This window comes from candidate division WOR-3 bacterium (assembly GCA_039804165.1).
In the GTDB taxonomy this organism is placed as follows: Bacteria; Hydrothermota; UBA3072; order UBA3072; family UBA3072; genus JAFGHJ01.
Genome location: JBDRZZ010000012.1, coordinates 1 through 51,639 on the forward strand (window position 1 = coordinate 1; position 51,639 = coordinate 51,639).

Genomic DNA, 51,639 nt, shown 5'->3' on the forward strand with positions numbered 1-51,639 from the left:
GATATAGAAGTCTTTGAAGGGAAAGAGCATTTCTTTCATAAAGTCAATAATTATCTATTTTTCTTTAATACGATGAGAAAGAACTCAAACAAGAATGATGAACTCCTTTAGAGATACTTATTGAGAGAAACAAATCTCCTGAACTTGTCCACTGGTTTGTGGCGGATCTTGATAAACTCCTGGAAAAGAAAATGGATGTGACTCTTGATCTGGAATTAGACCTTGTGAATGTTAAAATATCTCAAAGTGTCCACCACCTGCCTTGGAGGGTCTCTAAAAATTTTTATAAGGGATTATGAAATGTTATTTCAGATATAGCATACTCTTTGATTTAGAAATGTTCCCTGCTTGTAAATTATAATAATAAATTCCTGCTGGAAGGTTTTTCTTGTTTCCTATTTTGGAGAGGTCAATTTTCACTTCATAATCGCCTTTGTCTTTTTCTTCGTCTAACAGTACACTTATAACTCTTCCGCAAATATCATATATATACAATTTTACTTTTGTTTTTTGAAAGACCTTAAATGGTATATAGGTAAAGGAATTAAAAGGATTTGGATAGTTTTGTCCGAGTTGGAAAAATTCTCCTTTTGTTGTGTCTTCCAAAACCAAACCGGAACTTCCTTCTACTACTATATCTCTAAAGCAATGTATTGTTCCTATTTGATTAGAAAGGGTTAATGTGAATGTCTTTGTGTTCTTTACATTAACTATTACAGAGCCATTTAATGCTACGGATTTTATGGAATCACCGCCGAAATCTAAGGAAGCAGATGTGGCATTTTCCGAAGTCCAGCTTAGAGTGACGGTATCTCCATTTTCCGGAAGTAAAGTTTTTGACGCTTTTAGGAATCCTTTTGGGAGGTCTGGGATTAGTTTATTCTTTGCGTGGATTTTTACTGCGTTAAGAAGTGGATTACGCTCATTAACCGAAGGGAAATCTTTTTTATTCAAGTATTGTGCAGGAACATCGTAAAAAATAAATCCACCAATATCCATAGTGTCTACCAAATTTACAACTTCTTTCATTGTTGATGTGTCTGCGAAAGTAATGTATATATCTCCTTCATTTCCTATAGAATCTCTGCCAATATAAGGGCATTTCCTTGGTTCGTCATAATGGAGAGTTCCAGTTGCGGTATCAAGATAGTTCTTCTTTAGCCAATAATATTCTTTTCCCCAGTAGTAGACTTTAATTGGAGGATAATCTGGATCCCACTCTTGGAGTGGAGCTGTAACACCATTATTAGGATCATTCTTAAGTCGTCCCCCTCTCCAGATTTTAGCGTAGGTTGAGACACCGCAGCCCAATCTTTCTTTAGGAATTCCGTAATCATCCTTCCACTTTTTTGTTTTGCTATATATGGAAGTAAGTGGATTACCATAAATATCCGTTGCCCCTGCGGTGTAAACAGGACAGTTATGCCAAGTTTTAGTTGTCCAGAGCCCATCCATATCATAAGTCATTATATTCACCTGGGCAAAATATTGTGCGACTCTTGCCCAGAATTCCGGAACCGTGTATACTGCTGCTGTTAGTAAAGGTTTTTTTGTTCTATCATACCAAGCGTGGTATTTTTGAAGTGTATCATATAATTCCTGAATAAATAATCTTGTATTTGCTGTATCAACGTTAGTGAGAGGTTCAATATCAAGGTCAACTCCATCATATTTTGCTCCTAAGATGACCGAATCAATAATGGTTCTTATTGCATTTCTTCTATAAGTTGGATTTGATACCATTTTTGTCCAATTTCCCCCTCCTCCTTCCCCAAATATAGTTAAGATTATACATTTTCCTTTAGAATGAACATATTCGTTAAAGAGTTTCCTTCTCTGACTCAATAAAGTTGACCCCCAAGTTAAAGTGTTATCCCATTCTTTTTTTACATTCATTTTACCTAGGGAATCAAGGCTTGCATTAAACATAATTAGATGGGTCATTGCATCTAAGTCAATTTCTTCATAAGGTTGATTTCCATAATTTGAGGCACCAACCTCCATATTAAGGTTCCAAGAAGCTATATATCCGGAAACCCACTTATTCCAGTCTTCTGAAAAGAAGTTAATTCCATATAAAAGGGATAGTGTTATAAAGATTTTCCTCATTTTTAACCTCCTTATTTATCTTATTTTTATTATAATCAAAGTCAATAGGTTCTTCATTTAATTAGACCCCAGATAACGTGCCATATTACATCAGTCCAAAAATGGATTTCTACTGCAGTTAGAAATCCATTTTTTCGGAAAAAATAGGCGGTAAAAATAGAAAGAATCCCATTTAGAAGAATAATTCCAGAAAATAAGCACGAAGGGATTTCTCTAAGAGAATTCAACCCAAGGAGAATCATAACAGAAGGAAGATGAGCAAAGCCAAAGGTAATGGCAGAAAAGATAGAGACAATCCAAAAAATTTGATTCTGCCATTTTCCTCTTAGAATTGAAGAGAGGAACCAAACCCAAGAAGAGATAAAAAACAAACGGAAAATTATTTCTTCACCAATGGCTGCACTAATAGAAGCTATAAGTGAAGTGGGGAATGGAGGATGAGGTAGTGGTGTTCCCAAATAATGGGTTAAAATTATATCAGCTAGAATGAAAAAGAATCCAATCCCTCCACCAACAAAAATTGGAATAAGGAGCCTTTCCTTATTAGAACTTTTTGGATCCCAAAGATTAGCAAAGCCAAGTTTTTCCGAGAGTTTTATTCCAATAAGACCCAACCCTCCATAAAAAATGAGAATAATAAATCCATTTATAATAGCGAGTTTTGGCTTTGAAATGGTTGTTTCTTGGAGCTTTAAAGAGGTTCCTTGAGGCAGAAATACATTTATAGCTCCTACAATGGCAAATATTATAATAAAGCCAATATATATCTTAATTGATATATTTAGTTTTTTATTTTTCATTTTTACTTATTTTCTTCTATTTTTGTAAAAACTTTAAAAAATTTGTTAACTGATTCTTCTTCTAAATTTCTATTGTATTCCCTTACAATCTTTTTAGCATTATAAATATTTCCAAAATAATATCTCTTTGAGAGAAGAAAATAAATAATAAAAGCATTCCCATATTCTTCTTTAAGTAATTTGTATAAAGTGAAATAGAGTAAAGGAGCATTAAGAATAAAGGCATTAATTCCTTTCCCAAAATTTCCTCCATAAATTTGTCCTGCTCCAGGAATGAAAAAAGAGAGACATTCTGCGAGTTTTTCTGACTTATATTTCAGATTTTTTGCTTGAGTAAGTAAAGAGTCTACTTCTTTGACAAAAATTTCGTCTTTCTCTTCCAAATAAATATTTAAGGCTATTCTTGCAGAATCCCATTCGTAAGAGCAAATATAAGAAATTCCAAGAAAAAGAGAAGCTTCTCTTTTTATATTAGAATATTTGTTTAGAGATAGAACTTCCCAAAGGATTTCCTTTGCTTTATTATATTCCTTTAATGCAATATATGTTACACACAAATCTATTTTTCTTTCCTCTTTTGCGCTATCATTTTCTTCGAAAAGGATAGAAGACTCTAAACTTAAAATAGAATTTTCTAAATCTCCCTTTTCTCTATATCCAAGAGCCATTTTATAATAAGCATAACTGACTTTTTCTCCTTCTGGGTTGAAATAAATGTAACGCTTGTATTCGTGAATAGCTTCTTCATAAAGCCCAGCATCAAAACATTTATCTGCAAGTTCCAAAACTCTATCTTTTTCTTTTGGTAAAAAGCTTAGAAGTATGAAAGAAAAACAACTAAAAATTTTCATTTAAAAAATTTTTTATAGATAATTTAAACATTAATTCTTGTTCTTCATTGTAAATATCCGCAGCCACAATAGAACCATATATGTTTCCGAAATAAAGAAAAACACCCAAACTTCCAAAGATCCATCCTTTTACTGAATGTATTCCATCTTCCTTGAATCCTTCATAAGCCTGCCAAGCACTAAACCCAATGGTCACAAAAGAGTGAAAACCTTCCATAGGTCGGTTGCAGTAATATTTGCCCGAACCCGGAATAACTGTGGAAAGGAAACCAGAAAGAGCCCTATTCTTTTTTGGAAGATTCTCTCCAACTTCTACTAATCTTAACAATGGATTTCTATCCAAACTGGAAGCTTTCAAACATTTTTTCGCTTCTTCCCATTTTTTTGACAGGATATAATTGATAGCAGTTAATTGAAGAGCTTTATTGCTTGTATCGGATCTTTCTAAAAAGGATCTCAGGATTTCTTCGGATTTATTAACGCTGTCCATTAAGGAGTAACATAAGCTTAATTCTAAGTAAACCTCTTCTAACAATCCACTTTTTGGATATTCGGAAGGGATTTTTTTTAAATATTTTATGGAATTTTTATAATCCTCATTTAATCGGTAACAGATAGCTATTTTGAAAAATATGGAATCTGCATTCTGGGGAAGAGAATCTAAAGCGAAAAGAAAACGTTGGAATTCTATGATAGCTCTTGTATACTCTTTTTCTTTATATAGATATTCCCCAAAAGCTCGAATATTTTTCGGGCTAAAATACGGAGTTTCTTTGCTTTTAACCCCTATGGAAAAGGTAATACAAAAAAACAAAAATAATTTATTTGCAAATTTCATTTTTCTTTATAAAAAGTTCCTTTAAAATAGCATTCATTTTTTAACAATTTATTCTTCCCTCTTATGTAATAGGCTTCTACAGGATAATCAATCGCAAGTTGAGTCTCGGGGTCTATTTGATAATATTTTCGAGAAGAAAATGAGCATCTTTGGAGACGATCACTTGTCATAAGGAGACCATAAATTAAGCCATATTTTTGGACTGCTTTTGCCCCGAAACGGGAACAAGAAAAAGTGAAATTGCAAGAAGGAAGATCCTGAGAGGAGATAAATTTTCTATAGATCAATATAAGGCTGGAAAATATAATCTTAGCCTCAGAAGTTTCTTTGGGATTAAATACCGTAATTTCTTCCTTTTCCCTTATTGATTCTTTCTCCTTCTGAATAAACTCTAAGTCATATTTAATTGAAGTAGAAAAAAGATAAAGAGATAGAAATTGAGCTAATAGCATTTTATCTCCTTAACTCGTTGTCTCTTTTTTAAAAAATCCGCAAAAAATATTAAAAGCTGGATGCTCATATAATATTGACTCAGTTATAAAGAAAGTAAATTTCATATTCGACCGTAAAGTTAATATTTATTAAAGAAAAGTCAAGATTAAATCTATAAGCAGAAGTGCCTAAGCATCTTCATATTGTGAAAAATATGCTCGAAATATCTCTAATGAGAAAAATTTATTCTTCGAAGTAATAAATCCCCCTTGACAAATGAAATTTGTTCTTTATATTATGAATAAGAAAATAAAAATTTTAAAGAGAAGAAACTATTTTTGGGAAAAATAGGGATTGACAAATTTATGAAATTTATTATTAATAAATTTCGTTCTTTGATAATTGAATAGATAATAGATGTTAGACTTTTGGGCAAGCAATTAAGGGCATACGGTGGATGCCTTGGCAGAAGTAGGCGATGAAGGACGTGGCTGGCTGCGATAAGCCTCGGGGAGCCGTCAAGCTGGCTTAGATCCGGGGATCTCCGAATGGGGTAACCCAGGTCCGGTAAACCGGGCCTATCCCGAAAGGGAAGCCAACCCAGGGAACTGAAACATCTTAGTACCTGGAGGAAAAGAAAGTAAAAACGATTCCCTTAGTAGCGGCGAGCGAACCGGGAAGAGTCCAAACCTTCTCTGTGTTAAAGCCCGCATGCGTTGCAGAGAAGGGGTCGTGGGAAGCAGATACGCTCTATGCGGAGGAGCGAAAGAGTCATAAAATTGGCGGTTAGCCGAAGAACCTGGAAAGGTTCATCATAGAGGGTGATAATCCCGTAGGCGAAAACCGACCAATCTCTTCTCTGTTTTCCCAAGTACCTTGGGACACGTGAAATCCCAGGGGAATTTAGGAGGACCACCTCCTAAGACTAAATACTCACTTCTGACCGATAGTGAACTAGTACCGTGAGGGAAAGGTGAAAAGAACCCCGGTGAGGGGAGTGAAAAGAACCTGAAACCGTATGCTTACAATCAGTAGGAGCCTTGTAGTTTGGTCTTCGGACTGGACTACGGGTGACTGCGTACCTTTTGCATAATGAGTCGGTGAGTTACTCTATCTGGCAAGGTTAACCAAATCTTTTGGGTAGCCGTAGCGAAAGCGAGTCCTAACTGGGCGATTTAGTCAGATGGAGTAGACCCGAAGCCGGGTGATCTACCCATGGCCAGGGTGAAGCGAGTGTAAAAACTCGTGGAGGCCCGAACCAGTTAGCGGGAAAATGCTATTGGATGAGCTGTGGGTAGGGGTGAAAGGCCAATCAAACTCGGCTATAGCTGGTTCTCTTCGAAATAGCTTTAGGGCTAGCCTCGGATGATCAGTTATGGAGGTAGAGCACTGAATGGGTGCTGGGCCTAACCGTCTGGCGCCTAATCAAACTCCGAATGCCATAACTCAAAGTCCGGGAGTCAGGCTGTGGGGGATAAGCTCCATGGCCGAAAGGGGAACAACCCAGACCACCGGCTAAGGTCCCAAAGTGCAGGCTAAGTGGGAAAGGAAGTAGAGTTGCTTAGACAACCAGGATGTTGGCTTAGAAGCAGCAATCATTTAAAGAGTGCGTAAAAGCTCACTGGTCGAGCGACTCTGCGCCGAAAATTCACCGGGGCTTAAGCTTGCCACCGAAGCCGTGGATCAACGGATTACCTTATGGTTTTCCGTTGGTAGTAGAAGAGCGTTCCATATTCGGTGAAGCCGTACCCGTGAGGGGCGGTGGAGGATATGGAGGTGCGGATGCCGACATGAGTAACGATAAAAAGGGTGAGAATCCCTTTCGCCGAAAGTCTAAGGTTTCCTGAGGAAGGGTCGTCCTCTCAGGGTTAGTCGGTCCCTTAGGTGAGGCCGAAAGGCGTAGCTGATGGGAAACAGGTTAATATTCCTGTACCACTTCTACAATGTTATTATCTAAGGGGTGACGTAGAAGGGTATGCCAACCCTGGCGTTGGTCGTCCAGGGCTAAGCCCAAAGGAGGGGAGTCCAGGCAAATCCGGATTCCCATTTAAACTCTGAAGGGTGACAGGGAGCCATTTTTTGGCGAAGTGGCAGAACCCAAGCTACCAAGAAATAGCCTCGTAGATAGTTGTAGGAGTGACCGTACCGCAAACCGACACAGGTAGATGGGGAGAGAATCCTAAGGCGCGCGGGAGAACTCTCGTTAAGGAACTCGACAAATTGACTCCGTAACTTCGGGAGATGGAGTGCCCTCTTTGTGACTCATTTCCAATGAGTTGCATTGTAGGGTCGCAGTGACCAGGCCTAAGCGACTGTTTAACAAAAACACAGGGCTCTGCTAAGTCGTAAAGACGAGGTATAGGGCCTGACACCTGCCCGGTGCTGGAAGGTTAAGGAAGGAGGTTATCCTCGCAAGAGGAGAAGCTTCCGACCGAAGCCCCAGTAAACGGCGGCCGTAACTATAACGGTCCTAAGGTAGCGAAATCCCTTGTCGGGTAAGTTCCGACCTGCACGAATGGTGTAACGACTTAGGCATTGTCTCAACGAGAGACCCGGCGAAATTGGAATGGCGGTGAAGATACCGCCTACCCACGGAAGGACGAAAAGACCCCGGAACCTTTACTGTAGCTTGGCATTGGGTTTTGGTATAGTCTGTGTAGGATAGGTGGGAGGCTGTGAAGCCGGTGCGCTAGCATCGGTGGAGCCGTCGGTGAAATACCACCCTTTCTATATTGAAATCCTAACCCTGCCTGTGCAAGGTGGGGGACAGTGTTTGGCGGGCAGTTTTACTGGGGCGGTAGCCTCCTAAAAGGTAACGGAGGCGTCCGAAGGTTCCCTCAACGCGGACGGTAATCGCGTGTAGAGCACAAGGGTAAAAGGGAGCCTGACTGTAAGGCTGACAGGCCGAACAGAGACGAAAGTCGGGCCTAGTGAACCTTTGGTTCCAAGTGGAAGGGCCAAAGATCAACGGACAAAAGGTACTCCGGGGATAACAGGCTTATCGCGCCCGAGAGCTCCTATCGACGGCGCGGTTTGGCACCTCGATGTCGGCTCGTCACATCCTGGGGCTGAAGCAGGTCCCAAGGGTTGGTCTGTTCGCCCATTAAAGTGGCACGTGAGCTGGGTTCAGAACGTCGTGAGACAGTTCGGACTTCATCCTCCGTGGGCGCTTAGAAACTTGAGGAGAGCTGTCCTTTGTACGAGAGGACCAGGATGGACAGACCTCTGGTGAACCTGTTGTCACGCCAGTGGCACAGCAGGGTAGCTATGTCTGGAAGGGATAACCGCTGAAAGCATCTAAGTGGGAAGCCCCCTCCAAGATTAGGTTTCTCGCTTCTTGTCTTCGGACAAGAGGCTAAGGTCCCTCATAGACTATGAGGTTGATAGGCGACAGGTGTAAGCACAGCAATGTGTTGAGCCGAGTCGTACTAATAGACCGAGAGGCTTGTCCAAAAATATCTATTATCTATTCAATTATCAAAGAACTTTTTTATCACATTTGGGAATTTTTGAGATTTAAGAAAGATTTTTACTTTTTATAGATAGCCGAGATTTTTTAGATGTTCTTTTATAGACTTATCCTCTTCTTCTGTTAAGTAATGAGATTCATTAGATTTTTTATAGGAGTTATAATCTAAATCACTAAAAGAAATTTTAAATTTTTTTTCTTCCATAATTTCTGTAAGCACTCTTCCATCGCAGTCTTTCGGTATAGGTATTTCCATTAAAACACACGAGGTAGGAAATAAGTCGTAAATATTTGCTTCAAGATGTGTTCCTTTTTTTATTCCTTCGCCCATAACAAATATGATTCCATCAAGAGCTGAGGTGTGATGTCCAACAATTGATGGTCTATCTACTTTTTTGTCTACGATTCTCCCTGGAAGGTTTGTGTTTATTCTGTAGTCCTCTGTTGAGGTATAAACAATTTCTGGCATTTCTTCAAAAAAATCCCCTTTGAATAATTCCCATTTTGTTTTTGCAATAAGGATTGTTTTATTCCCATTTTCTGGGTCTTTAGCTTCAAGAAGAGCTTCTCTTATTTCTTCCGCTCCTTTTTTCTTTGCATTAGGAGTGGGATAAAACTTTGGATTTAGGTATATTCCTGCATACCAGTGAGCATAAGCCTTTGTGTTTTCCCAATCTACTTGTTCTTTAATACTTTCTCTAACAATCTTAAATTTTAATTTATCAGAGAAAAGATTTCTTAAAAAGCCGAAATTTTTTATGATTAATATTCCAGCCTTATAAGTAAGATTAAAGAGATTACTTTTAAAACTTTTTGATTTTTTTAAGTATCCTCTTTCTAAAAGATATTGATTTATATAAAAGTATTTTGTTGGAGCTTTTGAAAATCCATGATCAGAAATCACTATTACATAATCAGGTTTATGTTGATTATAGATTTCTCTTAAAGATTCGTCGCTTTTCTTTAGATAATCAAGAACGCTATTTTTGTCATTCCAAAAATAATGCATGAAGTCATCAATTTCTTTAAAATTAATTATGAAAAACTCGGGACTATATTTTTTTAGTAAACTTATGGCATTTTTTGTTCTATTTTTTATTAAAATTTCAAACTCTTTTTTTAATTTCTTTAGTCTGTTTTTATTTAAATTTTTATCGGTTTTACCTACTCCTTCGGGAAGTTCTAAATCAATTACATATTCTGTAAGTTCCTTTCTTAGTTGTTCCGGATAAACAAAGTCTTTGGCATTTTTAGGGGTAAGTGCTCCACTTACAAAAAAACCATTAACTTTCATAGGTGGATATGTCATTGGAATATTCATTACACCTACTTTTCCGTTAAAATTGGAAACCCATTCCCAAATTGTCCAGGTTTTTATGTCTGTAGAGTTTATAAATTGAGCTCCTTTAAAGAAATCCGGATTAAATCCTTTTTTTTCTCCTTTGTATAAAAAAGGACCAATTTTCCCAGGATTTTTGCCCGTGAAGATCACTGGCCATGCAAGCATTGTGAAGGGGGGAATAATGCTTTTTAAAGAGCCAAAAGCTCCTTTTTTGTAAATTTCTGAAAGGAAAGAGAGCTCTCCTTTTTCTACCCATTCTTTTATTTCTTTATAAGGAGCTCCATCTAGACCTACTACAAGAACTTTTTTCATAACAAACTAATACACTGATGAAATAAAAAGTCAATCCCCATTAAAAATGGGGCTTTCCAAAATTTTTGTGTAAGAGGTTGATTTTAAAGTAAGAAATGGTGATAGAAAAAAGGAAAGGAAGGTTCGGGAGCAAAGTATTCATTGAAATATTTAGCATATAGGGAAGTGGAAAATAATTGCAAATGAAGGAGGATTTAAGTATAGAGAATCTTTAGATGAAAAGATATTAAGTTCTAAGAAATTGATGTTTGCCTCTTTTAGGAGTTAAACTATTGGTTTACTCAAATATAGTTCAGACGAGAATGGTTGTAATCTAATAAGAAAACGAAATTTTTAAACCTCTTCCCTGAAAAGGAGGTGTGTCTATGAAAAAAGTTGTCAGTTATTTAGAAAAGTTTAATTATAATAATTTTCTTTTGAATGTTCTATAAAACATTTTACTGGGATTTTTTTCTGCCAAAGGTAAGCCTTAAGTTGTTTTGAGAAAAATTCCATTTTTTTTCTGCTTTTTAAAAACTCATAACTCTCAGAAAATTTGTTTTTTAAAATTTCTCTTAATTCCTCTCCTCCCAAATTGGTATTAAGGATTTCAATCAAATAATAATTTACAAACCCTCTTGTTAAAGAAAGAACCTTTCTAAGTTCTGTGAGGAGTGGAATAACAGGACTTATAAAACAAAAAGTTTTTATTCCTCTTAAGTGTAATTCTTTAAGGGTTTTAATTCTATTTTCATTTGAAGGGGCATAAGGTTCAAGTATCTTTCGAACTTCTTCCGAGAAACAGTTTATCGTTAAACCCACTTTTAAGTTTTTGAATTCCTTAAGTAAATCAATATCTCTTAGGATAAGATCTGATTTTGAGAGAATTGAGAGCTTTATTTCTTTATTCATATTCTCGAGGACTCTTCGGGTAAGTTTTAGTTCTTTTTCAAGAGGTTGATACGGATCAGAGACAGAACTCATTGAAACTTCTCCAGATACTTTTTTCTTTACAAGCTCTGGAGCATTTATTTTCACTTCAATCCAACTTCCCCATGGTCCATAATTTTTCCATTCGCTCATATATTTGGCATAGCAATATATACATTTATGTCCACATCCTACATATTGGTTTATAGTGTATTCTAATTCGGAATTTTTTGTTTTGGTGTATATAGATTTTGCTTCCCGTTCAATAATTCTCATTTCCTTCAACTTATATAAATTTTTATTTGTTCTTTCTTCTATCTTTCCCTGAACGTCGATCCTTCCCTGATCTTCTTTCTGGCCCATTATAATTTGGGTTAGAATTTTGCCTTCGGTCTTTTCCTGATCTTCTATCCTTTCCACTTCTTCTTTCAGGACCTACATATCCAGGAGTAAAGATAATTTTTTTACTTTTTTCCATTTCTCCTCCTAATTAAAAATATATTAATAAAGATAAAGAAAGTCAATTTTTGAATTTTATAGCATATTAAGTGGATCTATTTCAAACGAAATCTTTACTCCTTGAGTTTTATTTTCGTAGAGTTTTCTGAATAGAGTTGGAAGAGTGTATTCTTCTTTTGCTTTAAGAAGAAGGTGAAAACGAAAATACCCTTCAATTTTTCCTATAGGGCAAGGAGCAGGTCCAAGTAAAATAATCTTTTCTGATTCCTTCAAATTTTTTATTGTTTCTTTTATTTTAATTGCGGTTTGTTCAGCTTTTTCTATCTTCTTAGATTTAACAACAATTCTTCCTAATTTTACAAAAGGAGGATAATTTGCGGATTCTCTAAATTTTATTTCTTCTTTGTAAAAATTTAGGTAGTTAAGATCCAAAACATTTTTTATTGCATAATGATTCGGATTGGTACTTTGGATGAGGACTTTTCCTTTTACACCTCTTCCTGCCCTTCCTGCTACTTGAAATAAAAGCTGAAATGTCCGTTCCGTTGCTCTATAATCTGGTAGGTCTAAAGCTGTGTCTGCGGAAAGAACACCAACAAACCCTATATCTGGAAAGTCGAACCCTTTTGTGACCATTTGGGTTCCAAGAAGAATTTGAATTTCTCCTCTTTTCAATTGTTCATATATTTCTTTATGGGTGTGGGGTCTGCTTATGGAATCAGTATCCATTCTTCTTATCTTATAATTCTTATATCTTTCTTTAATTTCTTCTTCTATTCTTTCTGTCCCCCAACCAAGATAAGTGATTTTCTCATTACAAATAGGGCAATTTTCAATCTTTTTTTCTCTTTTCCCACAATGATGACAGATTAAGCTATTTGATATCTTATGGAGGGTTAGGGAAATGTCACAATCACTGCACCTTGCAGCCCATCCACAATTGTAACACTTTCCGTAAGGTGCATACCCCCTTCTATTTAAGAAAAGAATTACTCTTGAAGGCTTTTCTCCCATAAGAGCTTCTTCTATTCCCTTTTTCATTTCTTCAGAGAAGATTTTTCCTTTTGGATTTACAATTTTAAGAGAAGGGAAAGTCATTCCTTCCACTCTTTCCGGAAGATGAAGGAGTTCATATTTACCTTTTTCTGCATTATAAAAAGATTCAATAGAGGGAGTTGCACTTCCAAGAATCACAGGAAAATTGCCTATTTTACCTCTCATTACCGCTAAATCTCGAGCAGAGAATCTTGGTTTTGGATCTTCTTGATGATAAGATTCCGAGTGTTCTTCATCCACTATGATTAAACCAAGGTTTTTGAAAGGGCTAAAAACACTCATTCTTGAGCCAACTCCAATTTTCAAATTCCCATTTAAGGCGTTCATCCAGTATGAATATCTCATACTCTTAGAAGATTTATAATGGTATTCTTCACAGGTTCCAAATCTTTCTCTTATTCTATCGATAACTTGTGGGATAATTGAAATCTCTGGAACTAAATATAAGACGCTTTTTCCTTTGTTTATTACTTTTTCCATAACTCTCAAGTAAATTTCAGTTTTGCCGCTTCCAGTGACACCAAAAAGTAGAAAAACTTTAAATTGTTCATTTTCTACAGCTTCAATTATTTTCTTATAAGCCTCTTTTTGATATGGATTTAATTCTATTTTGCTCTCCTTTTTTGGATATTCTTTGATTTCTCTTACTCTTTTCATTATGGGAGGAATGCAAAAAGAAAGCACTATTCCAAGAGGGCAGACATAATACATAGAAACCCACTTGCATAAATTAAATAGGTCTTCTGGTAAATCTATAATTTTTGCCTCAATTTCCTTTGCTCCTTCAAAAGGATTTGCTTCTTCAACGACAACACCTATTAACTTTCTGTTTTTGAAAGGAATTTGAACAACACTTCCCTCTTTTAAATCCAAGGTTTCTTGTGCCTTATAAGTAAAAAAGGAAAATTTGTCAATTGGAATGGATACTTTATAATATTTCATATTAGAAAGGCAATACCAAGCTCATGAGAAATCTCTTCTTTAAAATCGATTCCCCATTTTAAATGAATTTTAAAGGGTAATAATTTCTCTCCTAAAAGAAAGTATAACCTTTTTCCAGAGCCGTAGAGTTGTTTAATTGTAAATTTCCCCGGTAAATCGTTTTCGTATTCATAAATTCTTGATTCCCAATTTGCTATTTCGTATAATATTAGCCCACCTTCAAAAATGAAGTTCTTAGAATGGCGTAAAATTAGGTAAGTTAAAAACCCTGAACCCTCTTTTCCATTTAGGGCTTCAAATCTTGTTTTAAGATTTATTTCATTAATTTTATAAATTGCGTCAAGTCTATAATTTTTTTGCCCAATTTTAGCTTTTATCCTGTTTTCTAAAGTTAAATTTTTTATTGGAGTAAAGGATAAATGGATTTCTCCAATTTTATTGAATGGCTCAAAATTTGAAATATTCCTGGAGAATTCTGAAAAAAGACCAATAGAGAAGATAGGAGAGATATTTCTGGTGTAGCTTAAGTAAAATACTTCTTTATCTTTTTGAAAAGGAGAATTCCTTATTGTTGGGAGCGAATCTTTTATATTTACATATATGGCTTTTAATCCTCTACCATTATCTATACCCATCGAGTAAGAGAGATTTTTTTTAAGTTTAGGAAAGTCCCCTCCTCCTGTTCCAAGTTCTAAGCGGAAGATATTCCCTCCCAAGTCCTTAACCATATAAAAAGAAGTTAGGATGTTTTTACCGTTTTTTTCTGCTTCGCTGAAACTACCTGTTACTCTTATAGTAGAGGTTTTGTAGCTTAATCCCAGGAGTTTTTCTTTTCCCAAAGTTTCTATTTTATTGTAAGAGCTAAAAAATATTAGATTCTTCCATTCACAAGTAATTCCCCTTAAATAATTTTCTTTATATGTAGAGAGATGGGGGCTGAAACCTTTTTCTCCAGGAATACTTCCTCCTCTATAAAAAAAGTCGGGTTTTCCCATTATAATTCCCATTCCTAAATCGAGATCATAATTCCCAATTATTAACTTTTCTGGGATATAAATTGAAAAAGCATAATACTTAGAGGGTTTTTCTTCTTTCCAATCTTTTTCAAAAAGAGCATTTAGAAAAATCCCTTTGTAAGGAAGAATAACTTTATTATAAACTTTACTTTGGGGTGAACTTATTTTTCTTTCAAATCTAAGTAGAAATTCAGAATCTTTATGTCTTTTTTGTTTTTTATCCTCCACAACAAAAAATTTTTTTATTCTATCAAAAAGATAAGGGGTTATTCCTTCTATTAAAAGGAGTTCTTCTTTTTTTAAAAAAGGATGTTTTTCCCTATATTTTATTATCCTATCCACGAGATAGCTGTCTAGATAAGGAACAAGTAAAAGCTCATCTTTTCTTGCATTATTTATGTTTATTGGATTTTCCTCAAGTCTTCTTATTCTTTCTAAAAATTCTGGGGTGTTTGTTATTTCCTCTTCGATTTCAAAAGGTTCTACTGATAAAAGCCAAAATAGCAATAATAGTTTTCCCATCTTTTATCTCGCCTTTATTTATTTTTTTCACTACATCTTCAATTTTTATTTTTACAATTTCAATTTTTTCCTCAGAAGGACGTTTTAAAGAGCAAGGTATTAAATCTGAGGCTTTAAATAGATGTATAATTTCATTGCTATAACCTGGAGTGAGATAAATATCCCCAATTTTTTCAAGTTTTCCAGGTTTGTAATTTATTTCTTCCTGAAGTTCTCTTTGGATTGTTTGGATAGGAGATTCTCCCTCTTCAATTGTCCCTGCAGGTATTTCAAGAAGAACCTCATTTACAGGGTAACGGTATTGCCTTACAAGTATTATTTCAGATTCATTAATAAAAGGAAGGGCAGCAACGGCTCCAGGATGAGAAACGTATTCCCTAAAAGTTTTTGTGCCGTCTTTAAGAGACACTCTATCTGCATTTAGTTTTAATAACCTCCCTGTAAAAATTCTCTTCTCTTCAATTATTTTTTCTTTCATTTTTCCTCCCTTTATCTTTTCCTATAATATATTGTAAAAATCTCAGAGAAACCAAGTTCAGGATGGTTTTGAAGGCCAATTGAAAGTCTAAGAAGAGCACCTTCAAAAGAAAAGCCTATTGTCGGAACCAGAGGATTTGTTAAGAGCCCAAGAGAAGCGGTAAACCTAGGAAATTTTATTTTATAACCAAATCCCATATTTATTCCCCAATTTTCTAAGAAGTTAATTTTTATTCCAAATTCGTTCCATTCATCTGAGTAAGCCCCGGAGAGTTCTAATTCGGTTGGGATTGTGGTATTTTTTATCCAAGAGAGAATTTTGAAAGTTCTAATAGAAAATTCATAGTTTAATAAAAAAAGCACAAAAGAAAAATCAAGACAAAAGCCGAGCTCTCCTTTTGATTCTTGATAAAGATAGAGAAGCGATGGTTCAGTTATGAAGATAGTATTTTCAGATCTTACTTTGTAATCACTTTCTATTGCAAGTTCTCTATAAAAGGAAGAGCCGAAATGAGAAATTCCAATACCATAGGTTTTAGTTTTCCATACGGCTTTAACTGTTTGAAGTTCAGGAAGTGAATATAATTTCTCGTAAGTTATGAAAAGAGAATTCTCTAAGAATCTACTTATGTTTCCAAAACCAAACTCATCTGCCGTTCTAAGCTCTGGGAAAAGGGAAAATATTATTAAAAACATATTTTTATTTCTCTTTTTTCATATTTTTTAGTATAAAAAGAGATTTTTTAAAGTCAAGATTATAGATAAAAAGACTGCTGGCTTGACAAATCTTTTAGCTTATATAATTTAACAAACAAAAGATGATTGAAATTAGAAACGTAAGTAAAAAATTTAGAAAAGATTGGTATGCTTTAAAGAATATAAATCTTTCAATAGAGAAGGGAGATTTTATTTTCCTTACGGGGCAAACAGGTTCAGGTAAGACAACCCTCTTAAGGCTTATATATATGGATATTTTTCCGGACGAAGGGGAGGTAGCTGTCGCTGGTTATCGTTCTTCAACAATAAAGGAATGGGAAATTCCTTATCTTAGGAGAAGAATTGGAATTATTTTTCAAGACTTTAAATTACTTCCAGATAAAACAGTTTATGAAAATGTTGCTTTTGCCCTTGAAGTTATTGGGGAAAGAGGTAAAAAGATAAGAGAGAAAGTTATGCAGGCTCTTACTTTGGTTGGGCTTTCTCATAAGAGAAACGATTTTCCCTATACTCTTTCAGGTGGAGAACAACAAAAAACAGCCATTGCAAGGGCTTTGGTGAGAGAACCTTTTATTCTCCTTGCAGATGAACCTACAGGGAATATTGATCCAGAGGGTTCCGAAGAAATAATTAGGCTCTTGCAGGAAGTAAATACTGCAGGAACGGCCGTTCTTATGGCTACTCATGCTGTAGAGCTTTCTAAGAGGATAGGGGGTGGGAGATTCATTCATATTGAACATGGGGAAATAGTGGAAAGTAGATAGAATGTTTGCATTAAGAGAAGCTTTAATAGGGTTAAAAAGAAACGGTGGCACAACATTTATAGCAATTGGGATAATGTTCTTTTCCCTTTTCCTTCTTGGAATATTTCTTTGGGGAACTTTTAATCTTTTTGGAGTGATAAGACTTGCGCGAGAAAAGGTCGAAATAAATGCTTTTCTTATAGAAGAGTTATCCGAAAAACAAATAGAGGAGCTCGCTCAAAAGCTTAAATCTATTGTAGGAGTAGAAGGAGTAGAGTTTATTAGTAAGGAGGAAGCCTTGAAAAAATTTCAGGAAGAAATAAAAGATGCTCCAAGCTTACTTGAAGCAATTAAAACAAATCCACTTCCCTCTTCTTTTAATATAAAGTTAAAAGACGGATTTACTTCTCCAGATAAAGTGAAAGAAATTGCGGAAAAAATTTCTGTATTTAGCGAGTTTGTTTCTGTAGAATATGGAGAAAAATGGATTGATAGGCTTGATAAAGTGGTAAAAATTTTGTTCCTTTTTGATATTCTTCTCGGTATTGTGATTGGCATTGCTTCGATTTTTATTGTATCAAATACAATTAGATTAACAGTTTTAGCTCAAAGGAGGACAATAGAAGTTATGAAGCTTGTTGGAGCTACAGAAAGAACAATTCAGCTACCTTTTATGGTTGCAGGCTCAATAGAAGGGTTTACAGCTGGGGCTTTAAGTGGGGGTCTTTTATATTTGATTTATCAAATAACATATAAGTTTTTTGTAAAATTTTATTTTCCTTACAATCCTATAATAATAGGAACAATTGTGCTTGGTATAATTTTAGGGATGATTGGTAGTAAGTTGGCTGTTAAATCAACCTCGAAGGAGTTAAAATTTGAAGCTCCTAACGTTTAGAGGTGGAATACATCCACCTTCTTATAAAGAGAAGACAAAGGATTGTAGAATAAAAAGAATCCCGATTCCTGATTTTTTGTATATTTATTTATCCCAGCATACAGGGACTCCTTCTAGCCCAATTATAGAGAAAGGTGTTGAAGTAAAAATAGGACAAAAGATAGCAACCTTAGGAGGTAAATTGTCATCTGCTCTTCATTCTCCTGTGAATGGAGTATATGAGGGAATAGTAACTCATCCTCACCCTTTAGGAGGAAGGAAAGAAGCTATGAAGATAAGAGTTCTTAAAGAAAAAGATAAACCTTTTGAAGTGACTTTGAGAGAAGATGTTACTTCTCTTTCGAAAGAGGAGCTTATTGAGATTATTAAAGAGAGTGGAATAGTGGGTATGGGTGGAGCAGCTTTTCCAACTTATTATAAATTACAAATTCCACCTGGTAATAAAATAAAAGATTTAATAATAAATGGAGTTGAATGTGAGCCTTTCCTTACATCAGACTATAGAGTAATGATGGAATATTCGGAAGAAGTAATAAAAGGGATTGATATTTTAAGAAGGATAATTGAACCGGAAAATGTGTGGGTGGCAATTGAGGATAATAAACTTGATGCTTTTCGTAGGTTGGAAGATGCGGCTTCTAAATTCCCTTGGATTAAATTTGCCCTCCTAAAGACAAAATATCCTCAGGGTTCTGAGAAACAATTGATAAGTGCGATCACAAAAAGAGAAGTTCCTGAAGGAGGTTTACCTTTTAGTGTTGGGGCTTATGTGCAAAATGTTGGAACTGTTTTTGCAATTTATGAAGCAGTCTATCTTGGTAAACCTCTTTTTGAAAGAGTTGTGACTGTAACTGGGAGTATAAGACATCCGTCTAATTTTCTTACACCTATTGGAACACCTTTAGAGCATTTAATTGAGGTTGCCGAAGGACCAATAGGGGAAATTGCAAAAGTAATTAATGGAGGACCTCTAATGGGTATAACTCAAGCAACCCTTAAGACTTGTGTTACTAAAGGGACAACCGGAATTCTTGTGCAGAGCGAAAGGGAGTTAAAGAAGATGGAGCCTACACCCTGTATAAGATGTGGTGCTTGTGTTTTGGTTTGCCCAATGAGGTTACTCCCAACAGAATTATATAAATATATTGAAAAGGAAAAGTGGGATAGGGTAGAAGATCTTGGGGTTTTATCCTGTATGGAATGTGGGAGTTGCTCATATGTTTGCCCTGCGAAAATACCTCTTACTCAAGAGATTAAGATAGCTAAAAATAAATTGATAAAAAAAGAGAGTAAATAATGTTACGGATTACTCCTGCTCCTCACATTTTCTCTAAGGTTAGCGTAAAGAGGATAATGTGGAGTGTCGTTTGGGCTTTAACTCCTGCTTTAGTATATTCTATTTATATTTTTGGAATAAGAGTTCTTTTTCTCTTGTTTCTTTCAATTGCTTCAGCTATGGGAAGTGAATTTCTATTTGAGAAAATTACAAAAAGAAAAATAACAATAATGGATGGAAGTGCTGTTATCACAGGTTTTCTTATCTTATTTAACATATCTCCCAATTCTCCCTGGTGGTTCCCTGTGGTTGGTTCTACTTTTTCTATTCTTATTGCTAAACAGTTATTTGGTGGTATTGGATATAATATCTTTAATCCTGCTCTTATTGGTAGAGCTTTCCTTATGGCTTCCTGGCCAAAATTAATGACTGGAAATTGGGTTCCTCCTAAATCTGGTACACTCTCAGGCCTTCCTTCTCAGTTTCTTGATGGAATATCCCAAGCAACACCTTTAACTTTGTTAAAGGTAAACCCTACTTCTTCTGTTGTAGAATCTTTAAATTCAACTTATATGATTAAATCTCTTTTCTTTGGAAAAGTTGGTGGTTGTGTAGGAGAAACTTCGGCCCTTCTCCTTTTAGTAGGAGCTTTATATCTATTTATTATGAGAATTGCAGATTGGAGGATTTCTCTTGGTTATATTGGTTCTATATTTGCACTCTCGGGAATTTTTTATTTTTCAGGATTAACACCCGTGAATCCTCTTTTCCATATCTTATCTGGAGGTGTGATGCTAGGAGGGCTTTTTATGGCAACAGATCCTGTCACTTCTCCAGTTACATTAAAAGGGAGGTGGATTTTTGGAATTGGGGGTGGATTAATTTGTGTTTTAATAAGAATCTGGGGAGGATATCCTGAAGGGGTCTCTTACTCAATTTTAATAATGAATATGTTTGTGCCTCTTTTAGATAGGATTTCAGAGAGAAAGATATTTGGGAGGTAATATGGTAAGGAAAATCCAAGAGGTAATGGTGATATTTTTAGTTAGTATAACTTCTGCTTTTCTTCTTGCTTTTGTTTATAAATATACAGCACCTATCATCGCTAAAAACAAAGAAGAGACATTAAATAAATTGTTAAGCGAAGCATATCCGAGGCCTAATGTTATCTTTAAAGAGGTAAAACGAGACACATTATGGAGAGTCTTTAAAGATGGGAAATTTATAGGTCTTGTTTTTAGAGGAGAAGCTAGAGGATATTCTGGCAAGATAAGACCTCTTGTAGGGGTTGATTCAAGTGGTATAATTCTAAAGGTTAGAATTCTAAAAGAGGAACTTACAGAGACACCTGGTTTAGGTATGAAGATAGTAGAGGAGTCTTTCTTAAAACAGTTTGAGGGACTTACTAAAAATGAAGTGTGGTTGAAAAAAGAGAAAAGAGAAGGGAAAATAGATGCAATAACACAAGCGACAATATCCTCCAAAGGGATTACATTGGCTATAAGAGAAGGGATGGAAAAATTTGAGGAGTTTTTACCAGGATTTAAAGAAAAGAAATTTTTAGAAGGGAGCCTTGATTCTTTAAGAGATATATATGGGGAAGAAGTGAAAGAAATTGTGCCAGGAGAACTATGGGAGATTTCAAACAATTTTGTGTTTTTCTTAAAAGGAGAAGATTCTTCAAATGTTTTTTATACACTTGTGTTTTTAAAAGAAAAGGTTATAAAAAAACTATTTATTTTGATAGAGAGCTTTGAGGGAAAAGAAAAGATAAAAGAGGAAGAAATTTTAAAGAGTTTGTTTCGCCTGAATTCAATTGAGGATCTGGATAAAATAGAGTTTCCAAAGGAAATTAAAGAACTTGGTGAAAAAATTGAAAGAGAAATGAAAAATAAATATGAACAATTAATTGGGAGGGGAAAATAAAACAAGCTTTTTTAAACGGGGTAATTAAAAACAATTTAATTCTTGTGATTGCAATTGGACTTTGTCCTACCCTTGCAGTAACCACTTCTGCGTATAATGGTTTAGGGATGGGGCTCGCTGCAACTTTTGTTTTTGTTTTTTCCAATCTTATCATTTCTTCCTTAAGGAAGATCATCCCTAATAATTTAAGAATTCCAGTTTTTATTATAATAATTGCATCTTTTGTCACAATAATAGATTATGTTCTAAAAGCTTATATACCTCCACTGTCTGCACAATTGGGTGTTTTTGTTCCGCTTATAGTTGTAAATTGCGGAATTCTTGGTAGAGCGGAAGCTTTTGCTTATAAAAATCCTGTAAATCTTTCTTTTATGGATGGCCTTGGAACAGGTTTAGGATTTACACTTGTGCTTTTTATAATGGGAAGTTTAAGAGAAATCTTAGGCCAAGGTAAATGGATGAGCATCCCTGGAATTTTTGATGGATTTAAAATATTTGGTTTGTCTTATGTTAATTCTCCTATAATTCTTTTTATTCTGCCACCTGGCGGTTTTCTTACAATTTCTTTCCTAATGGGAATTTCAAAATTTTGGAGGAAGAATAATGAATAATCTTTTTCTCATATTTTTATCGGCATTTCTTATTAATAATGTGATTTTAATGCGATTTTTGGGTCTTTGCCCATTTTTTGGGGTTTCTAAAGAAATTAAAACGGCTACCTCTATGGGGATGAGTGTTATCTTTGTGATGACCCTTGCCACAGTAATAACTTGGTTTTTGTATAATTATGTTTTGGTCCCTTTAAATTTGATTTACTTAAGGACAGTTGTATTTATTTTGGTAATTGCCTCTCTTGTTCAGTTTCTTGAACTTTTCTTTAAGAAACAGCTTCCAGCCCTATACTCGGCTCTTGGTATATTTTTACCTCTTATAACAACTAATTGTGTTATTTTAGGTGTTGCCTTTCTTACTATAGACAATAAATTCAACTTAATAGAAGGGATTGTTTTTGCAATTAGTAATGGTTTAGGCTTCCTTTTTGCAATTATCCTTATGGGTGCAATTCGAGAAAGATTGGAAATTGCTCCTATTCCTCGAGCCCTTAAAGGGCTCCCAATAGCCTTTATTGTAGCTGCTCTTATGGGGATTGCATTTCTTGGCTTTTCTGGATTTTTGGGTTTATCTATATAAAATGTGAAGCTTAAAGAGGACATATACAATTTTTTAAAGAAGGAAATAGGGGAAGAAAAAGTTTTTTCTCCTCCTCCATATCCTGGAGAGATTCTTTTGGCTTACTCTTTTAAAGAAAAAGGCCCCCTTGTTCTTTTAACAGAAGAATCTCCTTTAAAAGTTGCGCAAGATGCTGAATTTTTCTTCACCAAGATTTTGTGGTCTGGTGAGAATTTAAAGAAACTAAGTGCACGTATTAAAACAAAAGATTTTGAAATTTTAATTCTTGAAGAAAGAGATTTGTACCTTGAGATTCCTCAACAAGATTTTATTAAGCTTTCCATAGGAGGAGAATTTTCCTTATCTAACTTTCAGAGATTTCTGGAAGAATGTGGCTTTCTAAGGAGAAAGAGAGTTTATGAAGAGGGTGAGTATGCCTTAAGAGGAGGGATTATTGACATTTGGAGTCCAGATAAAGAATCTCCTTTAAGAATAGAACTTGAGGATGAAAAAATTGTTTCTCTTAGGCTGTTTGATCCTTTAACTCAATTATCTATTAGAGAGATTAATGAGGCGAATCTTTTAATTGATAAAGGAGAGGTAAAAGTCTTAGGAGAAGTAATAAAGGAATTTTTTAAGATTGGCAGAAAAATTGAAGGGTTTGATCCCGAGATTTTGTTAACTCCAGAAGGGAAGACAATTCCTTTTATTCCAGCCATTTCTTTTAATAGAAATCTTGAGCACTTTAGAAAAGAAATAAGAATGCTTAAGGGTTTTAGAATATTTATTGCTGCAGGTACTCCCGGTGAAGTGAGTAGGCTCCACGAACTATTTGATTCCGAATTTCCTGAAATAGAATATTTGGACCTTTTTCTATCAAAGGGTTTTGTAATAGATAAGATAAAAATTGCAGTTTTTACAGAGGGAGATCTTTTTGGGGCTCTTAGAGCTATTAGAAAAATAAAAGAAGAAGAGATTCCTGTAGAGTTTGACTATAAAGGTTTTATGCGAGGAGATTATCTTGTCCATGAAGACTTTGGTATAGGCCGTTTTGGGGGACTTGAAATAGTGGAGATAGATAAGAGAAAAAGAGAATGTATTGTGGTAGAATACAAGAACAAGAGTAGAATTCTTGTGCCAATCGAGAAATCAAGACTTCTTACAAAATATGTTGGAGGAGGAGAAAAAGAACCAGAGCTTTCTGATCTTTCAAGGAGTAAATGGGAAGTCAGAAAGAAAAGAATAAAAAAAGAGTTAGAAGATTATGCACGATCTCTACTTGAGCTTTATGCAAGGAGGTCTCTTGCTAAGGGATATTCTTATTCAAAAGATAATTCTTTAATAAGAGAACTTGAATTTTCTTTTCCATTTCAGGAAACCCCTGATCAAGAAGAAGCAATAAAGGATGTTTATGAAGATATGGCAAAAGATAGACCGATGGATCGTCTTCTTTGTGGTGAAGTTGGTTTTGGTAAAACTGAGGTTGCGCTTCGCACAGCATTTAAAGCAGTGATTGAATCTAAGCAGGCAGTTCTTCTTGCCCCTACAACGATTCTTGCAGAACAGCATTATAGAACTTTTAAAGAAAGACTGAGAAATTTTCCTGTTAACATTGAGTTACTTTCCAGACTTACTAAAAAAAGAGAAAAAGAAATTCTTGAAAATATTAAAACAGGAAAGTGCGATATTGTAATTGGAACCCATATGTTGATTAATAAGAAGATAGAGTTCAAGGACTTAGGGGTTCTCATAATTGATGAAGAACAACGTTTTGGAGTTAGGCAGAAAGAGAAAATAAAAGAGATGAAAATAAATGTAGATGTTCTTTCAATGAGTGCAACTCCCATTCCTAGAACTCTTCAACTCTCCCTTTTAGGATTGAGAGATTTGTCTGTGATTCGGACCCCTCCTTTGGGAAGGAAAAAAATTATTACGGAAGTAATCTATTGGGATGAAAATAAGATACGAGATGCAATATTAAGAGAGATAGAAAGAGGAGGACAGGTTTTCTTTGTTCACAATAGGGTTGAGAGTATTGAGAATGTTAGAAAAAAATTAGAGGGAATTGTTCCTGAAGTGAAAATTGTTGTAGGACATGGACAGATGGAAGCGGAGGTTCTTGAGAAAAGGATGATAGATTTTCTTGAACGTAAATACGACCTTTTGCTTTCAACAGCTATTATAGAGTCTGGACTGGATTTGCCGAATGTGAATACAATAATAATTGACAAGGCTGAAAGTTTTGGACTTGCAGATTTACATCAATTAAGGGGGAGGGTGGGAAGGTCTTTTAGACAAGGATTTTGTTATCTTATAGTTCCAAAAGGGCTAAGTGGAAAAGCAAGAGATAGAATATCTACAATAAAAACATATTCGGATTTAGGCTCTGGATTTAAGATCTCTCTTAAAGATCTTGAGATAAGGGGAGCTGGAGAAATTTTAGGGGAGGAGCAACATGGTCATATTGCCACTTTGGGTTATGAACTATATTTGAAACTTCTTAAGGAAGCTATTAGGAAAGTTAAGGGAGAAGAAGTTACAGAAAGACCGGAAGTGGAGGTGATTCTTGAAGGGGCTTTTTATATTCCTAAAGATTATATTCCAGAAGAAGAGGAAAGGATTGAATTATACAGAAGAATTTCATCTGCTTTGAGTGTAGAAGAAATTGATAAAATAGAGAGTGAAATAAAAGACCGTTTTGGAAAGATGCCTTTTAATGTTTTAAAAATCCTTAAATGGGCAAAAATTAAGATTTTGGCAGAGTCTAAAGGAGTAAAGAAGGTTGAAGAAGGAATAAAATCGTTTAATTGTGAAATGAGGAGAGAACTTAAGAAAGAAGAAATAGAAAGGTTGGTTTCTAAGATAGAAGGAATTAAGTTTTCTTTTAGGGAAAAAGTTATAAATGTCTCGATTCCAAGAGATGCCATTTTTATGTTTTTAGAACTTTGTGATACCGTATCTAATTCTTCTTTCTGAGTGGTTTTTGAAAAGTTTTATCTAAGACTTGACAGAACTTCAAAATTAAACTATGTTGATTAAAAAGAATGAGAAGAAGTGTTTTTTTTCTTTTAACATTTGTATTTTTTAGAGCTTTAGCTTTTGATGTGAAAATTCATCAGTTAAAAAATGGATTTTGGGTAAGAACTCGTAAATTTAATATAAAGGTCCAATTCTATAGAGATAACATAGTCAGGGTTGTTAAGTGGTTACCTGAGGGCTCAGAAGAGAAGTTAAGTTTGGTTATCCTCTGGGATACTTTACCAAATGTGATGGTGGAGCTTAAAGAGAATGATAGAGAGATACTCCTTAGCTCTGAAAGGGTTAAAGTAAAAATATCTAAAGAAGAGGGGAAAATTGAGTATTTAACAGCGGGTGGTGAAATTATTTTAAGAGAAAAAGGGGAACCAAAATTTATACCTGTTAAAGACAAATATGAAAAGGCTTTTAGTGTTGAGCAAAAATTTATTTTAACCCCGGACGAAGGAATTTATGGTCTCGGACAACATCAAGATGGATATATGAACTATCGTGGGAGGAAAGTTCTTCTTGTCCAAACGAATACTGATGCGGTTATTCCCTTTTTTATTTCCACTCATAGATACGGAATACTATGGGATAATTACTCTAAGACAATCTTTGAAGACAAGGAGGGAGAAACTTTGCTCTGGTCAGATGTTGGAGATAATATTGATTATTACTTTATTTATGGGAAGGATATGGATGAGATTATTAGTTCTTATAGAAGCCTCACTGGGCAAGCTCCAATGTATGGTAAATGGGCTTATGGATACTGGCAAAGTAAAGAGCATTATGCGACTCGTGAGGAGTTATTAAATATAGCGCAAGAATATCGTAGGCGGAAAATTCCAATTGATAATATTGTCCAAGATTGGCAATACTGGGGAGGGAATGATAAATGGAGTGGAATGATATTTGATGAAGAAAGATATCCAAATCCGGAGGAGATGATAAAAATTCTTCATGATTTGAATTTTCATATAATGTTCTCCATCTGGCCTGGTCTTGGTCCCAATACTCAAATTTATAAAGATATGGAGAAAAGAGGATATCTTTTCAATGTTATTGGATGGGCAAGTTTCAAATACTATGATACTTTTATTCCTGAAGCAAATGATCTATATTGGAAATATTTGAAGAAAGGTTTGTTCTCTAAGGGAGTTGATGCTTGGTGGGTTGATTCCTCAGAACCAGATATTGTAAATGCAACAACTAAAGAGTCACAAGAATACGAAATGAAAAAAATTGGAAGGAATTATCTTGGAAGTTGGGCAAGATATTTAAATGCTTATTCGCTTTTGATGATGGATAAGTTATACGAAAATCAGAGGAAAGAGACAGATAAAAAGAGAGTTTATATCCTTACTCGTTCGGCCTTTTTAGGTCAACAAAGAGCCGCAGCCACAACTTGGTCTGGAGATATTGGAGCTAGTTGGGAAATTTATAAAAAGCAAATCGCTGCAGGAATAAATTTTTGTATGTCGGGTATTCCATATTGGACTTTTGATATTGGAGGTTTCGTTCTTGGAGCTTATGGAGGTGTTTTCTCTAAGGGAGGAAAAGACCCATCTTATCAAGAACTTTATGCTAGAATGTTTCAATTTGGTGCTTTCTGCCCTATTTTCCGCGCTCATGGTTCTGAGACTCCTCGAGAAATCTGGGAGTTTGGAGAATTTTCAGAATCAATGATAAAAATTGACAATTTACGCTATCGTTTACTTCCATATATTTATTCTCTTGCTTGGAAAGTAACAAGTGAAGGATATACAATTATGCGTGGCTTACCAATGGATTTTACAGAGGATAAAAGAACTTATTCAATTAGTGACCAGTTTATGTTTGGCCCTTCAATAATGGTATGCCCTGTTACTGAATATATGATTTACCGTCCCCCAGATTCTAGCATTCTTATAACTCCAGAACATTTTCGAACAAAGGATGGGAAATTAGGATTACAGGCTAAATATTATAAAGATTCAGAATTTAAAATCCTATCTTATGAGCAAATAGAACCAAATATAAATCATCGTTGGTATACAGGAAGACCCTTCTATATGACTGATTCTGCCTTTTCTGTTAGATGGGAGGGCAAGCTAATTCCAACTGAGACAGGTAAACATCAATTTCACTTGAAGAGTTACGATGCAAAACGTATTTTTTTAAATAGAAAGGAACTTCCTTTTATTTATACAAGCGTAGAGCAATACACAGATTTTGTGGAATTAGAGGCAGGGAAGGAGTATGAATTTATTTTAGAAATGCAAAATAGGTCAACTGGTGCTGCTAAAATGAAATTATATTGGAAAACCCCTTCAATATTCAAGAAAGAAGAGATTATTGAAAAAAGAGAGAAAAAAAGGGAAGTTTATTTACCAAAGGGGTGTAATTGGATAGATTTCTGGACAGGGAATAAATTTAGAGGGGGACAAGAAATCTCTTCGGATGCACCTACAGATAGGATCCCATTATTTGTTAAAGAGGGGTCTATAATTCCAATGGGACCATTTATTCAATACTCTACAGAAAAGCCACCAGATCCCATAGAACTTAGAGTATATCCGGGAGCTGATGCTTATTTCACTTTGTATGAAGATGAAAATGACAATTATAATTATGAAAAGGGGTTATACTCAACTATCCCTTTTTGTTGGAATGATGAAAGAAAAGAGCTTACGATTGGAGATAGACAAGGGTGTTTTCCCGGAATGCTTAAAGAGAGAACCTTTCGGGTTATTCTTGTAAAAGAGCTTCATGGTATAGGTATAGAGATTACAAAGAATCCTGATAAGACTATTTTATATAAAGGTAATAAAATTACTGTTAGTTTTAAAAATGGAGGGGATAATGAGTAAAAAGTTAAAAAATATCATTATTTTTATTGTTATGATGTTATGGAGTATAAGTACTGAAGGAGAGGTCCTATCAATTGATTCGGCTGAGATTACAGGTGAATATAAAATTCCGCCTTGCCCAGAATGGGTTCATAATGCGGTTTTTTATCAAATATATCCTCAAAGTTTTTATGATTCTAATGGAGATGGGATTGGAGATCTTAATGGGATAATTCAAAAATTGGATTATGTGAAGAGCCTTGGCGTGGATGGAATTTGGATAAGTCCATTCTTTGAATCACCATTTAATGATGGAGGTTATGACATATCAAACTATTATAAGGTAGCTCCTCGTTATGGGACAAATGAGGATGCGAGGCGTTTATTTAAGGAAGCAAAAAAACGAGGATTAAAGATTTTATTTGATTATGTTGTGAGTTATACAAGTATTGAACATCCCTGGTTTCGAGAATCCGCAAAACAAGAGAAAAACAAATACTCCAATTGGTATATTTGGACTAATAATACTTGGGTAGATCCTCCCTTAGAATATAGGGCTTCTTTTATAAAAGGCTATAGTAGGCGAAACGGACAATTTATGTATAATTTTTATTGGAGTGAGCCAGCTTTAAATTTTGGATTTCTTTCGCCCACTGAGGATTGGATGTTGCCGATTGATCATCCAGATGTTCTTGCAATGCAAGAAGAACTAAAAAAGGTTTTGCGATTCTGGATGGATATGGGGGCTTCTGGTTTTAGAGCAGATATGGCTGGGGCTCTTGTTAAAAATGCTCATATAAAAGAAGGGGATGAGCTCTTTCTTAAGAGAGACGAAGGGACAAAGAAATTCTGGAATGAAATAAGAAAGATTATTGATAATGAGTATCCTGAAGCTTTTATGGTTTCAGAGTGGTCATATCCTGAGGCTGCTTTAAATGGTGGTGGATTTCATGCAGATTTCTATCACTGGTTTCCGGGATACAATGACCTTTTTCAAAAAGAAAGCTGGAGAATCTTAAATGGACTTTCGGAAGGGCATAGTTTTTTTGATAAAGAAGGTAAGGGAAATATTACTAATTTTCTTAAGAGTTATTTAGACCAGTATAATAAAACTAAGGGTAAAGGTTACGTTAGTCTTCCAATTGGAAATCATGATCTTTCTCGATTAAATATCCAGAGATCAACCATAGATCTTGAAATTATTTTTGCTTTCTTGCTGACAATGCCTGGGATTCCTTTTATCTATTATGGGAATGAGATTGGAATGCGTCAATTGGAAGATGTGCCTTTTGTAGAAGGAGCTTATAAACCAAGGGCAGGAGCCAGAACACCGATGCAATGGACCGGAGGGAAAAATAGAGGTTTTTCAACCGCTTCTTGTGACAAACTCTATTTGCCTGTTGATACAGCTCTAGATGCGCCAAATGTGGAAAGTCAAGAAAAAGACCCAAATTCATTGTTGAATCGGGTTAAAAAACTTATCCAACTTAGAAAAAATGAAATAGCCTTAACTGCTTATGCCGAATTTGTCCCAGTGTTCGCAAAGGAAAATACCTATCCGTTTATATATGCTCGGGCATACGAAGATGAAATGATACTGGTGATATTGAATCCTGCCGCAAGAGAAGAAAAAGCTAATTTCAGTCTTAAACCTCTCATTAGTCATTATGAACTATTAGCGGGCAGGGAAATGAAAATTGAGATAAAGGGAAGTAAGTATCAAGTTACAACACCCGGACAGAGTTACGCAATATACAAACTCGTGAAATAATTGGAAGGTACTATATAATTGACTTTCCAGAGTCTGATATTAACGAGGAAATTGAGAATATTCATAATAGTTTTTCCCCTGGATTAACACAACAACCAGGGTCTGTGGCCAACATATTTTATGTTTCTTCATGAGCTCTTCCATGAGATCTGGCACATTCATCCTTATAAATACATCGTTTCCATTCGCCTTCCAATGAATTTCGATTTCTAAGCTTTGCCAGAATTTGAGAATTCTCCCATATTTGCATGATGTTTTCCTCTCATATTCCCCAACTTTATCTGGAGGAGCATACATGGTATTACATCTGGTATACATGGGACAGCCAGGTACTCTTATTAATATTGGGCCATCTGTTTGTGCTTCTGTCAACAACTTCATAATTTCTTTCCTTTCATTTGGTTGTAACACCTTGTTGGGAGTTCCCTTTTAACTCTTGGAACCTGGAGCAAATCGAAGAATTCAGCAGCTATTGTCCCATAGTCTATAGCCAGTTTTAACATATTCGGTATTTCATCTACGGTACCTCTTCTAATGGCCATCCTAAATTGGAAAGGCCAACCAACTTCCTTGCATGCTTTAGCACCATCAATAGATATCTGTACAGCCATAATACCAGAGGATTTCAATCGTCTAGCTATATCTGGGTCAATTAGTCTACCGTTACTACCAATGATTATCCTCAATCCTTTTGTAGAGGCATACTTAGCAATATCGAAAAAATCATCTCTGTAGAGTAGTTCCCCTCCGTTGAAAATCAAGAGCTTTATCTCTAAATTTCGAGATCATCCAAAAGTTTTTTATTCCTCTGTTGAAAATTCATTAGGGGTCCGGCTCTTCGGTAGCTTCGCTATAACAGTGTTTGCATTTAAGATTACATTTTCTTGTAATAGCATATGAGACAAGAAATGGGGGCAGAATAAGTGTTTTATGAATTTTCTTCTTATCCTTTTCTCTTTTATAACGGTTCTCTTTTTTATTTTTTTCTGATTTGGAATTTTACGTTTTGATATTTAATTTTTATATTTTTATTTTGCCAATATCTCGACCGAATCTGGCTTCAATCCTTCGGAAGTAGCTAGGAGGGATACTCTTCCTGGTCTATCTTTTGCCTGAACAACAACAAGGCACAATCCATTGAATGCTTTTATATAATTTGCTTTAAAGGGTTCGTGGCTTATTTGAGAACCATTATCAACCCCTATAATTGATCCTTCCCCTTTAATTTCAAAATTAATTAGATTACTAGCATATGGCACTAAGACTCCTTTTTCATCAACCACTTTTACTATGATGAATGAAAGGTCTTTTCCGTCTGCTTTAATCTTTTTACGGTCGGGCTCAAGGATAATTTTTGAAGGCTTTCCAGCAGTTTTAACCTCTTTTACAATAGGCTTTTCTCCTTTTTTCTTGCCAATAGCTTTAAGTGTGCCTGGAATATAGTTTACCCTCCACACTAATTTATAATCATTCTCATTTTTTTGTTTTTTCCCTAAGGATTCACCATTTAAAAATAATTCTACTTCATCATAATTTGTATAAACCCAAACATCTATAATATCTTCTTCTTTCCAGTTCCAATGGGGCAAGAGGTGTAAAACAGGCTCATCGCTCCATTCGCTCTTATAGAAATAGTAAGCATCCTTTGGGAAACCTGCAAGGTCTATTACCCCGAAATAAGAACTTCGTGCTGGCCAGCCATAAGGTGTAGGTTCACCAAGATAATCAAAACCGCTCCAAATGAACATCCCGGAGATAAAATCGTATTTTTTTACTATTTTCCAGGTTTCCTCATGGGTTGAGCCCCAGGGAGTTCTACAGTTGTCGTATGATGAACAGGTATAATCAGGGTTTCCGGTTGACAGCGGTAAATCCCAGCGAGGAGGCCAGATTCTTATACTATCCGAAGGCATATCATAGTGTCCCCGAGTGGCTAAAGATGAATTTGTTTCAGTAGCGATTAGTATTTTTCCAGGATATGTTTTAGGAAAATCTACAAATTTATCGTGGCTATAATTATAACCAATCAAATCTAAAGCCCCTGATTTAATTATAGGATTTGAAGGTTGAGTCTCATTACAAGCAGCTGTTACTGGACGTGTTGGATCAACATTTTTTACAATTTTTACAAGTTCTTTTGTGATAATAGAACCAACACTATCTTCTTTATCCCATTGTTCCATAACTTCATTACCAATACTCCAGATAAAAACTGATGGATGGTTACGATCTCGTCTAATCATATCTTCAAGATCTTTTTTGTGCCATTCTTTAAAATATAAATGGTAGTCAAATTCCATTTTCTTTTTTTCCCAGACATCAAACGCTTCATCCATTACAATAAAGCCCATTTTATCACATAAATCCAATAGTTCAGGTGTTGGAGGATTATGGGAGGTTCTAATCGCGTTACATCCCATTCCTTTTAAAATTTCAAGCTGACGCTCTAGAGCTCGGAGATTTACAGCCGATCCTAAACATCCAAGATCATGGTGATTGCAAACTCCTTTAATTTTAATGTGTTTCCCATTAAGAAAAAATCCTTTTTCTGGATCAAAGTTAAAATAACGGATGCCAAAACTCGTTTCATAATCGTCAAATATTTTCCTTTCATACTCGATTTGAGAAATAGCTTTATAAAGATAAGGATTTTCGATTGACCATAAAATTGGATTTTTTATCTTGATTTTCTGAGTGGTAGAGGTAATAGAATCTTTTAAAATTATTAGAGAAGAAGTGTTGGCAATTCTTCTACCTTTTTCGTCATAAATGAGTGTTTTTAAGGTTATTTCTTGAGGTCCTTCTATTCTTTTTCTTATATCTGTCTTAATATTTATTTCCGCTATATTTTTTGTTATTTTTGGTGTTGTTATAAATGTCCCCCAATTGTCTACAAAAATTTTATTTGTATACACCAACCATACATTTCTATAAATTCCCGAACCGGAATACCATCTTGAGTTGGGTTGTTGAGAATTATTCACTCTTACTGCAATTACATTTTCTCCCCCAAGGTTAAGATAAGGGGTAAGTTCATATCTAAAAGAGATATAACCATAGGGCCTTTTACCAAGATAATGCCCATTTATCCAAACTTCACTATTTTGATAGATACCCAAAAAATCAATAAAGATCAATTTATCTTTTTCCTTTTCGGAAATAACGAATCTTTTTCTATACCATCCAATTCCACCTGGTAAAGCTCCTCCAGCTGGAGTAGTTGGATGGTCTTTGCTAAAGACTCCTTCAATGCTCCAATCATGAGGTAGGTCAAGAACTCGCCAATTAGAATCATCAAAATCAGTTTTTTCTGCACCTTCTATTTCACCCAAATAGAATTTCCAGTCTTTACAAAAGTTTTCGATTCTTCGAATTTTAAAAGGTGTGCTATTGCAAAGAGATGATAATATTAGGGTGTAGATTATAACTCTAAGATAAGATCTAATTTTCTTCATTCATTTTTATAGATACTGATTTACCATTATATTTTATCGTTTTATCTGGTCTTCGCTTGAAATCCAACCCTACTTCTTTTTTCTTGGAAACCCATATGATATTGATTGTCCTTTCTTTTAGCATCCCTGGAAATTCTCCTTTTCTTTCTCCTATTGTTAATGTTTTTGCCTTCTCTTCGTAAATGAAAGGTATTATAGAAAAAATATCTTTTTCATAATTATAATTTACATTTTCATCTTCATATAGATCAAATTTTGCATCTTTTCCTGTGTAAACATATAAAATTAGAGGTTCTGCAGGTTTTTCAGTTGAGTACTGGATTTCTGGACCGAATGGAATGATTGAACCTTCCTTTACGAAAATTGGTATCTCTGAGTAAGGTGCAGAAGCCAGAATTGTTTCTCCGCCTTTAAAATATTTACCGTTTTTTAGCTCATACCAACCAGTTTCTTTTGGTAGATAAACCTTACGGGTTCTTGCTTTATACTCAGTTACAGGATTTATTAAAAGAGCAGGTCCAAACATAAATTGGTCTCCGATATTTAATACCTTCTCATCATAGGAAAAATCCATAACCAGAGCCCGCATTATTGTGTAATCTTTTTGGGTAACCATTCCAACCAAGGAATAGATATAGGGCATTAATCTATAACGTAATTTATCGTAATATAACATTGATTTATATGCTGGATGAGTATCAGGAGCTACGTTAAAAATTTCTCTATAAGGGAATTGTCCATGTACTCGGAATAAAGGGCAAAATGTACCAAATTGGAACCATCTTGTCATTAACTCTCGCCATTCCTCAAGAGTCTCTCCTTTTGCATTCTCGTAACGAGGTTCAACGGCAAATCCTCCTATATCAGTTGTCCAGTATGGGATACCTGAGAGACAAAAATTTAACCCTGCAGGAATTTGGGCTCGAAGATCTTCCCATCTTGCAGCAACATCTCCACTCCATGTGGCTGCTGAGTAGCGTTGTTGTCCAGCGAAAGCTGAACGAGTCAAGATAAAAACTCTCTGATTTGGTTTGGTTTTTCTTTGCCCTTCATAAACTCCTTTACAAGCCATTAAAGAATATGTATTTCTATATCTTGCACAACTCCCTAATGCTGTGGGGTGCATCCTAAGACAAGTTTCTTCCATTGATAGGTTTGATTGAATGTCAGGTTCGGTAGCGTCTAGCCACCAAGCATCAAAACCTTTAGAGAATAAGTGCTCATTGATTTGTTTCCAGAATAGGTCCCGAGCTTCTTCGCTATAAGGATCATAAAATGTTGATAGATATCCTGCCCCAACCCAATCTTTTTGCTCTTTTTCAATATTTCGAAGATAAAGCCATCCTTTTCTCTTGAATTCTTCATAATGTTCTGTTCCTACATAAAATTTTGGCCATACTGATATCATAATTTGAGCGTGGAGAAGATTGTGAAGTTCCCAAACCATACCTTGAGGGTCTGGATATCTTGTAGAATCAAAATCGTGGGAACCCCATTTGTCTTCCTCCCAATAGAACCAATCTTGGACAATGTTATCAAGAGGTATTCTTCGCCTTCGAAATTCTCTAACAACTGAGAGTAACTCCTCTTGAGTTTTGTAACGTTCTCGGGATTGCCATAAACCCATAGCCCATTTGGGCATCATTGGGGCTTTTCCTGTAATTTTCCGATAACCCTGAATAACTTCGTCTAAGTTTTCTCCATAGATGAAGTAATAGTCAATCTGGTCCCCAACCTCTGAGTAAATAGACCAGGTGTTTTTATCATCTTCCTCTTCTGGGCTAAGATATTTCAAACCAATAAAACCTCCATTTGGTATCCACTCTATTTTTATTTTATAACGTTTTCCTTTTTCCATTGAGAACCTAATTATATGTATCCAGGGGAGCCAATTTTGTCGCCATGAATCAACTAATAGAGTATCATTCAACCACATTTTTGTATACCCCGAACAGTAGAGTCTGAATTTATGGATTCCTGAGTATTGAGGTTCGATCTCTCCACTAAAGCGAACACTCCCTTCGTTTAAATTGAAATTCTTTGGAAATGTATCGCGAAGATCAATGAATTCATATTCTATTCTTTTCTCAATCCTTGATGCGACCAATTGTTGGAAGTCTTTTGTATTAAAGAACTCCACACTGAGCCCACCTTCTTTACCTTCTTTATCAAATAATTTTAGTGAAGAGAGTGATTCGAAGTCCCTTATGTCTCCAAATTTGGTTCTCGAATTGTTATCCCATAAGATCCCGTAATTTTTATTAGAAACTATGAACGGAATAGCCACAATGATATTATGTTGCCAGAGGTCCACATCATAACCTTTATAATTCATAATTCCATTTTGATGTTGCCCTAATCCGTAAAATCCTTCAAGAGGAGAAGAGTTAAAAATTTGTTGGATGTGATAAGTTTTTTCTCCCATAACATAAGTTGGTGTAATTATTTTACCTTCTTTTCTTTCTTCGAGAATTAAATGGCCATTTGGATCATAAAAAGCAATATTCCCTTTTTCTTTTTGAGCTTTAATTATAACCTTAGAAGTAGAAAGAATAAATTCATTCTCTTTTTCTTTTAAGGACCATCCTATGGGTTCCCAATTTGTTTTCTCAACCATTAAACTTGGTCTGATTGAGAAACTCTTTTCTTGTGTTGCTGTAATATGGATAATATTTTCTGAACACACCTCTATTTTCAACATTCTTGGTTCCGTAGGTTTTTCTTTTTTAAGTTTGAGAATGAGCCCATCAGGTATTTTTTTATATTCCCAATTTAATCCACAAATTATAAGTAGAAAAATACTAAACACTTTTTATTTCCAAGAATTTCCTATTCTAAATCTCGCTTATATAAAACATTTCTTATTTCAAATTTAAAATGAAAGCCCAAGCGTTACCCTTTCCGCAGAGTTTAAGTATCTAAATTCACTATATGAAAAGTCAAGTTTAATATTACCCGTATTTATCCCGAAACCAAGACAAACTTTTTCTTCGTCATAATTAAATTTATAACCTGCTCTTAGCTTTAGAATTCCTATAGAATATTCTCCTCCAATCTGTATTCTTTCAGAATAATCTCTTGAATGAACAGCATCAATAGCTAAAAGAAATGATCTACCAGGGTGCTCTCCAAATAGGTCGAGTAAGTCCATACCAATAGCTATCTTAAATGTGAGCGGGAGTTGGAAATCATAAACTTCATATTTAACTGATGGAGAAAAATTTCGGACAGACATTCCAAATCTAAAACTTTTAAATCCAGGATAAAAGATTGTGCCGAGGTCATAAGCCATTGTATACGTTTCATTTTCTTGGATGAATATTGAGTCTGTTTCTTTGTTTAGCATTCGGGTGGAGCCAAGGTGTTGATACGCATATTTAATATGCCCACCTATCATAAATTTATCTGTAAATTTCCGGGCATACGCCAAACCGAAAGAAAAGGTGCTTACTTCCAGGGGGCCGGTTACTTCATATCCTTTTTCGTTTGTTTCCGAAACAATAGTTCCAATAATTTCTCCGTAGTCTGGAGAAGGGATAAGACTAAAACCGAAATTTCCCCAATTTCTGCCATTTATAGCTATACCAATTGCATTATAGGCTATATTAGCAAACCATGCGGTTCTTGAAATTATAAAGTCAAAATTTCGGTTTTCCATTTGTGCCATTCCCGCAGGGTTATGGAAAATTGCATTAGCGTCATCGGAAATAACAGTATAAGCTTCCCCCATTGCACCAGGTCTTGCTCCAACACAAACGTCAAGAAACTTAAAGCCTGTCTGAGCTAACTTTTTAATTGCAAGAACCTTATTGGGTATTATTAGAATTAATATTATTAAAAATTTCATAAACTTTCTCATCTTTCCCTCCCTATCTGACTATTACAAACTTTACATTTTTACTTTGGCCTTGAGGCGTTGTTATATGAGCAATGTAAAGACCACTTACAACCATCTGTCCGGAGTCTGTTGTTAAAAAGGTCTGATGGGTGGGATCTGACCAAGCTTCTCCACCAGAACCATTCGTATGCTCAATAGTTTTAATTAGGTCACCTGTCTCATTATATATCCTAATAGTGCAAACTGGAGGTAAGTTTAGAAACATTAGTTTGTATTTCCCTTCTTCCCCTGAGTATTGAAGTCCTAAATCTCCAGCCCTCATACTGTATGGATTTGGGACAACAAGAACACTATCAAGGTTTTCTGCTGCTGGAGGGCAAAGTGTTGTTGAAAATGTGGTTCTGGTTAACCATTTACTACTTTCTAAGGATTCTGTAAGTTCTCCAAAATCTGACTCTCCTCCTTTATCAAAAGCTGTAATATAGTAGTAATAATTCTGACCCTTTAAGGCGGTTGAATCTTTAAATGAATGTTCTATTATGGGGCTATATATAACCTCTCCACCTGGATCTTTACCTCCACACTGATAGATAAGCTTCCATTCTCCTATAAAACCAGCATTTGAGTAAGTAGGTCCTGGGTTTCCTAAGGCTCTATATATCCTATACCCAGTAAAGTCTGGAGCTTCTTCAGATTGAGAACCCCAAGAAAGTTCTATATACTCTGGTCTTGAATTAACATAGAAGAATTCAGGTGGTGGAGGAGGGACAGGAGCAGAGTAGCCATTATCAAAGTTCCATTGAGCTCGGAGGGCATTATGCTTTACAGAATCTAAAACGGAAAAAATCCATTCATCTTTTGCTAAGGTTGCCGAGTCATTAACTGGACTACCATGCCAGATTTCAGGATACTCATACCACTTATGGGGACACTTCCTCGGTCCATCATAACGAAGGGTTCCTGCAAGCCACTTTTGTCCTATCTCATAACTTGTCCGAGCATCAAGACCACCTAAGGAGAGGACCTGAACCAGCCGGAGTGAATCTCCAAGTTCAAGACGATAAGGACCAAAACTTGCTTGAGCTGGAGCATGCCAGACTTGATACCAAGATATTTCAGTTGGATGAGAACCTGGCAAATCAATAGATGGGACGTTATGATAAGTATTGGGGAAAGGTTCTCCTATCCAATAATGCATTGGATCAGAAGGAGGAATGTCCTGCATAAGATAAACATCATTATCATATAAAGGATCAGGATTTACTGTCTGTCCGTATTTCATTACATTATAAACCGTTATCCATTCGCTTTTTGGTCTTTCTCCCGAATGATATTTGAAGGCATAATCATTACAAAAACAGTTAGAATTACTTCTTGGTTGGGTTGAATCGTCAGAAGCTGGATTATTGGGGAACTGTTCTTCTACGGGATGAAGACCATCTTTGGTCTTAGGAGCGAATATTGTTGCAACACAGATGTTTGCCGATTCGTCAATATAACCTCGGTCGTATTCGCCGAAACATTGAGCTAAGGAAAATCCTAAGGCCCAGGTTCCTCTCATGACCCCACCAGGTGTGGGTATTGGATACCAAAACTGAGCCCGTAGGGGCATTGAATCAAGTTGCTCTGGAGTTACTCCCCACCAATCAGTCCAACTATTTGAACCCCAACTAACCTCTACAGGCATAAACTGTGCTTGTCTCATTATATAAAGAGAATCAAGGGTTTGCCCGGGAAGCTCTATTTCTGGATCTTCGTTAATATTTCCTGTATTTACAAAGACCCAATCGTAAATAATGTAATCGTCATGATTTTTTCCTGTCCATACCAGGTATCTTGCACGAATGTCCAAGCCTAGCCATGTTCCAATGGAAGATTCGACAATTAAATCAGCTGTGCAATTATTATTTCCGGAGAAATTTTTAATATAGTCAGGATTAATCTCATCTCCTGACATTTTAGGAGGTTCAAGGTGGATCCCATCTACTACTACTTCAGGAATCTTATATCTATAATATCTCCTAATCATTGTTCCTTCTTTTACTCGGGGAAACATTTTACCTAAAGCTTCGATTTTTTCATATTCTCCAAAAGGAGCACCAGCAAGGCGGATTCTTCTTCCTTCTGGATCGGCAACAAGGGAATCCGGACCTTGCCAGTTTACGACTCCCAAAACAAGAGCAAAACAGTGAACAATTTCCCAAAAGTCTTCATCCACTTTTGCATATGCCACAGACATTCTGTTTGTTGCCTCTGTCTGTCTCCCAGAGGCAACAACCTTCATCCAAACGTTATTTACTTTGATATCCCTTCTAATATCAGGATAAGAAGGTAAGGGATAAATAGTCATTACAGAGATAAGAAGCAATATATTTAGAAACTTTTTCATTGTAATCGCCTCCTTTTTATTTAAAAATCCATCTTAAGCCCGAAAGAAATCCTTCTTGGATCATGAAATGCTAAGAAAGTTACATTTGGATCATTAATATAGGGTTTCTTTTCGCTGCAAAGGTCTCCAACCTTATCGTTACCAGGCTCATATTCTTCTTTGCCTTCAAAAACTGGATCTTCATAAATCTTTAATTTTAGAGATCTTAAGTAGTCTCCTTTATCATCTTTTCCCCCTTTGAAACCGTTAGGATCTAGGTATCTCCAATCGAGGAGATTCTCCACTTCTGCAAATATACTTATATTTAAACTCGCAAAAGAAATACTCTTAGCAAGTTTGGCATTTAATGTTCTCCAGGGTTGCCATTGTAGATTATATTGGAATCTTGGTAATCCGGTTCTTAAAGGATCCCATGTTTCCCAAAAACCAGCTTTCCATTCATAAAGGAAAGAAAGATCAAAGCTTCCAAAGATAATCCCCCATTCCTTAGGAGAAGAAAATTGGATGAAAGCATTCATTCTTGGCTGAGGTCTAGAAACAGCTTCTATTGGATCTCGAAGGCCTTCCTTTTGATTTTTTATTGGGTCTTCATAATAAACTTCTCTTCCAACAGTTCCCCAAGTTTTTACCATATAGTCGTAATTTATCCAACCTTTTATATTTCCAAAACGTTTCTCAAATCTGAACTCAAAGCCTCTAATATCCTCATAATTTGTGTTCTCTACAGTTGCATAATTTATATCTCCATAGTAACTTTCGTATCTAACCCAAGCAGTCTGTCTATCTACATCTTTGTAATACCCTGCAAGGTGAGCCCAGAACATTCCAATTATATTAAAATCGGCGCCTAATTCGTAAGCAATGGTTCTCGGCATACTAGCAGAAGGATTCCCCAACGCCGCCATAGGATCTCCTGGTTTCCCAAAATGCATTAAATACATATCTTTGGAAGAAGCCATTGAATAGAAATGACCATAGTTAAAATACAATTTCGCATTCTCTGAAATTGGATGTGAGATTCCAATTCTTGGACTCCATTGCATTTGAGCCTGGACTGGTGTCATTACTTCAGGAGGAGGATTGCTTGATCTTAATGTATCTTTAAGTTGAGCTGTAAAGATTTGTGGGAAGCGTTCCTTAAATGGCCACTTGCAATTAGGATTATTGTAATCCATTCTAAGACCAATATTTGCAATGAATCCTTCAAATTCAAGCTTGTCTTGAATGTAAGCTCCTCCTCTTATTGGTTGATGATCCCACTCAATAACCCAACGTTCGCCACCTCCATATCCAGGAAAGTTCTTTTCTGCATAAGTATACATATCATCATAGTTAAAAACAAAACCGGCTTTTATTTCATTATATTTGTTTAATTGACTTGTAATATCAAACTTTAAATTATAAGTTACAACGTTAGAAAGGTCAATTGCACAAGCTCCATTTCCACCCATAACTGCGTTGTCAGCTGATTTTAGTTCTTTATAAGTGTAACCAAAAGGAGATTCTGTTACTTCGACCCCACTTGGAAGAGTGTATTTAGTAAGAGTATCTCTTTTAGGAAGAGGTTCTACTCCAGGATCCATAAGCCTTTCAAACCAACTTTGATTTGTGTCTACACCAAAAACGCCATTACACTTGTTTTCGGAAATAATTCGAGTGAATCTCAAGGTATAAAAAGTGCTTTGGTTTAGAGAATGGTCGATAGAAATTCCTTGCATATCTTTATCAATAACAGCAGGAGAAAAGGCACAGGGGTAATAAATAGTGCTAAGTCCCCATTCTCCATCTACATATTCTGAACTTTCTTTATTGAACACATCTTTACCGCTCATAAAAAAGCCCCCAGGATCTCCTTTACCATAAGAACCGCCTCCTAAAATCCCAACGCTTCCTCCTGCTTTTTCTCCAGTTGCATAAGCACCTAAAGTATAAATTACTTCTTTCATTCCTTCTAATGAAAGTTTCATATTTTTAGTTAAAAAAGATGTAATTTTTAAACTAGCGTTCCACTCATGATAAAATTCTTGGCCTTGATTCACAGGAAGTCCAAATTGTTGGTAATCAGTTCGGTAAGAAGCAAGAAAAGTAAGATTGCCTAAATGTTTCCCTATAATTGGCAAAGGTCCTCCAAAGGAGCCATCTACATTCCAGTCAGGTTCGTCTCCGTAAGTTCTATCTCTCGGATGCCCATGATAATCCTCTGGGATTAAATCTGAGGTTCCTTCTACACAATGAGTCCACATAAATTCTTCATAAGCCTGTTGTGGAGTCATGCCATGTGCAGGTCCATAAGTATTCCATCCTTCCCATTTGCTCCTAAGATATTTGTAAATCGTATCTTGCCCAGCTTTTTGTCCATATTCCTCAAGCCAAGCTTTATATCCATGGAATGCGACGTTTTTCCCACTTTTAGGAAGAGTGGTGGTATCCAGATAAGGTCTAAGTAAAACGTTTTTAGGATTGAATACAGAAGGTCCTCTATGTTTCATTTGTGGTGGGGCATATCTAAAATTGAAGGTTCCTTCATATTTTTCAAAAGAAGGCTCTTTAGTTACAATATTAATAACCCCCGAACGGACATTCCCGTATTCAGCATTGAATCCCCCTTTTAAAATATTTAGTTCTTTAATAGTAGAAATATTGGGAGTCATCAGCATAGAATTAGAGCGGTTATCCACAAGCATAAGACCATCTACCATGAATGCAGTTTGGTCCATTCCTCCTCCCCTAACTTTCCAGTTCTCTACTCCAGATTGCAGATTTATATACTCGCTTATATCTGTTACCAATGGAACCGCTTCTATTTCTTCTCTTTTTGCACTGATCGTGCTAGAAGAAATGTCCATTTTTATCACTTCTGCTTCGGCTCTTACGGTGATCCCCTCTGAGGGAAGAACGGTAGGTTTAAGTTCAAATTTGATTTGAGTTGTATGGTCTGCAGTTACTTCAATCCTTGTTTTTGTCACACTTTCGTAGCCCATCATACGTGCTTGAATACTGTAAATGCCAGGTGGAACATTCATAATGAAGAAAAAACCATTTTCGTCACTCGCAGCACCCATACTAGTTCCTTCAATTATTACATGAGCTCCTATTAGAGGAACGCCTTTTTCCGCATCTATTACAACCCCAATAATCTTTCCCGTAATTCCTGCTTGTGCTTGTGGGGAAAGAAATAAGAACAAAAAGACAAGTCCTACAACTCCAACCCATCTAGAAATAAAAACACTTCTCTTCATTTGGCCCTCCTTTTTAAGATTTATAAATGGGGGAATAGAAAAACAAAGAAGTAAGGTTTGGATAGAATGTTTGATGAATTTCTTTAAGATATTGAGGTTATAAACGCTAAATTTTATTAGGCCCTTTAAATTCTTTTTTAAAATAATAGAAAAATCATCCTTTTTAATTTTTCCTCCTTATCCTTATTAAATATTACTCTTTTATCTTATTTATATATTACAAGAACTTCTTTGTCAAGGGTAAAATTTTGGAGGAGTCGATAGCTAATTTTTATTAAGGATAAGGCTTAGTTTTAATTTTTGTTATTTAAGGTTGCAAAAGAGGGAGTAATTAATATAATATAATATGCCAAGAATTATAAAATTGGAAGAAGTTGATTCTACAAATGAGTGGGCGAAAAGGAATCTTTCTAAATTGGAAGATTTGGATAGTGTAATTGCAGAGGTGCAAACTCAAGGGAAAGGGAGAAATGGAAAGAGTTGGTTTTCTCCAAAAGGGGGATTGTGGTTTTCTGTGATTCTTACTAATTTTAATGGAGGAATTGGGGCTCTTTCTCAACTTTGTGCTGTTAGTGTTTGTGAAATTTTGAGTAAGTTAGGGGTAAATCCAAAAGTGAAATGGCCTAATGATATTATTTTGAAGGGTAGAAAATTGGGGGGAATTCTTACAGAAAAAATAAAAGATAAATTCATAATAGGGATTGGCCTAAATATTAATCTAAGCAGTTCGGATTTTCCCATTCCTCTTAAAGATGTTGTGATAACAATGAAGGAATTGTTGCATAGAGATCTTGATACAAAAGAGATTGCGAAGAATATAGTAATAAGTATAGCAAAATTTAGAAATAATTTTGAAGAGGTTTATAAAAGATATGTGGATCTTAGTGAAGATATTGGAAGAATGGTGAAAATCAAAGATGGGCAGGAGACTTTTGTAGGGATAGTTGTGAAGGTTCAGAAGGATGGGGGAATAAGGATAAAAAGTGAGGAAACCGAGAAAGTTTTTTATTCTGGAAGCATTTTTTATTTAGATTGAGTTTTTGGAATCTGGCTTTAAATAAAATGAAGAAGTTATTGATTTTCTTTTTCTTAATTCTCTTTTGCGAAAACAATAAAACCAAAATTTACTCAGGGGTTTTTACTGCTGAGAATTATTTGTTGAGATCAGAAGTTGGAGGGAAAATTTTGTCTATTTATTTTGAAGAAGGAGATAAAGTAGAAAAGGGAGATACAATCGCTCTAATAGATAATAGAGAAATAAAGTTTATCATAGAATCTATGGAATATAAAGTTAAGGGTCTTAAAATTCAACTTGAGAACTTAAACGAAGATTTAAGAAAGGCGGAAAAGCTTTTTAGAAATTCTGCAATTTCAGAAATAGAATTTGAGAGGGTTAAAAGGAGTAGGGATCTTGTAGCTACTGAACTTAAAGGGACAATTGCTTCTCTAGAGGCGCAAAAAGAAAATTTGAAAAAATTTTTTATAATTTCTCCAGTAGATGGATATATTAGCTCAAAATATTTGAAGGTTGGAGAAGTAGTAATTCCTGGAACTCCTATTTTTGAAGTGCAGGATCCTTCTTTGATTTATCTCAATATATATGTTACTGAAGAGGACTTACCCAAAGTTTCTATTGGAGATGAAGTTAAAATTAAAGTGGATGCATTCCCAGAGGATATTTTTAAGGGGAAAGTTTCTTTTATTTCAGAAAAAGCTGAATTCACACCAAAAAATATTCAAACAAAGGAAGATAGGACTTTGCTTGTTTATCGAGTGAAAATCACTGTAGAAAATCCAGAAGGAAAAATAAAAAGCGGAATATACGGAGATGCTTTCTTCTATTGATTTTGTTGTTCAAACATTTGATCTTTCAAGAAATTTTGGGAAAATAAAAGCCGTAGATAAGCTTAATTTTTCTGTTAGAAGAGGAGAAATTTTCGGTTTTCTTGGTCCAAATGGTGCAGGGAAAACAACTACAATTAGGATGCTTTGTGGGATTCTTGAGCCTTCTTCTGGAACAGCTAAAGTTTGTGGTTTTGATATTTTGAAAGAAACAGAACTCTTGAAGCCACGTATTGGATACGTTTCCCAACGATTTAGTCTTTATCAAGATCTTACGGTGTACGAAAATCTTTATTTTTATGCCAACATATATGATATTTTTGGAGAAAAAGCCAAGGAGATAATAGAGGAGATGATAGAGCTTGCTGGACTTAAAGGAAGAGAGAACACAATTTCTTATTATCTTTCAGAGGGGTTAAAGCAAAGATTAGCTCTTGTGTGTGCTCTTGTTCATAATCCTGAGCTTCTTATCCTTGATGAGCCAACAGTGGGAGTTGATCCTATTACCCGAAAAGAGTTTTGGGATACATTGAGAAAACTTGCGGATAAGGGAAAAACCTTGATAGTTTCAACCCATCTTTTAGACGAAGCTTATAAGTGTGATTCTCTTGGCTTTATGCATCTTGGTAAACTGGTTGCTTATGGGACGCCTAAGGAACTTACAAGAGGAGGAAAAGAATCCCTTGAAGAGACATTTGTAAGGCTTGTGAAAAATGCGTAAGATTTGGATGATAATTTGGAAAGAAATGATTCATTTAAAAAGAGATAAGCGGTCAATGATAATTGTTTTTGTTCTACCTTTATCTATGATAATTTTATATGGGTATGCGATTTCCTTTGATCTTAAGGGGATTCCTACAGGGGTTGTGTGTTTTGATAGATCACCTTTCATTTGTGATCTTATTTTTTCGCTTTCTGCATCTCTTTATTTTAAAATTATTAACTTTGATTCTCCGGAGAAGTTATATGAAGCCTTAAAAGGAGGAAGAATTAAATGTGGATTTATTTTCCCTCCTAATTTTTCTAAAGATAGAATTTCGAAAGGTTTTGGAGAAGTCCAAGTTTTAATAGATAGTAGTGATGGGAATTTGGGTAAAAAAATCCAGGATACAATACAACGGTTTTTTATGAAATCAGAAATAAATATTCGTTTTCTTTATAATCCCGAGCTTAAGAGCAGGAATTTTATTATTCCTGGTCTTATGGTTGTTCTTATGACATTATTAAGCGTTGTAATTATGACTCGGTCTATTGTTGGAGAGAAAGAAAGAGGAAGCTTCGAGATGTTAAGTTCAACTCCTTTAAAATCTAATACTATAATATTTGGGAAGATAATACCTTATGGATTTATTGCTTTTATTAATGTGTTTATTGTTACAGGATTTTCTTTTGTTATATTTAGGATTCCTTTTAGAGGAAGTCTTTTAGCTCTTGCTTTTTATTCTCTTATTTTTCTGTTTCCCACTCTTTCTATTGGGGCAATGATTTCATCTTATGCAAAGACTGAACTAACAGCACTTCTTGCATCTTATCTCTACACGATGCTTCCCTCAATTATTCTTTCAGGGTTTATTTTTCCAATAGAAAATATGCCAAAGTGGCTACAACCAATAACCTTTTTTATTCCGGCAACCCATTTTTTAAAAATTGTAAGAGGTATTTTCCTTAAAGGGATTAATTTCTTTCCAAATGAATCTATAGCTCTTTTTTCTCTTGGGATTTTTTATTTTATATTTACAATAAGAGGAGTAAGGAGAAAAGTAAATTGAAGAAGAGACGTCTCTTCGCCGTGGTAAAAAAAGAATTTTGTCAAATAAAAAGAGATAAAAGCCTATTCCCGATTGTAATTCTTGCTCCAATAATTCAACTTTTTCTCTTTGGATATGCAGTGAGTCTTGATATAAAAGAAGTTCCTATTGTTCTTTTAAAAGAAGGAAATGATAGGAGCTCTGAAGAAGCTATACTTTCTCTTATATCAAGTGGTTATTTTATAATAAAAGAAAATGTTTCTTCTATAAAAGAATTTGAAAAATCAATTTTATGTGGAAGAACAAAAGCAGGAGTTATATTGAGAAAGGGGGAAATAAATATTGTGATTGATGGTTCTGATAGTAACACTGCTGCCCTAATTGAAGGATATTTTGAAAAAGTTTTTGGAAAAAAGGAGCTCTTTTCTCTGGGATTAATTGTTCCACAAGGAAAAGTGCTTTTTAATCCAAATCTAAAGACAGTTAATTTTATGGTCCCAGGGGTCACTGCACTTGTTTTAATGATAATTACAATGGTGCTCTCTTCAGGGATTCTTGTTAAAGAGAAAGAAAGAGGAACCATTGAGCATATCTTTGTAACACCTGTTTCTTCTGGGGAGGTAATTCTTGGAAAACTCTTACCTTTTATGATCATAGGTTTTTTAGATCTTTTTCTTGTGGTTTCGGTAGGAGTATTTATTTTTAAAGTGCCTTTTAAGGGAAGCGTTAGCTTTTTAATCTTTGCCACATTTCCTTTTATCCTTACTATGCTTTCCATAGGGATTCTTGTATCTATAACTTCTAAGACTCAGCAACAGGCTATTATGACAACCTTTATGATAATGCTCCCAAACCTTATATTGAGTGGATTTATGTTCCCTATAGATAATATGCCATTGTTAATGCAGAAATTGACTTACTTAATTCCTGTTAGGTATTACTTAACGATACTTAGGAGTATCTTTCTAAAAGGAGCTGGTTTAAGAATTTTGTTGAAAGAGGTCATTATTCTATTTCTATTTGGTTTTTCATTTTTGTTTTTGAGTATAAGAACTTTTAAGAAAAAACTTTCTTAAAATTTGTAAGAACTTGCGTTTTTTTCTCCGGGAATTATTTTTAAAGGAATGGATAAATTAAGAACTCATAAACTAAAGAGAAAACAGAAGAGGTATTTGTTCGTTTGTGATTTTGATAAGACCTTAAGTTTTGATGACTCTGGGGTCATTTTAAGTGAAAAGATTGGGATTGACGAAGAGAAATTTGAGAAAAAACTCATAGAGATGAGGGAAAGAAATATTGTCCAATTAGGTGGAGAACTTGCTCAGCTTATTACAACAGATCCTGATTACAAAGGGAAAGTTACAAAAAATCTCTTTGAAGAAGTTGGGAGAGAAGTAAGACTTAAAAAGAATGTAGCTGAGTTAATGGAGATTTTAAATAACGGAATTGATGATAATAGATTTATCTGTTATGTTGTTTCTGCTTGTCCGGCTGAAATCATAATAACTGCTTTAAGAGAAATTCTTCCCCCTGAACACATCTTTGGGACTACTTTTGTGTATGATGCCGAAGGAAAAGTTATAGAAATAGAGAGAACCGGAGCAGGTCACGGAAAAGTTGCGATTGTAGACTACTTAAGAGAGATTAATAAAATTCCGAGAGATAGGATAATTTATGTGGGAGATGGTTCTTCTGATTTGCACGTTATGTTACATGTGAATGCTTATGGAGGTTATCCTATAGCTGTATCCTCTTCTCCATATTTAGGACATATTTCTAAAAGAACCGTTCTTTCAGATAGTGCTTTGAGTATTTTAACACCAATTTTGGAGGATATTTTAGGATATAAAGAAGCTCAAATAAAAAAATTTTTTATTGAAATTGGTCATACGATTTCCGAATGGAGTAAGGTGAAAACTGATTGGATAGTTCTTGAAGATTGATTTTTTAAAAACAATAAGGGCAGAGGACCTGCCCTTATTGGGGAAAGATAATTTTTATTTGATTTGTTTAAGATCTTCTTTTATCGCTTCAAGGTCTTCTTCATGTTCAACTTCGTCTTTTAAGATAGATTCTATAATGTTAGTTGTAACTGGATCTTTATCTCCTAAGAAATTCAAGAGACTTTGATATGCTTCTATTGCGCACTGTTCTCCTTTTATATTTTGTTCTACAATTTTACCTACCTTTGGATCTGTGGGTGCATCATATCCACAATTTGTCATTTTATACCAATCTTCTGGTTTTAGAATTGGGGTTCCTCCAAGTTGAATAATTCTTTCAACAAGCATATCCGCGTGTTTTAATTCGTCTTCTGCGTGTTCAACTAATTCGGTTACAACAGCGCCTCTCATTGGACCTGTAACAACTTTTGATCCTATCCAATATTGATAATAAGCAAGCCATTCATCTGCGAGGGCCTTATTGAGCAAATCAATAAGTTTTTTTATATCAACTTTTACAATTTCTCTTCCTTTTGTTCCCATTTTTCCTCCTTTATTTTTAGCTCCTTAATATAGATAAATAATTCCATTTTGTCAATCCCAAATGCCTCTAAAAACTTATATTGACAACTTCTTTTTTATATATATAATATAAATGAAAGGAAGGAAATGGAAGTAAAGGGGAGTGGGATAATAGTTTTATATGAATTTATAAAAACCAATTTTGGAATGAAAAATCTTAACCTCTGGCTTAACTCTCTTCCAAAGGAAGCAAAAGAAGTTTACAGTAAAAGGATTCTTGTTAGTTCCTGGTATTCACTCAAAGAATTCTTTGTTGAACCTACGAGGAAGATGTGTGAATTGTTTTATAATAAAGATTTAAAAGGAGCTCGGGAAGTTGGAAGATTCAGTGCGGAATATGGGCTAAAGAGGTTTTACAGTAGTTTTTTAAGAACTAATACCCCTCAGGCTTTGGTGAAACGAGCGTCTCAGATATTCTCAACTTATTATCGTCCCTGTGTAGTAGAGGCAGAAGAAAAAGGCGAAAAAAAGATATTGGTAAGAATAAAAGAATTTCCGGAAATGGATGAAATTGTGGAGAATCGGATATTAGGATGGATAGAAAGAGCGATTGAAATTTGGAGAGGCAAAAACGTCCAGATTAAAATAATTAAATCTTTGGTTTTAGGTGATTCTTTTAGTGAGTTTGAGATAAGCTGGGAATAAAAGTTTCTTTTTATCCTCTTGACAAAGAAAGAGGGAAAATTATTTTGTTTTCAATGGCCAGGTATATTTTATTTATTTCTTTTTTATTATTCGCGGATTTAGATGAAAAAGAGCTTGCCAAAATACAAAATAGCATAGGCTTATATTTTTTCTATTCACATGAGTGTGAACATTGCTCTTTTGTGAAAGATAGAATATTGCCTCCACTCATAAAGAAATACAACTTAAAAATTAAGTTCTTTGAAATTGGAGATCCTTCTAACTATGAATATCTTGTCTCTATAGAGGAAAAATATGGGGATAAGAATAATGAAATTCCTGTTGTGGTTATAGGAAAGTACATCTTAGGGGGGCTAGAGGAGATAGAAAAAAGTCTTGAGGAAAAAATAATAGAGTATAAAGATTCGGGTTGTGGTTTTCCAGATATAAGGAAAGAAGGTTCAGTTTCTTGTGGAAAGATAGAAGCTGTTTATTTTTATGATAGTAAATGTAAAGTCTGTGCAAGGATAAATTATGAAATTCCTTTTTTACAAAAACTTTATCCAAACTTGAATATAAAAGAATATGAAACGAGCGATAGGGAATCTCAAAAGTTGAATGAGGCTTTTTGTGAGTTTTATAAAGTCCCTTCCTCGAAAAGATTAACAGTCCCGATGCTTTTTATTGGGAATGATTATTTTACTCAAGAGGATTTAAAAAAAATGAGCTTAAAAGAGATTTTAGAAAAATACAAGGGAAAAGAAACTACTCTTCCTTGGGAAGAGGTTCTTAAATTAAAAGATAAAGCAGAAGAAAATATTCAAAAAAGATTTAAAAATATAGGGATCTTTACAATAATTTTGGCGGGGCTTATTGATGGTATTAATCCTTGTGCTTTTGCAACGATAATATTTCTAATAGCTTTTTTGTCAACTTTAGGTAAAAAAGCAGAGGAAACCCTTCTTGCAGGGATAACTTATAGCTCGATGGTTTTTATTGTTTATTTCTTAATAGGAGTTGGTTTAATTAAGTTTATTACTCTCCTAAAATTAACAAATGTTATTGGGAAGATAATTTTGAGTTGTGTCGCGCTTTTAGCAATATTCTTTGGCGTTCTTTCTTTCTATGATTACATAAAACTTAAGAAAGGGGAAATAAGTGAAGTAAAGCTTCAGTTGCCAAGAGGGGTTAAAAAAAGGATTCACTTTGTAATTAGAGAAAAAATGGGGAAAAGAAATATTTTTATAGCTTCGGTTATTAGTGGCTTTTTTGTTTCCTTAAGCGAGTTCATTTGCACAGGACAGATTTATTTGCCCACCATTGCTTTTGTAACCGGAATTCCCCAATTGAGGGTTAGAGCGTTGATATACCTTATATTTTACAACGTTGCTTTTATTGTTCCTCTTGTTGTTGTTTTCCTTAGTGTATATAGAGGAATGAAATCAGAAGCCTTAAATAAATTTTGGAGTAAAAAGGTTAAATTTGTAAAATTGGCTACTTCTTTCTTCTTTGTTTTCTTGGGAATCTTTGTAATTTTATATATTTCTTTATTTTAAGCTCCCCCTAACTAAAATATTGACAAAACTAATCAAATCTAATATAATTTAAAAACAAAGGAATCGTCTAATGTTAAAGAAATTCCAAAAAATTTCTAAAACAGAATTTAAACCGCTTAGAAATATTTTCTTTAAAATAAGTAATAAAAATTTTACGAATGAAAAAATTTTGTATTCTGCAAAAGAGAGCTTGCAAAATGCAATTTGTTTAAAATTTTATCTATTTGGGATTCAATATCTTAATTTTTGGAACAGAAATTGTATATTTGATAAATGGTTCTTTGAAAATTTAGCGGGTGTTAGTAGGTGGTTCAGGATTGTTTAACTTAATTAAAAGGAGGTTTAACATGCGTAACCTTTTATATGTTTTAGGTTTAGTTTTGCCTGTTTTTGTGTTTGGGGCGTGGGGGATTGGTTCTGCTTCTGAGGATGCCACCTTTGAGTTTATTTTGCCATCCATCGTTGCTGTTACATTAGACAATTCTAGTATTCAGTGGGACTTTACTGATATAACAGTTAATCCTAACAATCCTGAGTTT

At 34.9% G+C, this 51,639-nt stretch carries 40 protein-coding genes and 1 rRNA gene; 21 read left to right on the forward strand and 20 right to left on the reverse strand.

Translation table 11 applies throughout. The features are described from left to right. Window positions 1–303: 303 nt before the first annotated feature. Genes ABIN61_05455 through yidD form a run of 5 tightly spaced genes read right to left on the reverse strand, consistent with a single transcriptional unit; the run spans window position 304 to window position 5,050 of the window. Window positions 304–2,109, reverse strand: a complete 1,806-nt coding sequence (locus ABIN61_05455) for a glycosyl hydrolase family 18 protein (GenBank protein ID MEO0293650.1) — start codon at window positions 2,107–2,109, stop codon at window positions 304–306. Window positions 2,110–2,162: 53 nt separating this feature from the next. Then, the gene (locus tag ABIN61_05460) at window positions 2,163–2,909 is read right to left on the reverse strand and encodes a CPBP family glutamic-type intramembrane protease (GenBank protein ID MEO0293651.1); all 747 of its coding nucleotides are present in this window, start codon (window positions 2,907–2,909) and stop codon (window positions 2,163–2,165) included. A 2-nt stretch (window positions 2,910–2,911) separates the two neighbouring features. Continuing rightward, window positions 2,912–3,760 (reverse strand): hypothetical protein, encoded by an 849-nt coding sequence (locus tag ABIN61_05465; GenBank protein ID MEO0293652.1) that lies wholly within the window; start codon window positions 3,758–3,760, stop codon window positions 2,912–2,914. Then, window positions 3,747–4,598, reverse strand: a complete 852-nt coding sequence (locus ABIN61_05470) for a tetratricopeptide repeat protein (protein ID MEO0293653.1) — start codon at window positions 4,596–4,598, stop codon at window positions 3,747–3,749. The genes ABIN61_05465 and ABIN61_05470 overlap by 14 nt, the downstream gene beginning before the upstream one ends. Further along, the gene (gene yidD / locus ABIN61_05475; GenBank protein ID MEO0293654.1) at window positions 4,595–5,050 is read right to left on the reverse strand and encodes a membrane protein insertion efficiency factor YidD; all 456 of its coding nucleotides are present in this window, start codon (window positions 5,048–5,050) and stop codon (window positions 4,595–4,597) included. The genes ABIN61_05470 and yidD overlap by 4 nt, the downstream gene beginning before the upstream one ends. A gap of 410 nt (window positions 5,051–5,460) precedes the next feature. Here yidD and ABIN61_05480 point away from each other — a divergent pair. Further along, window positions 5,461–8,483 (forward strand): 23S ribosomal RNA (locus ABIN61_05480). 83 nt (window positions 8,484–8,566) lie between these two features. Here ABIN61_05480 and ABIN61_05485 read toward each other — a convergent pair. From ABIN61_05485 to ABIN61_05515, 7 genes are all read right to left on the reverse strand, one after another. Next, on the reverse strand, window positions 8,567–10,153 hold the full coding sequence (locus tag ABIN61_05485) for an alkaline phosphatase family protein (protein MEO0293655.1): 1,587 nt from the start codon (window positions 10,151–10,153) through the stop codon (window positions 8,567–8,569). A 396-nt stretch (window positions 10,154–10,549) separates the two neighbouring features. Beyond that, entirely contained in the window at window positions 10,550–11,338 is a 789-nt protein-coding gene (locus ABIN61_05490; GenBank protein MEO0293656.1) for a radical SAM protein, read from the reverse strand. 22 nt (window positions 11,339–11,360) lie between these two features. After that, the gene (locus ABIN61_05495; protein MEO0293657.1) at window positions 11,361–11,540 is read right to left on the reverse strand and encodes a hypothetical protein; all 180 of its coding nucleotides are present in this window, start codon (window positions 11,538–11,540) and stop codon (window positions 11,361–11,363) included. A 56-nt stretch (window positions 11,541–11,596) separates the two neighbouring features. Next, window positions 11,597–13,519 carry a primosomal protein N' gene (gene priA / locus ABIN61_05500; protein MEO0293658.1) on the reverse strand — a complete coding sequence of 641 codons (1,923 nt, stop codon included), beginning with the start codon at window positions 13,517–13,519 and terminating at the stop codon, window positions 11,597–11,599. Next, the gene (locus tag ABIN61_05505) at window positions 13,516–15,057 is read right to left on the reverse strand and encodes a helix-hairpin-helix domain-containing protein (GenBank protein ID MEO0293659.1); all 1,542 of its coding nucleotides are present in this window, start codon (window positions 15,055–15,057) and stop codon (window positions 13,516–13,518) included. Before ABIN61_05505 ends, priA begins: the two co-directional genes overlap by 4 nt. Beyond that, complete coding sequence (locus tag ABIN61_05510) at window positions 15,008–15,535, reverse strand: NUDIX hydrolase (protein MEO0293660.1); 528 nt, start codon at window positions 15,533–15,535, stop codon at window positions 15,008–15,010. Before ABIN61_05510 ends, ABIN61_05505 begins: the two co-directional genes overlap by 50 nt. 11 nt (window positions 15,536–15,546) lie before the next feature. Beyond that, window positions 15,547–16,230, reverse strand: coding sequence for a hypothetical protein (locus ABIN61_05515; protein ID MEO0293661.1), 684 nt, complete (start codon window positions 16,228–16,230; stop codon window positions 15,547–15,549). Between the two features lie 122 nt (window positions 16,231–16,352). On the opposite strand from ABIN61_05515, the gene ftsE reads away from it, so the two are divergent. The 10 genes from ftsE (at window position 16,353) to ABIN61_05565 (ending at window position 29,884) form a co-directional block, all read left to right on the forward strand. Continuing rightward, complete coding sequence (ftsE, locus tag ABIN61_05520) at window positions 16,353–17,015, forward strand: cell division ATP-binding protein FtsE (GenBank protein ID MEO0293662.1); 663 nt, start codon at window positions 16,353–16,355, stop codon at window positions 17,013–17,015. 1 nt (window position 17,016) lies between these two features. Then, entirely contained in the window at window positions 17,017–17,892 is an 876-nt protein-coding gene (locus tag ABIN61_05525; GenBank protein MEO0293663.1) for a permease-like cell division protein FtsX, read from the forward strand. Continuing rightward, a complete protein-coding gene (gene rsxC, locus ABIN61_05530) occupies window positions 17,873–19,189 on the forward strand; it encodes an electron transport complex subunit RsxC (protein ID MEO0293664.1) in 1,317 nt (438 codons plus the stop codon). The genes ABIN61_05525 and rsxC overlap by 20 nt, the downstream gene beginning before the upstream one ends. Then, complete coding sequence (locus ABIN61_05535; GenBank protein ID MEO0293665.1) at window positions 19,189–20,172, forward strand: RnfABCDGE type electron transport complex subunit D; 984 nt, start codon at window positions 19,189–19,191, stop codon at window positions 20,170–20,172. The genes rsxC and ABIN61_05535 overlap by 1 nt, the downstream gene beginning before the upstream one ends. A gap of 1 nt (window position 20,173) precedes the next feature. Beyond that, window positions 20,174–21,094, forward strand: a complete 921-nt coding sequence (locus ABIN61_05540; GenBank protein MEO0293666.1) for an FMN-binding protein — start codon at window positions 20,174–20,176, stop codon at window positions 21,092–21,094. Beyond that, window positions 21,091–21,705, forward strand: a complete 615-nt coding sequence (locus ABIN61_05545) for an electron transport complex subunit E (GenBank protein MEO0293667.1) — start codon at window positions 21,091–21,093, stop codon at window positions 21,703–21,705. The genes ABIN61_05540 and ABIN61_05545 overlap by 4 nt, the downstream gene beginning before the upstream one ends. After that, window positions 21,698–22,285: an RnfABCDGE type electron transport complex subunit A gene (locus ABIN61_05550; protein ID MEO0293668.1), complete on the forward strand. Its 588-nt coding sequence runs from the start codon at window positions 21,698–21,700 to the stop codon at window positions 22,283–22,285. The genes ABIN61_05545 and ABIN61_05550 overlap by 8 nt, the downstream gene beginning before the upstream one ends. Window positions 22,286–22,288: 3 nt before the next feature. Continuing rightward, window positions 22,289–25,240, forward strand: coding sequence for a transcription-repair coupling factor (gene mfd / locus ABIN61_05555; protein MEO0293669.1), 2,952 nt, complete (start codon window positions 22,289–22,291; stop codon window positions 25,238–25,240). A gap of 68 nt (window positions 25,241–25,308) precedes the next feature. Beyond that, window positions 25,309–28,134, forward strand: a complete 2,826-nt coding sequence (locus tag ABIN61_05560) for a TIM-barrel domain-containing protein (protein ID MEO0293670.1) — start codon at window positions 25,309–25,311, stop codon at window positions 28,132–28,134. After that, window positions 28,127–29,884: an alpha-amylase family glycosyl hydrolase gene (locus tag ABIN61_05565; GenBank protein ID MEO0293671.1), complete on the forward strand. Its 1,758-nt coding sequence runs from the start codon at window positions 28,127–28,129 to the stop codon at window positions 29,882–29,884. Before ABIN61_05560 ends, ABIN61_05565 begins: the two co-directional genes overlap by 8 nt. Window positions 29,885–29,923: 39 nt before the next feature. Here the strand turns inward: ABIN61_05565 and ABIN61_05570 are convergent, their stop codons facing one another. The 7 genes from ABIN61_05570 to ABIN61_05600 form a co-directional block, all read right to left on the reverse strand. After that, on the reverse strand, window positions 29,924–30,265 hold the full coding sequence (locus ABIN61_05570) for a hypothetical protein (protein MEO0293672.1): 342 nt from the start codon (window positions 30,263–30,265) through the stop codon (window positions 29,924–29,926). After that, window positions 30,262–30,645 (reverse strand): radical SAM protein, encoded by a 384-nt coding sequence (locus tag ABIN61_05575; GenBank protein ID MEO0293673.1) that lies wholly within the window; start codon window positions 30,643–30,645, stop codon window positions 30,262–30,264. Before ABIN61_05575 ends, ABIN61_05570 begins: the two co-directional genes overlap by 4 nt. Before the next feature lie 267 nt (window positions 30,646–30,912). Beyond that, entirely contained in the window at window positions 30,913–33,339 is a 2,427-nt protein-coding gene (galB, locus tag ABIN61_05580) for a beta-galactosidase GalB (protein MEO0293674.1), read from the reverse strand. After that, entirely contained in the window at window positions 33,326–36,148 is a 2,823-nt protein-coding gene (locus ABIN61_05585; protein MEO0293675.1) for a TIM-barrel domain-containing protein, read from the reverse strand. The genes galB and ABIN61_05585 overlap by 14 nt, the downstream gene beginning before the upstream one ends. Window positions 36,149–36,211: 63 nt before the next feature. After that, the gene (locus tag ABIN61_05590) at window positions 36,212–37,198 is read right to left on the reverse strand and encodes a PorV/PorQ family protein (protein ID MEO0293676.1); all 987 of its coding nucleotides are present in this window, start codon (window positions 37,196–37,198) and stop codon (window positions 36,212–36,214) included. Window positions 37,199–37,208: 10 nt separating this feature from the next. Further along, window positions 37,209–39,566 (reverse strand): hypothetical protein, encoded by a 2,358-nt coding sequence (locus ABIN61_05595; GenBank protein MEO0293677.1) that lies wholly within the window; start codon window positions 39,564–39,566, stop codon window positions 37,209–37,211. 20 nt (window positions 39,567–39,586) lie between these two features. Continuing rightward, complete coding sequence (locus ABIN61_05600) at window positions 39,587–42,805, reverse strand: TonB-dependent receptor (protein ID MEO0293678.1); 3,219 nt, start codon at window positions 42,803–42,805, stop codon at window positions 39,587–39,589. A gap of 346 nt (window positions 42,806–43,151) precedes the next feature. Between ABIN61_05600 and ABIN61_05605 the strand changes: the two genes are divergently transcribed. Genes ABIN61_05605 through ABIN61_05630 form a run of 6 tightly spaced genes read left to right on the forward strand, consistent with a single transcriptional unit; the run spans window position 43,152 to window position 48,338 of the window. Continuing rightward, window positions 43,152–43,841 carry a biotin--[acetyl-CoA-carboxylase] ligase gene (locus ABIN61_05605; GenBank protein MEO0293679.1) on the forward strand — a complete coding sequence of 230 codons (690 nt, stop codon included), beginning with the start codon at window positions 43,152–43,154 and terminating at the stop codon, window positions 43,839–43,841. Between the two features lie 26 nt (window positions 43,842–43,867). Further along, the gene (locus ABIN61_05610) at window positions 43,868–44,650 is read left to right on the forward strand and encodes an efflux RND transporter periplasmic adaptor subunit (GenBank protein ID MEO0293680.1); all 783 of its coding nucleotides are present in this window, start codon (window positions 43,868–43,870) and stop codon (window positions 44,648–44,650) included. Further along, window positions 44,634–45,368 (forward strand): ABC transporter ATP-binding protein, encoded by a 735-nt coding sequence (locus tag ABIN61_05615; GenBank protein MEO0293681.1) that lies wholly within the window; start codon window positions 44,634–44,636, stop codon window positions 45,366–45,368. Before ABIN61_05610 ends, ABIN61_05615 begins: the two co-directional genes overlap by 17 nt. After that, window positions 45,361–46,416 (forward strand): ABC transporter permease, encoded by a 1,056-nt coding sequence (locus ABIN61_05620; GenBank protein ID MEO0293682.1) that lies wholly within the window; start codon window positions 45,361–45,363, stop codon window positions 46,414–46,416. Before ABIN61_05615 ends, ABIN61_05620 begins: the two co-directional genes overlap by 8 nt. Beyond that, window positions 46,413–47,471 (forward strand): ABC transporter permease, encoded by a 1,059-nt coding sequence (locus ABIN61_05625; GenBank protein MEO0293683.1) that lies wholly within the window; start codon window positions 46,413–46,415, stop codon window positions 47,469–47,471. The genes ABIN61_05620 and ABIN61_05625 overlap by 4 nt, the downstream gene beginning before the upstream one ends. A gap of 48 nt (window positions 47,472–47,519) precedes the next feature. After that, window positions 47,520–48,338, forward strand: coding sequence for an HAD-IB family phosphatase (locus tag ABIN61_05630; GenBank protein ID MEO0293684.1), 819 nt, complete (start codon window positions 47,520–47,522; stop codon window positions 48,336–48,338). Window positions 48,339–48,392: 54 nt separating this feature from the next. On the opposite strand, the gene ABIN61_05635 is transcribed toward ABIN61_05630, so the two are convergent. After that, complete coding sequence (locus ABIN61_05635) at window positions 48,393–48,881, reverse strand: ferritin-like domain-containing protein (protein ID MEO0293685.1); 489 nt, start codon at window positions 48,879–48,881, stop codon at window positions 48,393–48,395. A gap of 126 nt (window positions 48,882–49,007) precedes the next feature. Here ABIN61_05635 and ABIN61_05640 point away from each other — a divergent pair, with 126 nt between their 5' ends. The 4 genes from ABIN61_05640 to ABIN61_05655 all read left to right on the forward strand — a co-directional run. Beyond that, a complete protein-coding gene (locus ABIN61_05640; GenBank protein MEO0293686.1) occupies window positions 49,008–49,565 on the forward strand; it encodes a hypothetical protein in 558 nt (185 codons plus the stop codon). Window positions 49,566–49,618: 53 nt separating this feature from the next. Beyond that, on the forward strand, window positions 49,619–51,100 hold the full coding sequence (locus ABIN61_05645) for a hypothetical protein (GenBank protein ID MEO0293687.1): 1,482 nt from the start codon (window positions 49,619–49,621) through the stop codon (window positions 51,098–51,100). Window positions 51,101–51,170: 70 nt separating this feature from the next. Continuing rightward, window positions 51,171–51,425, forward strand: a complete 255-nt coding sequence (locus ABIN61_05650; protein MEO0293688.1) for a hypothetical protein — start codon at window positions 51,171–51,173, stop codon at window positions 51,423–51,425. 22 nt (window positions 51,426–51,447) lie between these two features. Next, window positions 51,448–51,639: hypothetical protein (locus ABIN61_05655; protein MEO0293689.1), on the forward strand; the 192-nt coding region annotated here is incomplete at its 3' end.

Coding starts and splice junctions, on each gene's coding strand:
- ABIN61_05455 (MEO0293650.1), bottom strand. CDS start 2,109: ATGAGGAAAATCTTTATAACACTATCCCTTTTATATGGAATTAACTTC.
- ABIN61_05460 (MEO0293651.1), bottom strand. CDS start 2,909: ATGAAAAATAAAAAACTAAATATATCAATTAAGATATATATTGGCTTT.
- ABIN61_05465 (MEO0293652.1), bottom strand. CDS start 3,760: ATGAAAATTTTTAGTTGTTTTTCTTTCATACTTCTAAGCTTTTTACCA.
- ABIN61_05470 (MEO0293653.1), bottom strand. CDS start 4,598: ATGAAATTTGCAAATAAATTATTTTTGTTTTTTTGTATTACCTTTTCC.
- yidD (MEO0293654.1), bottom strand. CDS start 5,050: ATGCTATTAGCTCAATTTCTATCTCTTTATCTTTTTTCTACTTCAATT.
- ABIN61_05485 (MEO0293655.1), bottom strand. CDS start 10,153: ATGAAAAAAGTTCTTGTAGTAGGTCTAGATGGAGCTCCTTATAAAGAA.
- ABIN61_05490 (MEO0293656.1), bottom strand. CDS start 11,338: ATGAGAATTATTGAACGGGAAGCAAAATCTATATACACCAAAACAAAA.
- ABIN61_05495 (MEO0293657.1), bottom strand. CDS start 11,540: ATGGAAAAAAGTAAAAAAATTATCTTTACTCCTGGATATGTAGGTCCT.
- priA (MEO0293658.1), bottom strand. CDS start 13,519: ATGAAATATTATAAAGTATCCATTCCAATTGACAAATTTTCCTTTTTT.
- ABIN61_05505 (MEO0293659.1), bottom strand. CDS start 15,057: ATGGGAAAACTATTATTGCTATTTTGGCTTTTATCAGTAGAACCTTTT.
- ABIN61_05510 (MEO0293660.1), bottom strand. CDS start 15,535: ATGAAAGAAAAAATAATTGAAGAGAAGAGAATTTTTACAGGGAGGTTA.
- ABIN61_05515 (MEO0293661.1), bottom strand. CDS start 16,230: ATGTTTTTAATAATATTTTCCCTTTTCCCAGAGCTTAGAACGGCAGAT.
- ftsE (MEO0293662.1), top strand. CDS start 16,353: ATGATTGAAATTAGAAACGTAAGTAAAAAATTTAGAAAAGATTGGTAT.
- ABIN61_05525 (MEO0293663.1), top strand. CDS start 17,017: ATGTTTGCATTAAGAGAAGCTTTAATAGGGTTAAAAAGAAACGGTGGC.
- ABIN61_05535 (MEO0293665.1), top strand. CDS start 19,189: ATGTTACGGATTACTCCTGCTCCTCACATTTTCTCTAAGGTTAGCGTA.
- ABIN61_05540 (MEO0293666.1), top strand. CDS start 20,174: ATGGTAAGGAAAATCCAAGAGGTAATGGTGATATTTTTAGTTAGTATA.
- ABIN61_05550 (MEO0293668.1), top strand. CDS start 21,698: ATGAATAATCTTTTTCTCATATTTTTATCGGCATTTCTTATTAATAAT.
- ABIN61_05560 (MEO0293670.1), top strand. CDS start 25,309: ATGAGAAGAAGTGTTTTTTTTCTTTTAACATTTGTATTTTTTAGAGCT.
- ABIN61_05565 (MEO0293671.1), top strand. CDS start 28,127: ATGAGTAAAAAGTTAAAAAATATCATTATTTTTATTGTTATGATGTTA.
- ABIN61_05570 (MEO0293672.1), bottom strand. CDS start 30,265: ATGAAGTTGTTGACAGAAGCACAAACAGATGGCCCAATATTAATAAGA.
- galB (MEO0293674.1), bottom strand. CDS start 33,339: ATGAAGAAAATTAGATCTTATCTTAGAGTTATAATCTACACCCTAATA.
- ABIN61_05590 (MEO0293676.1), bottom strand. CDS start 37,198: ATGAGAAAGTTTATGAAATTTTTAATAATATTAATTCTAATAATACCC.
- ABIN61_05595 (MEO0293677.1), bottom strand. CDS start 39,566: ATGAAAAAGTTTCTAAATATATTGCTTCTTATCTCTGTAATGACTATT.
- ABIN61_05600 (MEO0293678.1), bottom strand. CDS start 42,805: ATGAAGAGAAGTGTTTTTATTTCTAGATGGGTTGGAGTTGTAGGACTT.
- ABIN61_05605 (MEO0293679.1), top strand. CDS start 43,152: ATGCCAAGAATTATAAAATTGGAAGAAGTTGATTCTACAAATGAGTGG.
- ABIN61_05610 (MEO0293680.1), top strand. CDS start 43,868: ATGAAGAAGTTATTGATTTTCTTTTTCTTAATTCTCTTTTGCGAAAAC.
- ABIN61_05615 (MEO0293681.1), top strand. CDS start 44,634: ATGCTTTCTTCTATTGATTTTGTTGTTCAAACATTTGATCTTTCAAGA.
- ABIN61_05620 (MEO0293682.1), top strand. CDS start 45,361: ATGCGTAAGATTTGGATGATAATTTGGAAAGAAATGATTCATTTAAAA.
- ABIN61_05630 (MEO0293684.1), top strand. CDS start 47,520: ATGGATAAATTAAGAACTCATAAACTAAAGAGAAAACAGAAGAGGTAT.
- ABIN61_05635 (MEO0293685.1), bottom strand. CDS start 48,881: ATGGGAACAAAAGGAAGAGAAATTGTAAAAGTTGATATAAAAAAACTT.
- ABIN61_05640 (MEO0293686.1), top strand. CDS start 49,008: ATGGAAGTAAAGGGGAGTGGGATAATAGTTTTATATGAATTTATAAAA.
- ABIN61_05645 (MEO0293687.1), top strand. CDS start 49,619: ATGGCCAGGTATATTTTATTTATTTCTTTTTTATTATTCGCGGATTTA.
- ABIN61_05650 (MEO0293688.1), top strand. CDS start 51,171: ATGTTAAAGAAATTCCAAAAAATTTCTAAAACAGAATTTAAACCGCTT.